This window comes from Desulfonatronum zhilinae (assembly GCF_900182865.1).
Classification (GTDB): Bacteria; Desulfobacterota; Desulfovibrionia; order Desulfovibrionales; family Desulfonatronaceae; genus Desulfonatronum; species Desulfonatronum lacustre.
The window spans coordinates 1-57,671 of record NZ_FXUJ01000008.1; the positions used below are offsets into that span (position 1 = coordinate 1).

Annotated in this window: 43 protein-coding genes (1 of these 43 running past the window's edge); 22 read left to right on the top strand and 21 right to left on the bottom strand. The window is 60.7% G+C overall.

The features are described 5' to 3' along the window. Positions 1 to 95: 95 nt before the first annotated feature. Positions 96 to 278, top strand: a complete 183-nt coding sequence (locus tag AC559A_RS08165; RefSeq protein WP_498817360.1) for a hypothetical protein — start codon at positions 96 to 98, stop codon at positions 276 to 278. A gap of 45 nt (positions 279 to 323) precedes the next feature. Here AC559A_RS08165 and AC559A_RS08170 read toward each other — a convergent pair whose 3' ends face one another. The 5 genes from AC559A_RS08170 to AC559A_RS08190 form a co-directional block, all read right to left on the bottom strand. Continuing rightward, positions 324 to 1,148 carry a molybdate ABC transporter substrate-binding protein gene (locus AC559A_RS08170; protein WP_498817362.1) on the bottom strand — a complete coding sequence of 275 codons (825 nt, stop codon included), beginning with the start codon at positions 1,146 to 1,148 and terminating at the stop codon, positions 324 to 326. 67 nt (positions 1,149 to 1,215) lie between these two features. Beyond that, positions 1,216 to 2,229 carry an ABC transporter ATP-binding protein gene (locus AC559A_RS08175; protein ID WP_498817364.1) on the bottom strand — a complete coding sequence of 338 codons (1,014 nt, stop codon included), beginning with the start codon at positions 2,227 to 2,229 and terminating at the stop codon, positions 1,216 to 1,218. After that, the gene (locus AC559A_RS08180; protein ID WP_498817366.1) at positions 2,226 to 2,888 is read right to left on the bottom strand and encodes an ABC transporter permease; all 663 of its coding nucleotides are present in this window, start codon (positions 2,886 to 2,888) and stop codon (positions 2,226 to 2,228) included. The genes AC559A_RS08175 and AC559A_RS08180 overlap by 4 nt, the downstream gene beginning before the upstream one ends. A 194-nt stretch (positions 2,889 to 3,082) precedes the next feature. Further along, positions 3,083 to 3,925 (bottom strand): ABC transporter substrate-binding protein, encoded by an 843-nt coding sequence (locus AC559A_RS08185; RefSeq protein ID WP_498817368.1) that lies wholly within the window; start codon positions 3,923 to 3,925, stop codon positions 3,083 to 3,085. A gap of 47 nt (positions 3,926 to 3,972) precedes the next feature. Then, positions 3,973 to 4,896: a substrate-binding domain-containing protein gene (locus tag AC559A_RS08190; protein ID WP_498817370.1), complete on the bottom strand. Its 924-nt coding sequence runs from the start codon at positions 4,894 to 4,896 to the stop codon at positions 3,973 to 3,975. Between the two features lie 301 nt (positions 4,897 to 5,197). Here AC559A_RS08190 and AC559A_RS08195 point away from each other — a divergent pair, with 301 nt between their 5' ends. The 3 genes from AC559A_RS08195 to AC559A_RS08205 are packed head-to-tail and all read left to right on the top strand — an operon-like array spanning position 5,198 to position 7,788. Beyond that, positions 5,198 to 7,135 carry a molybdopterin biosynthesis protein gene (locus AC559A_RS08195; RefSeq protein WP_498817371.1) on the top strand — a complete coding sequence of 646 codons (1,938 nt, stop codon included), beginning with the start codon at positions 5,198 to 5,200 and terminating at the stop codon, positions 7,133 to 7,135. Between the two features lie 56 nt (positions 7,136 to 7,191). Further along, entirely contained in the window at positions 7,192 to 7,473 is a 282-nt protein-coding gene (locus AC559A_RS08200) for a type II toxin-antitoxin system RelE/ParE family toxin (RefSeq protein WP_498817373.1), read from the top strand. Between the two features lie 18 nt (positions 7,474 to 7,491). Continuing rightward, positions 7,492 to 7,788, top strand: a complete 297-nt coding sequence (locus AC559A_RS08205; RefSeq protein WP_498817374.1) for a HigA family addiction module antitoxin — start codon at positions 7,492 to 7,494, stop codon at positions 7,786 to 7,788. Between the two features lie 16 nt (positions 7,789 to 7,804). Here the strand turns inward: AC559A_RS08205 and asnS are convergent, their stop codons facing one another. After that, the gene (asnS, locus tag AC559A_RS08210; RefSeq protein ID WP_498817376.1) at positions 7,805 to 9,184 is read right to left on the bottom strand and encodes an asparagine--tRNA ligase; all 1,380 of its coding nucleotides are present in this window, start codon (positions 9,182 to 9,184) and stop codon (positions 7,805 to 7,807) included. Between the two features lie 366 nt (positions 9,185 to 9,550). On the opposite strand from asnS, the gene AC559A_RS08215 reads away from it, so the two are divergent. The 6 genes from AC559A_RS08215 to AC559A_RS08240 all read left to right on the top strand — a co-directional run bounded on the left by AC559A_RS08215 (position 9,551) and on the right by AC559A_RS08240 (position 16,086). Further along, on the top strand, positions 9,551 to 10,663 hold the full coding sequence (locus tag AC559A_RS08215) for an AAA family ATPase (RefSeq protein WP_498817377.1): 1,113 nt from the start codon (positions 9,551 to 9,553) through the stop codon (positions 10,661 to 10,663). After that, positions 10,660 to 11,223 (top strand): hypothetical protein, encoded by a 564-nt coding sequence (locus tag AC559A_RS08220; protein WP_498817379.1) that lies wholly within the window; start codon positions 10,660 to 10,662, stop codon positions 11,221 to 11,223. Before AC559A_RS08215 ends, AC559A_RS08220 begins: the two co-directional genes overlap by 4 nt. 303 nt (positions 11,224 to 11,526) lie before the next feature. Then, on the top strand, positions 11,527 to 12,840 hold the full coding sequence (dsrA, locus tag AC559A_RS08225) for a dissimilatory-type sulfite reductase subunit alpha (RefSeq protein WP_028572115.1): 1,314 nt from the start codon (positions 11,527 to 11,529) through the stop codon (positions 12,838 to 12,840). Between the two features lie 21 nt (positions 12,841 to 12,861). Beyond that, positions 12,862 to 14,013: a dissimilatory-type sulfite reductase subunit beta gene (gene dsrB / locus AC559A_RS08230; RefSeq protein ID WP_028572114.1), complete on the top strand. Its 1,152-nt coding sequence runs from the start codon at positions 12,862 to 12,864 to the stop codon at positions 14,011 to 14,013. Between the two features lie 67 nt (positions 14,014 to 14,080). Continuing rightward, positions 14,081 to 14,320 carry a dissimilatory sulfite reductase D family protein gene (locus tag AC559A_RS08235; RefSeq protein ID WP_028572113.1) on the top strand — a complete coding sequence of 80 codons (240 nt, stop codon included), beginning with the start codon at positions 14,081 to 14,083 and terminating at the stop codon, positions 14,318 to 14,320. Between the two features lie 224 nt (positions 14,321 to 14,544). After that, positions 14,545 to 16,086 carry a cobyrinic acid a,c-diamide synthase CobB gene (locus AC559A_RS08240; protein WP_498817382.1) on the top strand — a complete coding sequence of 514 codons (1,542 nt, stop codon included), beginning with the start codon at positions 14,545 to 14,547 and terminating at the stop codon, positions 16,084 to 16,086. Positions 16,087 to 16,098: 12 nt separating this feature from the next. On the opposite strand, the gene AC559A_RS08245 is transcribed toward AC559A_RS08240, so the two are convergent. The 11 genes from AC559A_RS08245 to AC559A_RS08295 all read right to left on the bottom strand — a co-directional run bounded on the left by AC559A_RS08245 (position 16,099) and on the right by AC559A_RS08295 (position 24,973). After that, positions 16,099 to 16,794 carry a DVU0298 family protein gene (locus AC559A_RS08245; RefSeq protein WP_498817384.1) on the bottom strand — a complete coding sequence of 232 codons (696 nt, stop codon included), beginning with the start codon at positions 16,792 to 16,794 and terminating at the stop codon, positions 16,099 to 16,101. A 59-nt stretch (positions 16,795 to 16,853) separates the two neighbouring features. After that, a complete protein-coding gene (locus AC559A_RS08250) occupies positions 16,854 to 17,477 on the bottom strand; it encodes a tetratricopeptide repeat protein (RefSeq protein WP_028572110.1) in 624 nt (207 codons plus the stop codon). A gap of 76 nt (positions 17,478 to 17,553) precedes the next feature. Further along, entirely contained in the window at positions 17,554 to 17,922 is a 369-nt protein-coding gene (locus AC559A_RS08255; RefSeq protein ID WP_035261582.1) for a hypothetical protein, read from the bottom strand. Further along, positions 17,910 to 18,662, bottom strand: coding sequence for a YkgJ family cysteine cluster protein (locus AC559A_RS08260; protein WP_498817386.1), 753 nt, complete (start codon positions 18,660 to 18,662; stop codon positions 17,910 to 17,912). Before AC559A_RS08260 ends, AC559A_RS08255 begins: the two co-directional genes overlap by 13 nt. Before the next feature lie 80 nt (positions 18,663 to 18,742). Next, positions 18,743 to 18,931 carry a ferredoxin gene (locus AC559A_RS08265; protein ID WP_028572109.1) on the bottom strand — a complete coding sequence of 63 codons (189 nt, stop codon included), beginning with the start codon at positions 18,929 to 18,931 and terminating at the stop codon, positions 18,743 to 18,745. Positions 18,932 to 19,379: 448 nt separating this feature from the next. After that, positions 19,380 to 20,534 carry a sulfate reduction electron transfer complex DsrMKJOP subunit DsrP gene (dsrP, locus tag AC559A_RS08270; protein WP_028572108.1) on the bottom strand — a complete coding sequence of 385 codons (1,155 nt, stop codon included), beginning with the start codon at positions 20,532 to 20,534 and terminating at the stop codon, positions 19,380 to 19,382. Between the two features lie 11 nt (positions 20,535 to 20,545). Further along, complete coding sequence (gene dsrO / locus AC559A_RS08275; protein WP_028572107.1) at positions 20,546 to 21,331, bottom strand: sulfate reduction electron transfer complex DsrMKJOP subunit DsrO; 786 nt, start codon at positions 21,329 to 21,331, stop codon at positions 20,546 to 20,548. A gap of 3 nt (positions 21,332 to 21,334) precedes the next feature. Then, entirely contained in the window at positions 21,335 to 21,724 is a 390-nt protein-coding gene (gene dsrJ / locus AC559A_RS08280; protein ID WP_028572106.1) for a sulfate reduction electron transfer complex DsrMKJOP subunit DsrJ, read from the bottom strand. Beyond that, positions 21,724 to 23,334: a sulfate reduction electron transfer complex DsrMKJOP subunit DsrK gene (gene dsrK / locus AC559A_RS08285; protein WP_028572105.1), complete on the bottom strand. Its 1,611-nt coding sequence runs from the start codon at positions 23,332 to 23,334 to the stop codon at positions 21,724 to 21,726. Before dsrK ends, dsrJ begins: the two co-directional genes overlap by 1 nt. A gap of 55 nt (positions 23,335 to 23,389) precedes the next feature. Continuing rightward, the gene (dsrM, locus tag AC559A_RS08290) at positions 23,390 to 24,388 is read right to left on the bottom strand and encodes a sulfate reduction electron transfer complex DsrMKJOP subunit DsrM (RefSeq protein ID WP_028572104.1); all 999 of its coding nucleotides are present in this window, start codon (positions 24,386 to 24,388) and stop codon (positions 23,390 to 23,392) included. A gap of 60 nt (positions 24,389 to 24,448) precedes the next feature. Further along, positions 24,449 to 24,973 carry an RsbRD N-terminal domain-containing protein gene (locus AC559A_RS08295; protein WP_498817390.1) on the bottom strand — a complete coding sequence of 175 codons (525 nt, stop codon included), beginning with the start codon at positions 24,971 to 24,973 and terminating at the stop codon, positions 24,449 to 24,451. 477 nt (positions 24,974 to 25,450) lie between these two features. Between AC559A_RS08295 and AC559A_RS08300 the strand changes: the two genes are divergently transcribed. The 3 genes from AC559A_RS08300 to AC559A_RS08310 all read left to right on the top strand — a co-directional run bounded on the left by AC559A_RS08300 (position 25,451) and on the right by AC559A_RS08310 (position 30,811). Further along, positions 25,451 to 26,824, top strand: coding sequence for an ATP-dependent 6-phosphofructokinase (locus AC559A_RS08300; protein WP_498817391.1), 1,374 nt, complete (start codon positions 25,451 to 25,453; stop codon positions 26,822 to 26,824). Beyond that, on the top strand, positions 26,821 to 27,948 hold the full coding sequence (gene cobT, locus AC559A_RS08305; protein WP_498817393.1) for a nicotinate-nucleotide--dimethylbenzimidazole phosphoribosyltransferase: 1,128 nt from the start codon (positions 26,821 to 26,823) through the stop codon (positions 27,946 to 27,948). Before AC559A_RS08300 ends, cobT begins: the two co-directional genes overlap by 4 nt. 244 nt (positions 27,949 to 28,192) lie before the next feature. Beyond that, the gene (locus AC559A_RS08310; protein ID WP_498817395.1) at positions 28,193 to 30,811 is read left to right on the top strand and encodes a DNA internalization-related competence protein ComEC/Rec2; all 2,619 of its coding nucleotides are present in this window, start codon (positions 28,193 to 28,195) and stop codon (positions 30,809 to 30,811) included. A 200-nt stretch (positions 30,812 to 31,011) separates the two neighbouring features. Here the strand turns inward: AC559A_RS08310 and AC559A_RS08315 are convergent, their stop codons facing one another. The 4 genes from AC559A_RS08315 to AC559A_RS08330 all read right to left on the bottom strand — a co-directional run bounded on the left by AC559A_RS08315 (position 31,012) and on the right by AC559A_RS08330 (position 41,519). Continuing rightward, entirely contained in the window at positions 31,012 to 33,231 is a 2,220-nt protein-coding gene (locus AC559A_RS08315; protein ID WP_498817397.1) for a malate synthase G, read from the bottom strand. Between the two features lie 79 nt (positions 33,232 to 33,310). Further along, positions 33,311 to 37,867, bottom strand: a complete 4,557-nt coding sequence (locus AC559A_RS08320; protein WP_498817399.1) for a translocation/assembly module TamB domain-containing protein — start codon at positions 37,865 to 37,867, stop codon at positions 33,311 to 33,313. A 27-nt stretch (positions 37,868 to 37,894) separates the two neighbouring features. Beyond that, a complete protein-coding gene (locus AC559A_RS08325) occupies positions 37,895 to 39,745 on the bottom strand; it encodes an autotransporter assembly complex protein TamA (RefSeq protein ID WP_498817401.1) in 1,851 nt (616 codons plus the stop codon). Between the two features lie 7 nt (positions 39,746 to 39,752). Beyond that, positions 39,753 to 41,519, bottom strand: a complete 1,767-nt coding sequence (locus AC559A_RS08330; protein ID WP_498817402.1) for a hypothetical protein — start codon at positions 41,517 to 41,519, stop codon at positions 39,753 to 39,755. 256 nt (positions 41,520 to 41,775) lie between these two features. Here AC559A_RS08330 and AC559A_RS08335 point away from each other — a divergent pair, with 256 nt between their 5' ends. The 9 genes from AC559A_RS08335 to AC559A_RS08375 all read left to right on the top strand — a co-directional run. Beyond that, positions 41,776 to 42,858 (top strand): efflux RND transporter periplasmic adaptor subunit, encoded by a 1,083-nt coding sequence (locus AC559A_RS08335; RefSeq protein ID WP_498817404.1) that lies wholly within the window; start codon positions 41,776 to 41,778, stop codon positions 42,856 to 42,858. Then, positions 42,858 to 43,256, top strand: coding sequence for a HEPN domain-containing protein (locus AC559A_RS08340; protein WP_498817406.1), 399 nt, complete (start codon positions 42,858 to 42,860; stop codon positions 43,254 to 43,256). The genes AC559A_RS08335 and AC559A_RS08340 overlap by 1 nt, the downstream gene beginning before the upstream one ends. Beyond that, positions 43,253 to 43,558, top strand: a complete 306-nt coding sequence (locus AC559A_RS08345) for a nucleotidyltransferase domain-containing protein (RefSeq protein ID WP_498817408.1) — start codon at positions 43,253 to 43,255, stop codon at positions 43,556 to 43,558. The genes AC559A_RS08340 and AC559A_RS08345 overlap by 4 nt, the downstream gene beginning before the upstream one ends. A gap of 6 nt (positions 43,559 to 43,564) precedes the next feature. Next, positions 43,565 to 46,708 (top strand): efflux RND transporter permease subunit, encoded by a 3,144-nt coding sequence (locus tag AC559A_RS08350; RefSeq protein ID WP_498817410.1) that lies wholly within the window; start codon positions 43,565 to 43,567, stop codon positions 46,706 to 46,708. 450 nt (positions 46,709 to 47,158) lie between these two features. Continuing rightward, positions 47,159 to 48,022 (top strand): PhnD/SsuA/transferrin family substrate-binding protein, encoded by an 864-nt coding sequence (locus AC559A_RS08355; protein WP_498817412.1) that lies wholly within the window; start codon positions 47,159 to 47,161, stop codon positions 48,020 to 48,022. Positions 48,023 to 48,036: 14 nt separating this feature from the next. Then, entirely contained in the window at positions 48,037 to 52,125 is a 4,089-nt protein-coding gene (locus AC559A_RS08360; protein ID WP_498817413.1) for a response regulator, read from the top strand. Positions 52,126 to 52,177: 52 nt separating this feature from the next. Then, complete coding sequence (locus AC559A_RS08365; RefSeq protein WP_498817415.1) at positions 52,178 to 53,101, top strand: diguanylate cyclase domain-containing protein; 924 nt, start codon at positions 52,178 to 52,180, stop codon at positions 53,099 to 53,101. 561 nt (positions 53,102 to 53,662) lie between these two features. Continuing rightward, entirely contained in the window at positions 53,663 to 55,231 is a 1,569-nt protein-coding gene (locus tag AC559A_RS08370; protein WP_498817417.1) for a helix-turn-helix domain-containing protein, read from the top strand. A 105-nt stretch (positions 55,232 to 55,336) separates the two neighbouring features. Then, a protein-coding gene (locus AC559A_RS08375; protein WP_498817419.1) for a PAS domain S-box protein crosses the window boundary here: on the top strand, positions 55,337 to 57,671 show its 5' portion. 1,475 nt of this gene lie beyond the right edge of the window; only the first 2,335 of its 3,810 coding nucleotides appear in the window; its start codon is at positions 55,337 to 55,339; its stop codon lies beyond the right edge, outside the window.

Sequence of the window (57,671 nt, forward strand, 5' to 3'; positions counted from 1 at the left end):
GTTTTCGGAGCATCGAAGTGCAAAAAATTGCCTTATATCATACACTTGGAGATCTGCCCGAACCAGTGTTCACCCACAAATTTTGCTGACGAGCCTTGTTTTTTTCGGACCTGGATCTGGTGGAGCGCCATGTCCTGGACAAGGGCCGCTACCTGACCCCGGAGCGTTTCAACTGGGACGCCACCCTCGCGCTGCACGCCTTTCCAATCCAGCTTCACTTGTGGGAAATTTTTGAACGCGAATTTCCTCCGGCCAAGCCTTCTCCCGTTCAGAACTGAACGATTGAAACCAGCCTGCAAGGGAAATACCATTACAACTTCTTGCTAACCTTGAGGATGTTTGGCCGGCAGACCACCAACCACGAAGCCGTAGTCTCCAAGTATTTTCTGACCTTCGGGAGACAAGATGAACAGGGCCAGCCGCCAGGCTTCCTGCGAAGCGCCATCCAGGACGAGCAGGCCGTAGTCCGCCCCGACGGAGAGTTCCGGTCCGATGGAGACGATCTGCAAGTGCGGCAGCTCCTTCTTGGCCAACACGGCGTTGGTGCAGTAGGTCAGGAAAACGTCCGCCTTTTGTTCATCCATGACCCAGGCATAGAGATTGCGGCCTTCCGGGGCCTTGGGGCTGTCCGGACCGCCGGTGAGTTGCAGGGCCTTGGCCGAGAGGGTTGCCGTACTGCCGGACTTGAGCTGGTCGGCCTTGCCGAAGAGTTCGAAGGCGTAGTCCCCGGAAGGATCGGCCTTGGGCGTGGACGTGCCCACCCGCACGACGGGATCGAGCATTACGTCCAAAAGGGTGGCCGTGGTGACGGACAGTCCCGGTTGGGCCAGGGCGCACAGGTTGTTCCGGGTGAACAGGGCCACCGGCCCCTTTTGGCCCTGGCCGACGAGGTTTTGCGGGTGCGCCATGTTCGCGGAAGCAAAGACGTGGGCCACCTCGCCCTGTTCGATGCGCTGTCGCAACAGCCCGGAAGGACCGAATTCCGTCGCGACCGAATTTCCTGTCCTGGCTTCAAACGCCTTGGCCACGTCGGTCAGGGCCGCCCGCAGACTGCCGGCGGCGTACAGGCTGACCTGTTCAGCCTTGACCTGCATGGGGAGGACCAGAAAGGCCGCCATGAGAAGGAACGCAAACTGCTTGTTTTTCATTGTGATAACCTCGTTGTGTAGTGGATTGTCGACGTACGGGATGGAAAGCCTGTCATCACTCTGATCATCAGGCCAGCTCTATCGCTTCCGGATCAATTCGCACGCGCACTTTATCCCCGACCATGACGCCGAGATGTCTGGCTTCACCCTTGCTCAGCAAGGTCCGGAGGGGTACGCCGATATCCAGAAGCACCTTGATGTTTGGACCTTCCGCGGTCATCTGCAATACTTCACCGACATGCCCTTGTTCGGACGACTCTTCTTGTGCAGCATCCAAGGGGATAAGCCTGATCAGTTGGGGTTTGATGAAGACCCGCCCCGGGCCGGAGCGCGACGTTTGCACGGGGAGGGCGACGTTGTCTCCGACAACGCAGAGCGCTCCCCGGTCTCCGTGAACAAGGTCGCAGGAAAGCAGATTTTCTCCGCCCGGTCCCGTGAGTCGTCCCTCGAACAAAAATATCTTCTCATCAGCCAGCCTCGAGGCCTCCAAACGCTTGTGCGTTGAAAAGATGATGGAAACACCCTGGTCCTTGCGCAACTCCCGAATCACCCCGTCGATGACGGCCTGATTTTCCACGTCCACGCTGGCCGTGGGCTCGTCGAAGAGCATCACCTCGGGGCGGCAGGCCATGGCCCGGGCAATGGCCACGCGCTGGGTTTCGCCGCCGGACAGCAGGTGGGCCGGACGCTGGGCAAAGGCGGACATGCCGACGCGCTCCAAACATTGTTCGGCGGTCTTGCGCCGCTCCCGTACGGACACGCCGCGCATCCTGGGGCCGTATTCCACGTTCTTGAGCACCGTGGTGGAGAACATGATCGGATGCTGATCCACCAGCACCACCTTGCGCCGCAAGGCGGTCAGGGCGCTGTCCCGCCATTCCACGCGGCGGCCTTGAAAATAAACCTCCCCGTGCACCGGCGGCCGCAAAAAGGCCAGAACGTGCAGCAAGGTGGTCTTGCCCGAACCGTTGGGCCCGAGAAGGGCGTAACTGCCCCCCGGGGCAAGCTCCAGGGCGTCGATGTCCAGTACTGTCCGGCCTTCAAAAACCTGCCGCAGATTGCGCAACGCGTACAAACTCACCTGCTGCTCCCGTACTTGCCCTGAACCAGTTGCAGGGCCACGTTCATGATCAGACTCACGGCCAGCAGCACAATCCCCAGGGCCACGGCCAGGACGAATTCGCCTTTGTTATGCTCCAGGGCCATGGCCGTGGTCATGGTCCGGGTGAAGCCCTTGATGTTCCCGCCCAGCATCATGGCGATGCCGATTTCCGCGATGACCCGGCCGAATGCGGCGATGATCGCGGCCAGGATGCCGAACCGGGCCTCACGGGCCACGGCCAGGGCCGCTTGCAGGGTGTTGGCGCCCAGGGTCAGGGCTGTGCGGCGATAGCGCTCATCGATCCGGCTGACCGCGGCCATGGTGAAGGTGGCCACCCAGGGCAGGATCAGAATCACCTGGCCGACGATGATGGCCTTGGGCGTGTAGAGCAGACCCAGGTGGCCGAGCATCCCCCGCCGGGACAGGAAGGCATAGACGAGCAGCCCGATAACAACCGTGGGCAGGGCCAGCATGGTGTTCAGGATCGTGATCACGGCCCGCTTGCCCCGAAACTCCTTGACCGCGATCAGAAAGCCGAAGGGCACGCCCAGAATCGAGGCGATGATCGTGGAAAAAAAGCTGACGTACAGGGAAACGTAGACGATGAAGTACATCTCCGGGTCCAGGGACCAGATCATCCGGAGGGCTTCGATGATGCTTTGGGCGAGGAAATCCATAAGGAGGGAGGGGGATAGAAGTCAGAGTTCAGAAGTCAGAATTCAGGAGTCAGATGCCAGAGGAAATCACAGGAGCGGGAAACACTCCCGCCCCTGCGTGCAGGCATAACCCGTCAAGGGTGGGTTATCATGTTGGGTCGTGTTTTTCCGTCACCCTATTTGGCATCCGGAAAGAACAGCGGTTGACCGTGGAGCTGATAGCTGCCGATGACCTGCTGGCCGCGCTCGGAGACCAACCATTGGGCGAAGGTATCGGCCAGGTCGAACTTCACATGGGGATGTTTTTCCGAATTGACCGGAATAACGCCGTAGGGATTCTTGAGCATGTCGTCGCCATCGTAGACCACCACCAGTTCAAAGGGCTCGGAGCGGCCGAGCTTGTAGTTAAGATAGGTACCCCGGTCAGACAAGACGTACCCGTCTTTTTCCTCGGCAAAAACCAGGGCCGCGCCCATGCCTTGACCGATGGAAAAATACCAGTTGCCGCCATCCAGGGGGGACTTTGCATCCGTCAGGGCCAGCCCGGTGGCTTCCCAAAGCTGCTTTTCCCGACCATGCGTGCCGCTGTCGTCACCCCGGGACACGAAAGGAGCCTTGGCCGCGGCAATACGCTTGAAGGCTTGGGCGACGCTGGGAGCACCCTTGATGCCGACCGGATCGCTCTCCGGGCCGACGATGACGAAGTCGTTGTACATCACATAATACCGCTTCGTGCCGTAGCCGTCGGCGACAAACTTGTCTTCCCGGGCTTTGTCATGGACGAAAACAGCATCCGCGTTACCGTCCATGCCGTCCTTCAGGGCCGCGCCGGTGCCCTTGGACATCACCCGCACGGTGATGCCGGTGTCCTTGAGAAACTCCGGCAACAAATAATCCAATAACCCCGAAGCCTCGGTGCTGGTGGTGGTGCTCATGGTGATCACCTTGTCCTGGGCCAGGGCCGGGAGAGCCGCCAATACAAGAGCAGCGCTCATTACAATGAAAACGATTTTCCGCATGCAAATCTCCTTTTCATATTGCGGTTAAGGACAACAATTTCTTCACACTATTGCCCGTTCTCCGAATCCCTGGGATAGATCGTCCGCCCGGCCTGGGAGATGTCGTATCCGGTCAGAGACTCGGCCTGGCGCTGAAACGTCGCGTCGTGAAGCAGCCCAAGAAACTGCTGGACTCCCTTGTCAAAAAAACGTTCCCGGGAGATCAGCAGGTCGAACCGCTCCCGGCCCAGCGGCAAAAAATCCAGCTCAAGAATCCCTGCCACGGCCCGGATGCCCGGGCCGACATCCGCTCGCCCGGCCAGAACCTCCAGCCCGATGTCCAGATGCCGATGGACCTCGTTGCCGTATCCGACCATGGTCTCCGCGGCCACGCCTGCTTTTTCCAAATGCTGGTCAAAGAGCAGGCGCGTGCCCGTGGTCAGAGGCCGGTTGACCACCCGGACTTCCTTGCGGCCCAAGTCAGCCACGGAACGGATGTTCAGGGGGTTGCCCTTGGGCAGAATCAGGCCCTGCTCCCGGAAGCAAAAATTGATCACCGCCGGAGGCGCGGACAATTCCTCTTCGGCGAACTGGAAATTGAAGTCCCCGTCCTCGGCCTGGATCAAATGGCTGGAGGCCATGTGACACAAGTTGTTGCGCAACGCCTTCAACCCGCCGAAGCTGCCCACGTTGCCGTAGACCGCGAGGTGTTTGGGAAAGGTCTTGTTGAACAGATTCAAGGTCCGTTCCAGCAACGGATCATCGCTGCCGGCCACGATCAGCAGGCCGTGATACGGGGGCAGGGGAGAGGCCGGGGAGGGAAAATTCTGAGTGGTGTTCTCGATCCATTGCTCCACGAGATGCTTGGGAAAGAGCCACTTCCCGGTCACCTTGGTAGCCGGCAGCCCCTTCTCGGCAATCAGGCCGTAGACCATCTTCTCGTTCACATCGAGCAACTGAGCCACTTCCTTGGTGGACAACAAATTCTTCACAGAATCCTCCGGTGAGACAGTGATGCGCAAGGTGCGCTCTGGATACATTTTGCGTCATTCATCGTCAATATATTTTTGAATAGACAAACATAGTGACTAAAAATTACCATAATAAACCTAAACAAACATGATGCCCCTTTTCCTTGAGAAAACCTTATCCTTGCGGTACCCAAGGCTGAGAAGTAATGCCGGATGAAAAAACTGGGTGCCTGCTTTTGCGGATATGACACACTTTGAGACGACTACTTACATGCCTTTCACACCCCACTACCCTGAGCACCACTGACCTGCGAGGATGCATATGACCTTTCAACGATCCATCTACCTGACCACCATCCCCATTCCCGAAGCCGTGGCCGCGGCCAAGGAAGCCTTGGACCGCGAGCGCTTGATCCGGCGGGAAGTCATCCCGTCCCATGAGGCCTTGGGTCGGGTCACGGCGGGGCCGATTTTTTCGCGGTATTCCAGCCCGACGTTTCATAGCGCGGCCATGGACGGGGTGGCTGTGAACGCGGAAGCCACCTTTACGGCCCGGGAGGGACGGCCCCTGGAATTGAAACTGGGGAAGGGCTACCGGCCCGTGAACACCGGCCACGCCATGCCCGAGGGGACCAACGCGGTGATCATGATCGAACAGGTGGTCCAGGTGGATGAGCAAACCATCGCCATCGAGGCGCCGACCTTTCCCTGGCAGCACGTCCGGCGCATCGGGGAGGATATCGTGGCCACGGAGCTACTCTTGCCGCAGAACCACCGGATCACGTCCTTTGACGTGGGCGCGCTGCTCAGCGCCGGAATTTGGGAGGTGGAGGTCTGGGAGCGGGTGCGCATCGCCTTCATCCCCACCGGGGACGAGGTGCTGGACTTCACCACCAGGCCGGAGCCCAGGCCCGGCCAGGTGGTGGAGAGCAATTCCCAGGTCTTCAAGGCCCTGGGTGAATCCTGGGGCTGCGTGGTCAGCAGGACGCCGCCGGTGCGGGACGAGCTGGACGCTCTGACCAAGGCCGTGGGCAAGGCACTGGAAGACGCGCACATCGTGGTCATCGGCGCGGGTTCCTCCGCCGGGACCAAGGATTTCACCCGCACGGTCATGGAAACCCATGGCCGAATCCTGGTGCACGGCATCGCTGCCATGCCCGGCAAGCCGTCGCTCCTGGGCGAGGCTGGCGGGAAACTGCTGGTGGGCGCTCCGGGGTACCCGGTCAGCGCGGTGATCTGTTTCGAGGAACTGGTCCGGCCCCTGGCCGCCTGGATGGGCCGCCACGACCCGGGCACTCGGCTCAAGGTCCAGGTGGAATTGACCCGCAAGACGCCGTCCAAGCTGGGGGTGCAGGAATTCATGCGCCTGGCCATCGGCCGAGTGGGCGCAAAATGGGTGGCCACGCCCCTGGCCCGGGGCGCGGGGATGATCACCACCCTGACCAAGGCCCAGGGCATCGCCCGGATCCCCATGCACAGCGAGGGCGTGGAGGCCGGGGCTCTGCTGGAAGCCGAACTGCTGGTCCCTGAAGCCGAGATTGAACGGACCATCGTCTGTGTGGGCAGCCACGACAACACGCTGGACCTGCTGACCAACGAACTCATGGGCCTGACCGAGCCGTTCCGCCTGACCTCCACCCACGTGGGCAGCATGGGCGGCCTGACCGCCCTGCGCAACGGCGCGGCCCATCTGGCCGGGTGCCACCTCTTTGATCCCGAAACAGCGGACTACAACTTCCCGTTCCTGGCCAAATATCTCCCCGGCCTGGACCTGCTGGTGATCAACCTGGCCATCCGCCACCAGGGGCTGATCACGGCCAAAGGCAATCCCAAGGGCATCCGGGGCGTCGAGGATCTGGCCCGGCCCGACCTGACCTTCATCAACCGTCAACGCGGCGCGGGAACGCGCATCCTCCTGGACCACCACCTCAAACAGGCCGACATCGCCCCGGACTCGGTCAAAGGCTATGACAAGGAGGAGTACACGCACATGGCCGTGGCCGTGAACGTGCTCAGCGGCGCGGCGGACTGCGGCTTGGGCATCTTCGCCGCGGCCAAGGCCCTGAACCTGGACTTCGTGCCCCTGGCCCGGGAACGCTACGACCTGCTCATCCCCAGACAATTCGCGGACGATCCGAAAATCGCCACGATCCTGGAACTGATCCGCTCAGAGGCGTTACAGGCGAAAATCCGCGATCTAGGGGGATATGATACGGATTTGACGGGCAAGGAGATGACGCCGGAGATGGGATTGGGGTGAGTTTTTTCGTCAAGGCTGACAATATTTGCCAAGCATAAACAAGATGTTTACACTTTATGATTATCAGTTTTCGCTGTTCTGAAACCGAGAAAATATTTCGACGGGATCGATCTCGCAAACTGCCGCATATCATCCAACAGCGAGCCTTTGCCAAGCTGAACCAGATTGATGCCGCCATGCGTATCGAAGATATGCGCTTGCCCCCTTCGAACCGTCTTGAGTCTCTCGAGGGCGATCGGGTCGGCCAGTGGAGCATTCGCATCAACGATCAATGGCGAATATGCTTCAGGTGGACAGGGACGGATGCTGAAGATGTGGAAATCATGGATTATCATTAGATATTGGAGCGAAACGACATGAAAAAACTCGACCCCGTACACCCTGGAGAGTATCTCCGTGAAACACTGCAAGAATTGGACATCAGCGCCCGACAGTTTGCGTTCCATATCGGGACGACGCCTATGCGGCTTTCCTTGGTGCTTCGCGGGCTTCGCCCCGTTAGCGCAAATTTGGCTCTGCGACTTGAAAAAGCATTGGGGCAGAGCGCGGGCTATTGGATGAACTTGCAGACACGTTACGACCTGGACGTAGCGTTCGACCGGACGAGCAAGGAGTTGACCGCCATCCGTCCTTTAGAACGCATTCACGCTTAATCGGTCTTTATCTCAATTAAAATTCCAGATGCCCCGGCGTACGAGGGAAGGGGATCACGTCCCGGATGTTGGTGGCGCCGGTGATCATCATCAGAAAGCGCTCGAATCCCATACCGAAACCGGCGTGGGGCGCGGAGCCGAAGCGGCGGATGTCCAGATACCACCAGTAGGCGTCCTTGTTCAGGCCCTGCTCGTCCATCCGGTCCGAGAGGATGTTCAGCCGCTCCTCGCGCTGGCTCCCGCCCACCAGTTCCCCTACCCGGGGGACGAGCAGGTCCATGGCCGCCACGGTGTCGCCGTCGTCGTTCAGACGCATGTAGAACGGCTTGATGGTCCGCGGGTAGTCGTAAACGATCACCGGCTGCCTGAAGTGCTCCTCGGCCAGGAAACGCTCGTGCTCGGTCTGCAAGTCCGACCCGAACAGCACCTGGAATTCAAAATCGCGCTTGCTGTCCTCCAGGATTTCAATGGCCTGGGCGTAGGATATCCGGGCAAAGGGCTTGGCCAGCAATATTTCCAGGTCGCCGAGCAGGGTCTTGTCCACGAACTTGCCGAACAGTTCCAGGTCGTCCGCGCGATGCTCCACGACGTGCCTGACCATGGCCTTGGTCAGGTCTTCGGCCAGTTGCATGTCTTCGGCTAGGTCCCCGAAGGCGAACTCCGGCTCGATCATCCAGAATTCCGCGGCATGGCGCGGAGTGTTGGAATTTTCGGCCCGAAAGGTCGGTCCGAAGGTGTAGACCTTGCCCAGGGCGCAGGCGTACAGTTCTGCCTCCAATTGACCGGAAACGGTCAGATTGGCCTGTCGTCCGAAAAAATCCTCGGCGTGGGCATCGGCTCCGGGCTTGGGCCGGTACTCCGGGGGAAGACTGGTCACCCGGAACATCTCCCCGGCTCCTTCGCAGTCCGAGCCGGTCAAAATCGGCGCATGCAGATGCCAGAAGCCCCGCCCGCGAAAAAAATCATGCACGGCAAAGGCCGCCTCGGACCGGATCCGGGCCAAGGCTCCGTACTTGTTGGTTCTGGGTCGCAGATGGGCGATGGTCCGCAGGAACTCGTCCGAATGGCGCTTTTTCTGGAGCGGATACGTTTCCTGATCCGCCATGCCGATGAGCACGACCCGCTCGGCCCGCACCTCCCAGTTCTGTCCGGAAGCCGGTGATGCAACATGCTCGCCATGAATCTCCACCGAAGCCCCGGTGTTCACGTCCTTGAACCGCTTGTCCGCCACGGCGTGGTCCACGACGACCTGCACGTTTTTCAGACAGGAGCCGTCGTTGATCTCCAAAAACGTGACTTCCTTGGTATCCCGCCTGGTGCGCGCCCAGCCTCGAACCAGAATGGAGCCCAGCGGCCCGGGGGCGCTCACGGCCTGAAAAACGGATGTTCTGTTCATGCGGCGTTCTCCATCGACATGAATTTGGTGTGAGACGTCAACTCCAAGGACAAATCTGTTCTCATCAAAAATCCAAATCGCAATCGCAATCGAAATCGAAATCGGAAAACACTGAGCACTACTCCGTGATCACGCCATCTTCTTGGATATGACGTTCGATTTCGATCACGATTTCGATTTCGATACCGATATCAGAAAGTGGGTGGATCGAGAACAAATCTGCCCTGCATCAACTCCGAAACAACATTGACCATCTTCCCTTTCCATGCAAGTGTTTCCAGCGGAAAGACACAAAAACGAAATCCCTGATCAGCTCCAAACGGACTGACCCGCCCCCCCTTTCACCCAAAGCCGGAGCGCCCCGCCATGCTGACATCGCTCGCCGTCTCCCGGTTTTCCCTGTTCGCCGAGGCCAAGCTGCGCTTCACTCCCGGTTTGAACGTCATTATCGGAGAAAACAGCACGGGCAAGAGCCATCTGCTGAAACTGGCCTATGTTGTCAGCGCCCTGCAAAGCGAGAGTTCCGAGGAAACGGCTCCGGAAATCCATTTCCACCTAGACGAACGGATCGCGGAAAAATTGGTGGCCGTGTTTCGACCGGATTTTCTGGGCGGACTGGCCAAGAGAAATTCCGGACGGGCTTCCGGGCGGTCGCGCTGCGTGGTGCACGCCGACTTCCAAGGGCATGCCCTGCGCTTCAGCTTCGCGCCAAACAGCCGCAAAAAGGTGGTCATCGAAGCGCACACTCCCCCTAAAATCGCCACCTCCCCGGTGATGCTTCCCCCCAAGGAAGCCCTGTCCCTCTTCCCGAGCCTGGTCGGCTCCTATGAACGCCGCGAGCTGCCCATGGACGAGACCTATTACGACCTGTGCCGAAAATTCCAGGCCGGACCGTTGAAACCGTCTCAATTGCACCCGGTGGCCTCCCTGATTCAAGAACTGGAGACCATTCTGCGAGGCAAGGTCCTCTTGGAGCACGGGCGTTTTCACGTCATCACCAGCGACAAAGGCAAGCTGGAAATCGGCTTGCTGGCCGAAGGGTTGCGCAAGATCGCCCAACTGGCGTACTTGTTGCTGAACGGGACCCTGTGTCGAGGATGCACGCTATTTTGGGATGAACCGGACAGCAATCTGAACCCCAGGTTGATCCGCAAAGTTGCCCAGGCGCTGCTGGTCACGGCCCAGGCCGGAATTCAGGTGGTCATCGCCACCCACAGTCTTTTTCTGCTCAGAGAGTTGGCCCTGCTGAACCGGTCCCATGCCGTGGAGACCCTGTACACCGGACTGGAATACAACAGTTCCGGAGTCGCCGCCCACCAGGACGAAGACATCGAGGGACTGCCCAACATCGCGGCCCTGGAAGAGGAACTGGATCAGAGCGATCGCTACCTTGAGCAGTATTTGGAAACGGACCAGGCGAAAAACCCGGAAAATGACCAGGAACCTCCGAGCGCGCATCCAAAGAAGGCGCTCCGATGACCGAATACGTCGAGGGGGAACTGCTCTTCCGCTTTGCCCGTGACCTCACGGTCTGCAAGTACGACGACACCAAGTTCTACCGAAGCACCATGCTCCGGGTGGAAGGGACCAAGGCCGTGGACTTCCTGGCTGTTCGCCCGGGCACCGGCTCGCCCGGCGACCTGTTGCTCATTGAGGTCAAGGACCTCAGCGGGCATGAGTCCCGCAACCGCCAGCGCCTGCTCTCCGGCCGGCTGGTTTCGGAAGTGGTTCAGAAAGTCCGGGACAGCCTCTCCGGCCTCATCGCGGCCCGGCGCTGGGACGTCCCGGAAATGCGACCCTTTGCACGCGCCCTCTTTCACAAGGACCCCTCGCCGCGCATCCAGGTGATCCTCTTTTTGGAGGAACGCAAGAGCGCGTCGCAGCTTTTCCCCTATAAACGCAGACTCGCGGACCAAATTCAACTTCTGAACAACAAGCTGCGGCCGTTTCGGGCCGAGGGAAAAATATTCAACAGCAAGACCCTGCCCAGCAGTTACGGAATGAAGGCCATACGCCGCGCGCAAGACATAATAGCCTAAAATTCAAAAGAAATTGCCAAAAAAACTCTACTTTTTTCCGCCGACCTCATCCCCCTTTGGGTGCCCAAACTCGCGCAATGAGCCTTTGCCTTGACAATAAGAGCTTTGCGGTTGTAATAATTTTCACGAAGCATATTTCCAAGAGCTTCAATCCGTTCATTGGATTCATTTTGCGGATTCATTTTGCGCATAAGGGGGCTGACGTGGTCGCATTCTCCCGGAGAATGTTCGGTTGAATGCGGAGCCGTTTCCCCTTCTGTTTTGTTTGATGAACCCCCCTAAACCCTTCGAGGAGGCAGAACAATGGCGAAACACAAGACCCCGTTGTTGGACGAGCTGGAAAAAGGACCATGGCCCAGCTTTGTTTCCGACATCAAGCGGGAAGCGGAGTCCAGGGCGAAGAACGAAAAAGGTGTTGAGTACCAGATCCCGGTGGACGTCTGTGACGACCTGTTGGGCGTGCTGGAACTCTCCTACAACGACGGCGAGACCCACTGGAAGCACGGCGGCATCGTCGGCGTTTTCGGTTACGGCGGCGGCGTCATCGGCCGCTACTGCGACGCCCCCGAACAGTTCCCCGGCGTCGCGCACTTTCACACCGTCCGCGTCAACCAGCCTTCGGGTCTGTACTACACCACGGACTTCCTGAATAAGCTCTGCGACCTTTGGGAATTCCGCGGCAGCGGTCTGACCAACATGCACGGCTCCACCGGCGACATCGTCTGGCTGGGCACCACCACCCCGCAGTTGGAAGAAATCTTCTACGAACTGACCCACAAGCTGGACACCGACCTGGGCGGCTCCGGCTCCAACCTGCGCACCCCGGCCTGCTGTCTGGGCAAATCCCGTTGCGAGTACGCCTGCATCGACGCGCAGGATCTCTGCCACGACCTGACCAACGAGTACCAGGACTTCCTGCACCGTCCGGCCTTCCCCTACAAATTCAAGTTCAAGATGGACGGCTGTCCCAACGGCTGCGTGGCCTCCATCGCCCGCTCCGACCTGTCCTTCATCGGCCTGTGGAAGGACAACATCCGCATTGATCAGAAAGCGGTCAAGGCCTACATCGGCGGCGAGATTCCCCCGAACGGCGGCGCCCACTCCGGCCGCGACTGGGGCAAGTTCGACATCCAGAAGGAGATCATCGACCTCTGCCCGACCAAGTGTATGTGGATGGAAGGCGACACCCTGAAAATCAACGACAAAGAGTGCAACCACTGCATGCACTGCATCAACGCCATGCCGCGCGCCCTGCGCATCGGCGAGGACACCGGCTGCGCCATGCTCCTGGGCGCCAAGGCCCCGATCCTGGACGGTGCCCAGATGGGCACCCTGGTCGTTCCCTTCATCAAGTGCGAAGCCCCCTACACCGAGATCAAGGACCTGATCGAGAAGCTGTTCGAGTTCTGGATGGAAGAAGGCAAGAACCGTGAGCGCATCGGTGAAACCATGAAGCGCGTCGGCCTGTACAAGATCCTGCAGGTTCTGGAAGTCGAGGTCGATGCTCGCGTGGTTCAGGAGCCGCGGACCAACCCGTACATCTTCTGGAAGGAAGAAGAAGTGCCCGGCGGTTGGGACCGGCAGATCGCAGACTACAGAAGCCGACACAAAATGTAACGAGCCCAGGAGGTAACAAAAATGGCATTCATTTCCTCAGGATATGATCCGAAACAGCCGATGAAGGACCGGATCACGGATATCGGCCCCAAGCACTACCAAGAGTTCCTGCCGCCGGTTCTGAAAAAGAACTACGGCAAATGGCTGTACCATGAGATTCTGGAGCCCGGCATTCTGATGCACAAAGCCGAGAGCGGCGACGAAGTGTACACCATTCGCGTCGGCTCCCCGCGCCTGATGGGCGTACAAACCATCAGGGAAATGTGTGAAATCGCCGACAAGCATTGCGGTGGACACCTGCGCTGGACAACGCGAAACAATGTCGAGTTCATGGTGGACAGCAAGGACAAGGTCGCCCCGCTGAAGGAAGACCTGCTCAGCCGCAAGCATGACGGCGGCAGCTTCAAGTTCCCCATCGGCGGCACCGGCGCGGGCATGACCAACATCATCCACACCCAGGGTTGGGTGCATTGCCACACCGCGGCCACGGACGCTTCCGGAACGGTCAAGGCCGTGATGGACGACCTGTTCGAGGAGTTCACCCATATGCGCCTGCCCGCGCAGCTGCGCGTCTCCATGGCCTGTTGCGTGAACATGTGCGGCGCGGTGCACTGCTCGGACATCGGCTTCGTCGGCTACCACCGCAAGCCTCCGATCATCGACCACAACGTCCTGGACCAGATCTGCGAAGTGCCTTTGGCCGTGGCCGCCTGCCCCACCGCCGCCATCCGCCCGACCAAGGTCGACATGCCTGACGGCACCAAGGTCAACTCCGTGGCCATCAAAAACGAACGCTGCATGTTCTGCGGCAACTGCTACACCATGTGTCCGGCCCTGCCCTTGTCCGACGGCAAAGGCGGCGACGGCCTGATCATCATGGTCGGCGGCAAGGTGTCCAACCGGATCAGCAACCCGAAGTTCTCCAAGGTCGTCGTGGACTTCGTGCCCAACGAGCCGCCCCGCTGGCCCACGCTGGTCAAGAAAGTCCGCCAGATCGTGGATGCCTACTCCAAGGGCGCCCACAAGTACGAGCGTCTGGGCGAATGGGCCGAGCGAATCGGCTGGGAGCGCTTCTTCGAAGTTTGCGACCTGGAGTTCACCTGGCACTTGATCGACGACTTCCGCGATCCCGCCTACGAGACCTGGCGTCAGACCACGAACTTCAAGTTCTAAACCAACCCGCAATCACCGCCTGGGGGCATCCCGCCCCCAGGCCGGTTTATAAACCGAGGAGAATCTCATGGATGACGCAGCGGCAAAACAAGCCATAATCGACGGCATGAAGGCCAAAAGCAAAAGCAAGTCCAAATTCTATTTCAAGGACTTGACCGCCATGGTTCCGGAAATCAAAACCCTGCACGCCAAAAAAATTCTGGGCCAGATGGTCAACGAAGAAATTCTGGAATACTGGTCCAGCGGCAGCACCACCTTTTACGGCCTCAAGGGTGCCGGCAAGCAGCAGGCCGGCGAAGGCGAATAAGATCGACATTTCCGCGGGGGTTCCCAAAATATTTCGTCATGCCCGCTACTTCGTGATGAAAGGTTTCGGTGGCCAACTCACTGAGCTGATCGCGACAGTCGGCGACAAAGCATGCGTTCTCGCATCGTGAAATACAGAACAGAACTATTTTGGGACGCCCCCAGTACTGATTGCACTTCCCCCTTTTTGCTCCAAACCTTTCCTTTTTGCCTCGCATCCATCCCGTGGACACCCCTCCTCGCCTTATTCTGGCCGGTCTCAGTGGTGGAGCGGGTAAAACCATCCTTTCATTAGGCCTGTGTCGCGCCCTGACCGATCTCGGCTTGCGGGTCCAACCCTTTAAAAAAGGGCCGGACTACATTGATGCCGCCTGGCTCGGCTTGGCGGCTCGACGGGAGACCTCCAATCTCGACCCGTTCATGATGCCCGGCGATTCGCTGGTACGGCTTTTCCTGCGGGAGTCCGCAACGGCCGACATGGCTTTAATCGAGGGCAACAGGGGGCTGTTCGACGGCAAGGACACCAGCGGTTCCTGTTCCACCGCGGAATTGGCCAGGCTGCTCCAAACGCCGGTGGTGCTGATCATCAACTGCACCAAGATGACCCGCACGGTGGCGGCCCTGGTCCTGGGCTGCCGGACCTTTGAGCCGAACCTGCGTCTGGCCGGGGTCATTCTCAATCGCACCGCCGGACCGCGCCACAAGACCATTCTCCGTCAATGCATCGAGCAGTACACGGATGTCCCGGTGGTCGGGATTCTTCCGAAGATCAAACCGGATCCCATCCCGGAACGTCACATGGGCCTTGTTTCGGACCAGGAATGCGCCGAGGCGGAAACCACCCTGCGCAACCTCGCCGCCATCGCCCGTGACTGCCTGGACATCGAGGCCATTCGCGCAATCGCCGCCAGCGCATCCGCCGTGCCTTTGCCTGATGCCCCAACAGGCAGTTCTCGTGGATGTTGCTTTACAACCGGTAACGAGGCAGAAGGTGGTACTGAACCCCAAACCGGGGAGCACGAATCGCATCCGCCAAAAGAGACTGCGGAATCAGCTCTGCAGCCTCCTCGGCAAGGGAAAGCGAAGCTTGCCCCGCTCCAGGGACATACCGTGCGCATCGGAGTAGTCCGGGACGCGGCGCTCTGGTTTTATTACCGGGAGAATTTAGAGGAATTGCGACGCAATGGCGCGGAACTGGTGGAACTCAGTCTGCTCACGCCAGCGCCGTGGCCGGTAATTCACGGACTCTATCTAGGGGGCGGTTTTCCGGAAACCCAGGCCGAACAGCTGGCCCAAAACGAGGCCACGAGGGCCTTGGTCTTCCGGCTCGCTGGGCAAGGGCTGCCCATCTACGCGGAATGCGGCGGGTTCATGTACTTGGGGCAAAGCCTGATCTGCCGGGAAATCGTCTATCCCATGGCCGGGGTTTTTCCGGTCCAGACCATGCTTTGCGCCAAGCCCCAGGGGCATGGCTACACCGTGGCCAAGGTGATCCATCCCAACCCCTTTCATGCAGTAGGGCTGGAATTCACCGGCCATGAATTTCATTACTCCAAGTGCGTCACCCCGTTGCCGCCGGACGTGTCTTTTAGCTTGGAAATGCAGCGGGGAAGCGGCATCGACCAAAACCGGGACGGGCTGGTTTTCCGCAACACCTTTGCCTGCTACACCCACCTTCACGCCCTGGGAGTGCCGACCTGGGCCGTGAACTTCGTCGCGGCGGCGCGACGGTACCGGGAAAACGGACCCGAGAGCGATCAAACGTAGCCCGGCTGGAAATCAAGCTTCGACCTTGTTCAAGGCTTCCCGGGCAAGGTCGTTGACGCCGTATTCCCGCAACTGCTCATTGCGGTACAACACGACGACATGGTGGTCGTCGACAAGAAGACGCACGGCGGACGCGACTTCTGGCCCGTTTCCCACCGAACCCAGCCCCCATAGCCCCATAGCCCGTTTTCCCGCGTCTTCATCCCTCAATAGCTCAAGAAACGTCGCGCGGCCCCGCTGAACCAAATCCGGCTGCTTTTCGGCCAATCTGGCCATGCCCCAGTAGACTCCGCGCCGCAGCGGCTCGTGGTCGAGATAGTTGCCGTCGCCGGACGTCGGTTCCTGGGCGAAGGAAATCAGGATCCGGTTGAACTCCACGGCCAGCCGGGGACACCGGGCCATGCTCTCGCCCATGGACTCCGGCGCTCCCCAGCCAATGGCTCCGGACTCTTCATTCAAATTCCACATCAATCGGCGCATGACTACCCGCGCCGACTCCAAGTCCTGCTCCGCCAGCCTGGCCACCGTCACCCCGAAAGCCGATACGGCCCGCCACTTCAAGAGCGGTTCCGGGGCCAGGAGCAGAGAAAAAAGCGGTCCCAAAACCTTGCGGGGCGGTTGCTCGAGATAAGGCTCCAGCCGTTCCCGCCAGTCGTTCAGCGGCAGGAATATTGAAAAATCCCGTTTCATGGACTTGAAATGCGCCATCAGGATCTCCCTGTCCCCCATCGGAAATGAACGCTCTTTTCGAACCCCGCCTCCAAAGTTCAGGAACGGTGCTCTTCGAGCCGGGCCCGGAACTCAGGAACCACCTCAAAGCCATATTCCAGGGCCTTGTCCATGTTTTCCAGCGCCAGATCGAATTTTCCCTGGTCAAAATAGCAAAGGGAAAGATTATTGTAGGCAGGGGCGAACCGAGGCTCGACCTTCAACGCCCGCTCACAATGGTCAATGCACTTTTCCAGATCGCCCAGGGCATAATAGGCACTGGCCAGGGTCGTATGCGCCTGGATGAATCGTGGTTGCAGCAAAAGGGCCTGCTTCAGCGGTTCCAGCGCCTTTTCCGGCTCGCCGTTCTGGAGATGCACAAAGCCGATATTACCGTACGGTACAGGAAACTTGGGACGCACTTCCAGGGCTTTTTGGTTGAAATACAGGCAGCCCTCCAGATCGTTCTGGTACATCCGGATACCGCCCAGTTGCACGTATGCTTCGGCCAAAGTGGGCGAGGACTCCACCGCGGCGAAGAATTCCTCTTCAGCTTCCTTCCATTTGCGTTGAGATAGGTAGGCAACGCCCAGATTGTAGTGCGAGTTGCCGCAATCGTCGTTCTGGGCAAGCTGGTCTTTTTTTTCCTTGATAAAATCGTCGATGTTCGAGGACGCGGTCATGATCGCTCCAATTGGTTGCGGGACATCAGTCCGTTAAAAAACTCACAATTGCCGTGACGTCTGAACCGGGGATGGTTCAGTCGCGGCGAAACGTCCGTTGTTCCAAAACGTCTTCATGGGGCTGCGGCTGCCCCTGATACCAACGGCAAAACTCGTACATGGCCAGATAGCGCTCATCATTGTCCATCAGTCCCATGCACATGTCCAACACGGCTTTGGCATACGTGTTGGAATAATGCTCTTCCTTACGTTGCTGCAAAAAGCCCATGGCCATGGCCCGAGCGGTCTTGTCCGTGGTGAATTTGCGCAGATCCAGCGGATCGTTGGGCTTCTGAAACGGGTCCCACTTGTCGTACCCGAGCTTGGCGACATAGGTTTTGGCCCGAGGAGAAAGGCTCTCGTAAATGGCCCGTTTCTGCTCTTGCTGTTCGTCTATTTCCGACATGGCTCGCAGCTCCCGGGATCACACTCGTTCGGACCACACGAGCAACCGTCCTTTTTGGCCGGACCGCAACCGCCTGAAGAACAGCCAGATGACGTTTGCAGCCCCAAGTACTCGTCGTCGTATACCGTGAGCAGAGCCATGGACGGAGGGACGAGCATATCGGCCATCTGATTGTACTTCGTATTTAAGGAGGCCACCAACTCCATGCTCAGCGCGGCCAGTGCATGGTGGATCTTGTCCACATGGACCGTGGGATACGGAGCGCCGGGTGAAAACTTGGAAAGCGCGCACGTCCTGGCCTTGCCGCCGACTTCCTGCGGAATGCCGTACAGTCTGCAGGTAATGGGCCGGAATGCGTAAAGGTCGCAACGATCCTGGGAATTGAGCAGCGGACAACGAACTCGTTCGCGGGCCATGTCTTCCAAAATGGCATCCGTATCTTCACCGGAGCGCTGCCGCTTGTGGGCCTGAAATTTCAATTTATAGGCCGTGCGATCCGCCTGGTCGGCCTTGGTCAGAATCTGGTCCTTGGTTTCCTTGGGCAAAACACCATGAAAATGGTGATTCAAGTACAAGGCTTCAATCAAGGGCAAGTCGAAAACGGCGTGGCAACAGTCACTGCATCCCGTCGTGCAGGTCACGCAGTCCGGATGCTGGTCCTTGACCGTGCTGAAAACCTTGTCCACATCCTTCAAAAGTTGTTCGTATTTCGTGAAAAATGGTGAAAAATCAGATGGCATGCCGTACTCCTAAAACGCCAAAAGGAGGGCGACCCTCCTTTTGGCAAAAACGAATGACAGTTATGAAAAAAAGTCGGCGTCTAGACTTCCTCGACCGTGAGGGCGTTGGATTCACAGACCTCGATGCATGATTCACAGCCCAGGCATTCTTCTTCATTCACGGCAACGGCCTTGCCGTCCTGAAGTTCATAGACTTCAACAGGGCAAACATCGACACACTCGCCGTCGCCGGTACACTTGTCGACATCAACAGTAATCTTCCAACCCATTTTCTACCTCCAGTTTGAATGAAATCTGCTCGGGATCAATTCCGCGAGCAGGTTGTTGTGCTTCGGCGTCGCACTCCCGACGCCACGGGCGAGGTCGTCCCGTATCCGGACGAAAAGCGCCCCATCCTCAAAAGACAACCAAAATAACGCGCTGGTCGTGGTCCTGGCGCTGGAAATCCGAGCTCTCGGCACGCCCATTGCCCTTCAGGAAAGCCGAACGACCAGATATTCTTGAGACGTTTGGGCTGTTATGTCAAGAGCGTGAAGGGCGAATTTGAATAGGAATATTTTACAGTTTCGCGTATGGGACCAACGGTGTTTCTCACCAATCTCGGCCGTGGTTTCAAGCATTGAATTTCCCGGGCCGTCGGCCCAAAGAAAAGCCCGCCGCGGTTCAGGTATCGCGGCGGGCTTGCAGGTTTGGATTCGAGAATGCGTCCGATAGCGCCTACGACGCGGATTCCCTCTGCACCGCAAGAGCCACCTTGTACAGGACGGTCAGGATCAACAGACCCACGGCATACACGCCCACGGAGATGAACACCTCGGGAATCGTCGGCCAGTACTCCGTATGCACCTTGAAGGGGTTGGGAATGAACCCGCCGATGACCAGGGTCAGGCCCTTGTCGATCCAGCCGGCGACGAACACCATGATCAGGGCGATGGTCATGGTCACCGGATTGTTCCGGGTACTGGGGATGACCAGCAAGGCGAGGGACACGACGCCCAAGAACACGAAGTTCCACATCCAGGGCATCAGCTGTTCTCCACCGTATCCTCCGAACATGTAGTCAAAGGCGGCCATCTTTGCGGGGTACTGGCTGTAGTAGGCGGAAAAGATCTTCAACAGCACCATGAACAGATTGATGGCCCAGGCATAGGTGATGATCTTGGTCATGGTCTGAATCGCTTCCTTGGGGATCTTCAGATCCGAAACCTTTTGCACGATCATCAGAATCAACAGCAGCAGGGCGGGACCGGCCGCGAAGGCGCCGGACAGGAAGCTGGCCGCCAGCAGCGAGTCATGCCAGAAGTACCGTCCGGGAAGACCGGCGTACAGGAACGCCGTGACCGTATGGATGCTCACGGCCCAGGGAATGGACACGTAAATCAGGACCTTGACCCAGGAAGCCGGGCGAACGCCTTTCTTGACGGCGTGCAGCACCGACCAGCCGATGATGATGTTCAGGAAGAGATATCCGTTCAAGACCACCATGTCCCAGAACAGAACCGAATTGGGAGTAGGGTAGAGGATGACGTTCATCAGGCGTTGCGGTTGACCCAGGTCGACCACGACGAACAGCAGACAGACGACCACCGCGGAGACGGCCAGAAATTCGCCGAAAATGACCAGCTTTCCGAAGGCTTTATGGTCGTGCAGGTAATAGGGCAGGACCAGCATGACCGCCGAGGCGGCGATGCCGACCATGTAGGTCAGCTGTCCGATGTACAGCCCCCAGGAGACATCCCGGTTCAGACCGGTGACGCCCAGGCCCTGCTGCAACTGATAAACGTAAAAGACGAAACCGATGCCGATGACGACGAGGAGCGAGGCGATCCACCCCCAGTACGCCTTGTTTCCCTGTAGCGCTTTTTCCAACATATTTGCTCACCTCATATCAGATAGAAGACGTGGGGGTCGGTCCCCAGGGAAGGCTTGCGACGCAGGCTGTACCGTTCTCGCAACACCCGGCGCACTTCGGAGTCCTCGTTGGCCAGGTCGCCGAAAATCAGCGCCCCTTCCGAGGCCTCGACGCAAGCCGGAAGCTGCCCTTTGGCCAACCGGTCCTCACAGAACGTGCATTTCTCCACGACGCCTTTCATCCGGGTGGGGTAATAGGGATCGATGTTTTCGATAAACGGCCGCGGATCCCAGAAATTGAAGCTGCGCGCGCCGTAGGGACAGCCGGCCATGCAGTACCGGCAACCGATGCAGCGGTGCATGTCCATCATCACGATGCCGTCGTCGCGTTTGAACGTGGCCTTGGTCGGGCAGACCCGCACGCAGGGCGGATTGTCGCAATGGTTGCACAGCGCCATAAAAGGCTGATTTTTAATCCTTTCCGGAACCAAAGCGTGCTGTTGGTCCGGGAAGACGTGCTTGAAACTGTCTGTCCACAGCCACTTGATTTCCTGATCGCCGGGAATATGCGGCACGTTATGCAAAACGTGACAGGCATCTATGCACTTCTGGTACACCTGGGCCGTGGTGAATTTTTCCGTGTCGATGAGCATGGCCCAGCGTTTGGCGGTCAGGGCCTCGGGATACTCACCGACCTTGGGAGCCCCGGAGGCCTCTAACGCCCCCGGCGCCAGCAGTTCCATCGCCGCGTGTCCGGCCACGCCGGCCAAAGTCGTCAGCCCGGCGGCCTTCAGAAAGGTTCTTCGATTTATGGCCATGGCTTATTCCTCCCCTATTGACGGTACGACGTGGCAATCCCAGCAGTGCGGGGCAATGGCCAAGGCATCGTGACATCGATCGCAGAACGTATCCTTGTTGGCATGGCACTGGCTCGACAGGCAGGTCTTGGTCAGGCTCATGTCGAAGCGTTTTCCGGTTTCACTGCTATACAGGCGCAGATTGTCCCGAACCGCCAGGTCCCGCCAATCGTCCAGCAGGATCATGTGGTTGGCGCGCATCCAGTCTCCGGACTCGACGCACTCTTCCTCAGTCTCGGGAAAGACCAGTTCCGGGGCTTCGAAAGCCGCCCGGCCGATGTTCGACCAGAACGGAAACGTCACCAGCCCGAGAAAAATAACCAGTCCAGGTATGATTTTACCGGCGTTGTACATTATTCATCCCCCTCCAAGCCTGGAATGTCCTCGCCGCGCAGATCGGTGGGCCGATCGTGCTCTCCTTCCATGACCAGCGCATTGGCCACCAGTTCCGTCAATCCGGAGACCGAAACCTCGGGCGCCCAGTAGTCCATCAACGGAGGCAGGATGGCCCGGTCCAACGCGCAGACGTTCACCAAAAGATTCACGCCATGCTTTTCCTGTACATGCTTGACCGCGAACGCCCGGGGCATGCCGCCCATCATCCGCAGGTATTCGAACTCCCCGGCGTTCAAGCCGGTACCGCCGCCGCAGCAGAAGGTCTGCTCGCGAATGGTGTTTTCCGGCATTTCGAAGAAGTTGTTGCACACGCTCTTGAGCACGTAGCGCGGTTCCTCGAACATGCCCATGCCGCGGGACACGTTACAGGAGTCGTGCCAGGTGGTCCGCCGGTAGTCGTTGCGCTTCGGGTTCAGCTTGAGCTTGCCGTGCCGGATCAGGTCGGCCATGAACTCCACGATGTGGATCATCTTCGTGGACTTGGCGTTGTCGAACACGGTCCCGGTGATGGGCGACTTGGGAACTTCGAGAAAGTCCGCCGGTCCGTTCATGGTGTCCATGTACTGGTGCAGAACGCGCCACATATGACCGCACTCGCCGCCCAGGATCCATTTTACGCCAAGACGCTTGGCTTCGGCGTACATTTTGGAGTTGAGCCGCTTCATGGTTTCCTGGCTGGTGAACAACCCGAAGTTGCCGCCCTCCGAGGCGTAGGTGCTGATGGTGTAGTCCAGGCCGATGTGCTCGAAGAGCATCAGATAGCCCATGTAGGTGAAAATGCCGGGATCGGCGAAAACGTCCCCGGAAGGAGCGATGAACAGCACCTCCGCGCCCTTGCGGTTGAACGTGGGATTCAGGCGAACGCCGACGTATTCCTCGATGTCGTCCACCAGGAAGTCGATGTTGCCCTTGAAGGTGTGCGGCTCCAGGCCCAGATGGTTCCCGGTACGATAGCAGTTGGCCGCCGCGCCGAGGATCCAGTCAATGTTCACGCCGATCAGGTTGAGCAGTTCCCGGACGACGATGGTGATTTCCGCGGTGTCGATGCCGTAGGGACAGTACAGGGAGCAGCGCCGACATTCCGTACACTGGTGAAAGTAGTAGAACCACTCCTTGATCACGTCCTCGGTCAACTCGCGCCCGCCGGCGAAGGTACCCAGCATGCGCCCCACCGCGGTGAAGTCCTTGCGGTAGATGGATCGGAGCAGTTCGGCCCGCAACACGGGCATGTTCTTGGGGTCGCCGCTGCCGATGAAGAAGTGGCATTTGTCGGCGCAGGCTCCGCAACGGACGCAGATGTCCAGAAACACTTTCAGGGAGCGATACTTTTCCAGACGCTCCTTAAGACCTTCGTGAATGATCTCTTTCCAGTTGGGAGGCAGCTTCCAATCCTCGTCCGTGGGGTTCCATTCTCGGGGGTTGGGCAATCCGAGCGTCTCCAGACTGCTCGCCTTCCCCGGGTACCCCCACGTCCCGGGAACGAGGTCCACCCGGGGATCCATCCAATCTTTCTTGGGGGGAATATGCGATACCCGGAGCAATTCTTCTGGCTTTGGCGCTTGTGACATAACGACTCCTTATCTTGATTACCTATTGCTTGCCGTCAGCTGCTGGGAAGCGGCTTTAGGCCTGCTTTTCCACGGGGAGGTCCGCCTCGATCATCTTTTCCCGGAAATCATCCTCGTAATGCTCGTAGGTATGAACCTTCACCGGGGCGTTCCAGGGGTTGACGTGGCGAACCATCCGGCTGTCGTTGGGCAGGTTGCGGGTCGGGCTGAGAAACACGCCGCCCAGGTGCATCAGCTTGCTGAAGGGAAAATAGGCCAGCAACACGCTGAACAAAAAGAGGTGAATGAAGAACATCACGCCGATCCCTTCCGGTATCGTGGGGGTAAAGGTGGCCAAGCCCATGGCCAGGACCTTCACGCTCATCAAGTCGACCTTGAAGATGGCGAAGTAGCGCATCATGATGCCGGAAAGGGCGATCCCCAGGATCAGGAACAGCGGAAAGTAGTCGGCGGGCAGGGAAATGTAGCGAAGCTGCGGGCTCGCCAATCGCCGAACCAGAAGAAACAGCAGCGCGGCGACCAGGATGACGTCCGTCTGGTAAATCACCGGGGAGCCGATCTGCAACATGCCGTCAATGCTCTCCAGGGCCTGCACGAAATACGGCACGGGCTCGGTGAAGAAGCGCAGGTGTCGGATCACGATGGTCAGAAAGGTGTAGTGAAAAAGAATGCCGCCCAGCCAGAGCCACTTGTTGGACCCGTAGGCCAGTTTGCCCTCGGTGATTTCAGCCTTGGTGTTGCGGAACAAGGACCGAAACAGCAGGACTTCCATGGCCATCCGGCCCACGACGCCCCAAGTGGTGTAGGGGCTGTCGATTTTGGACGGCTTGATCCAGTCCAGGCTTTTTTGTTGTCCGGCGGTTGTGGGGATGCGGAACGGCACCGGCGACTTGGCCCATCCCAACACCCGCATGGTGAAGCCGATCAGAAAGACCAGAATCGCCGCATACGGGACCACGATGCCGAAAATGGCCTGTAAACCGAGCAACCCGGCTCCCAGGTAGACAAAAAGGGACATTCCCAAGACGAGTAACAAAGAGTACCACACTGCCATTTCCCTACCTCGCTTTGCTGTTGATGCTCCAGTGGTTGCGTTGAATGGTCGTCCACCCCGTCAGGCAAGACGGGTTTCCTCACTCATCAGGTTGGCCCGCTTCAAAAGCTGGGTATGCCGGTTGATGAACTCGCTGTTTTTGATGTCGGACAACGTCTGGCGGCATTGAGCGTAGACGTCGAAGGCCACCAACAAAACGCCGTCGACCCGCTCCTCAAAGGCCGCGAGCTGCTTTTCCAGGCCCTTGGACTGAATCTCCGCGCCCAGCTCGTCGCGGATGATTTTTTTGACGAAGAGCAAAAAGGCCAGGGAGTTGGAAGGAGCGAACCCCTGAACGGCCCGGATGCGGACCATGCTGTCCAACATTGGACGGATCTGTTGGACATCCAGTCCGGTCAGCATGGCGTCCAAAATCTCGGACAGCCCCTTGCTCATGGCGTGGCCCACGGGATTGAGAAACTGATCATTTTCCTTGGAATAGAAGCGGGCGCTTTCGGAAGGATAGGTATGCAGGGTCGCAGCCGTCCAACGCTCGACCAGCATGCTTCGATTTTCCTTGAGAAGTTCAATTATGTCGTTGGTCATGGATTCGGCCGGAGTGTCGGTATCAGGTTAATGAAAAAAAGCGCATGCTCACGCGAAAACTTCTTGATATTCGACCGAGGCGAGCTTTGTTCAAGGATTGAGAACGTTCTAAGACGCCCTGCCCGAAGTAAGCCCGCCCAGGCCATTGAAAAACCAAAAAGAACGGGAGACGATCCCCCGTGCCATGGTTGAGTAATACTTTTTTTGAACAAAAACGCTGTTGTCCGTGTATTCTCGATTCAGAAAGCGAGTATCTGATTGAGAAATTTGTGTCAAGGTGCCCTGCGTGACAATATCGTCTCACATGGAGCCCAAGCCGCCGACCTCAAAGGGAGTGGTAAAACGAATTCAGGTTGGTTTGCCATTCGAGGCGCTTTGTTTCATAGTGCGGCTCATTTCTTGCCATTACACCAATCTATGTCCGGCGTGTTCGGCGAAAAACCTTTCCCCGAACACGTTGCGACTCCGGAGGACACCATGAGCGACACGCAAATAAGTATGCATATGGAAGACGATATTTCCACCGCCATTCCCAACCTGGGCCCGGCCAAGGTCCGCTCCCGCATGGAGTGCGCCCTGTTCATCAATGAAGACCAGCGGGTTCAGCTTTTCGTAACCAACGAAGAGGGCGAGACCGGCACCAACGGCACGAAGACTTACGATTTCGAGCCCGCCGGCCCCCGGGGCAACCTCTACTTCGACCCCCCGAAGACCAAATGCGCCATCGTCACCTGCGGCGGCCTTTGCCCGGGCATCAACGACGTCATCCGCGCCCTGGTCATGACCGCCCACCACAGCTACGGCGTGGCCTCCACTCTGGGCATTCGCTACGGTTTGCAGGGCTTCATCCCGACTTACGGCCACCAGTTGATGGAACTCACTCCGGACAAGGTCGCCAGTATTCATGAGTTCGGGGGAACCATCCTTTCTTCCTCCCGCGGCCCCCAGTCGCCGGAGGAAATCGTCGACGCCCTGGAGCGGATGAACGTCAGCGTCCTTTTTCTGATCGGCGGCGACGGGACCATGCAGGCCACCCTGGTAATCCAGGAGGAAGTCGCCAAACGCGGGCTTAAGCTCTCCGTGATCGGCATCCCCAAGACAATAGACAACGACATCAACTTCGTCCCCCGCTCCTTCGGCTTCGACACCGCTGTGGAAAAGGCCACTGAATCCATTCGTTGCGCCCACACCGAGGCCCTGGGAGCTCCCAACGGCATCGGCATGGTTAAGCTGATGGGCCGGGAGTCCGGGTTCATCGCGGCCCAGGCCACGCTGGCCCTGAAAGACGTCAACTTCGTGCTGGTCCCGGAGGACTCCTTCGAAATCCACGGCCCCAACGGCTTTTTACAGGCCCTGGACGACCGCATCCGTCGCCGCGGGCACGCCGTGGTGGTGGTGGCCGAAGGGGCGGGACAGGACCTCCTGGCCGCTTCCAGCCAGACCGACGCCTCGGGCAACCCTGTACTGCGGGACATCTGCGGTCTGTTACGACGAGAAATCGACTCCTACTTCAAATCCAAGGACATGGATTACACCCTGAAGTTCATCGATCCCAGCTACATCATCCGCTCGGTCCCGGCCAATGCCAACGACCGGGTTTATTGCGGATTCCTGGGCCAGAACGCCGTGCATGCGGCCATGGCCGGCAAAACCGGGATGGTGGTCAGCAAACTGCACGGGCATTACATCCATCTGCCGCTCAGCCTGGTGGCTGGAAAGCGCAAGAAGATCAACACGGTCAGCAACTACTGGCAGGCCGTGCTCCAATCCACCGGTCAACCTGTACACATGAAAACACCCCCGACGGACTATCCTCAGGGCGCGACTTGCAAACTGGACTTCCAGTCATGAACCAGCCCACTTCACTCCCCAACGCATCGTCCGCGACCAGCCTGCTCCAAGACTGCGTCCAGGCCGTCACTCCCCTGGACCGCTCCGCGACATCCGCCATCCAGGCCCGGCTGGACGACCTGACCAAACCCCGGGGCAGTTTGGGCCGTTTGGAGGAATTGGCCTTGCACCTGGCCCTGATCAGCCGCGACGCCGGTCGCGGCCCAAGCCCCAAGGTCGACCCGTCCCGCATCTACACCTGCGCCGCGGATCACGGCGTCGCGGCCCAGGGCGTCAGCAAGTTCCCTTCGGAGGTCACGGCCCAGATGGTCCGCAACTTCCTTGGGGGCGGCGCGGCCGTGAACGTCCTGACCCGCGCCGCCGGAGTGGAACTACGAGTCGTGGACGTGGGCGTGGCCCACGACGACTTCACCGCCGATGTTCCGGACTCCGCCATGCTGCTGCGCCGCAAGATCAAACCCGGAACCGCGGATTTCAGCATGGGACCGGCCATGTCCGAAGCGGAATGCGCCGAGGCAGTTGCCGCGGGCATCTCCTTGGCCGAGCAAGCCGCCGAAGAAGGGGTGCTCGCCGTGGGTACCGGCGAAATGGGCATCGCCAACACCACCGCGGCCACGGCCCTTTACTGCGCCTACCTGGGGTGCGCGCCGGAACGAATCACCGGGCCGGGCACCGGTTTGTCGGCCCGCGAAGTCCGCTACAAGGCCGAAGTTATAGCCCGGGCCCTGTCCGTCAACAGCAACGCCCTGCCCCCCGCGCCCCCCTTGCGCACCCTGGCGGCCCTGGGTGGTCTGGAAATCGCCTGTCTCACCGGATTGATCCTGGGTTGCGCCAAGCGCAAGCTGGCCGTGGTGGTGGACGGCTTCATCTCCACGGCGGCCTACGTCGCGGCCTGGAAGATCCAGCCTCATGTGGCGGACTACGCCTTTTTCGCCCACGGCTCGGCCGAACCCGGCCACCGCATCATCCTGGACCAACTCCAGGCCCGCCCGATCCTGGATTTGGGCATGCGCCTGGGCGAGGGCACAGGTGCCGCCCTGGCCATTCCCGTGCTCCGCGCCGCCGCGGCCATGCTCAACGAGATGGCCAGCTTCTCGGACGCCGGGGTCAGCTCGGCCTCGTAGCCGGATTTCCCGGACGATAAGGAAGACATGTGGGTAACTATTCAGCACAAAGTAATGCTGTTGTCGGGGTCGGAATCGGAATCGGGATCGGGATCGAAAACAATGGGAAGCGTTCAATATTTTTCCTGTTTCGATACCGATACAGATACCGACCCCGACCCCGATTGCCGGAGCAAGGGCGGACACAACGTGTGCTGAGCAGATACGACATGTGATGAAATGAGGAGCAATCGGAGGCCTGAGCATGCATCGGGATCCACCTCCTTCTCGGGACAAAACGGAAGCCAACGTATCGGAGATCACGCCTCCGAAGTTCCCGGCCCACCCTCTCTGGCCCGGCCTGCTTCCCTGGCAGCACCTGCTTTGCGCCTGGATTCTGGGCATGCTGGCCTGGGAATGGCCCGTGCCGGGGACCACGGCACTGCTCCTCTACCTGACGGCGCTGCTCTGTTCATGGAGCCGTCCGCCTGGAACGACTCGACCACATCTCCCTCCGCCTGACCCATCCGCCTTTTCCCCGGGACGACAACCACCCTGGTGGAAGAACATTCGCACCGCGGCTCCCCCGCTCCTGGCCTTTGCTCTCGGCGTGGCCACCGTCCACCTGCTCCACCCCGTTCCTCCGCCAGGCGATCTCCCTGAAATCAACCACCGGAAGCCGACCACCATCACTGCGCACGTGGACGAGGTTCGCCCCCGTCCAGGCGACCATTTCCAGATCATCCTGCGGGACGTGCGGATTCACCCCACGGAGAATTCCAGCGAAACAACCCCGCGTGCCCTGGGCGGCAAACTGCTCTGGAACTGGCAGAGTCCGCCGGATGTTCCCAGCCCCGGCCGGGAGGTCCGGGTGGCGCTGCGCATTCGCCCCATCCAGGGCATGGCCAATCCGGGGATGAACCGCAGCGAAGACTATTGGGCGCGCCAAGGCATCTTTCACCGTGCCTATTCCCGGGAGGCCAACACGGCCCCCGTCTATTCCGGCGCGGCCGGCCCGGCCTGGGAATACCGCCGTCAACTCAGGGAAAAGCTGATCTCCAGCACGCCTGCCGGTCAGGGCCAGGCCATGCTCCTGGCCCTGCTCATGGGCGACCGTTCCCTGCTCGCCCCCGAGACCATGGACCTGGTCCAACGGGCGTCGTTGGCCCACAGTCTGGCCTTGTCCGGGATGCACCTGGGGTTCGTGGTCGGGTTGGGATGGCTGGGGGCCACGGTACTGGGCTGGGCCCGGCCCCAAATCTATCTGCGCCTGCCCCGCCCCAAGCTGGCCGTGCTCCTGAGCGTACCCTTGGTCCTGGGATATCTCTGGCTGGGGCAGGCCGTACCCTCCCTGCTCCGGGCGGCCCTGATGTTCGGCTCCTGGGGTTTACTGCTGCTTCTGAACCGTCAGCGGGTGCTGCTGGACGGACTGTTCCTGGCCCTGTTGATCATCCTGGCCCTGTCCCCCCTGGCGGTCTTTGACCTGCGCCTGCAGCTCTCCGCCCTGGCCGTGGCCGGACTGGCCCTGGTCTGGCCCCTGGGCCGCGAGGCCCTGCGGTTCACCCAGCGGCCCTGGTGGCAAAAGCCCCTGGCCGCGGGCCTGGGCATCCTCGCCGCAAGCATTGTGGCCACCCTGGCCCTGCTGCCCTTGCAAGCCTGGTACTTCGGTCGGATCAGTCCGCACCTCTACCTGAACATGCTTTGGCTGCCCCTGCTCGGCCTGGCGGTCTTTCCCCTGGGACTGACCGGCCTGCTGGCCCTGCTCACCCCATGGACCGCCCCCATGGCTCCGCCGCTGCTCAGCCTGGCCAGCGGCATCCTGGAAACGATGGTCGGCGGGTTGGCCGCCCTGGACCAAGCCGGCGGGCTGGAGGCGAGCATTGCGCTGCGGCCTCTCTGGCCCCAGATTCTGGGCTACTGGATGCTGCTCCTGGCCGCGGCCGCCTGGTGGCGCTCCCCGCAAAGCCTCAGGCCCGCGACCGTGTTCCTGGCCGTGGCCCTACTCGTCCTGCCCGGACTGACCACCATTCTGTCCAACCAGCGCTCCCAGATCACCCTGCGCCTGCTGGACGTCAGCCAAGGGCAGGCCGTGCTCCTGGAACTGCCCGGCGGGTCGCGCTGGCTGGTGGACGGAGGAGGGTTCTGGTCCTGGGACTACGACCTGGGCCGCAACATCATCACCCCGACCCTGACCCACGGCCGCCCGCCCCGGCTGACCGGCATCGCCCTCAGCCACGCCCATTTCGATCACTACCGGGGCCTGTTCTATCCCCTGGATCACTTTCGGATCCGGAAATTCGCCTCCCAGGGCCGCGGCCCCGAAGGCCGAGACGGAAGCATCCTGCATGAAACCCTGAACCGCCGCGCCATCCCGGAGACCGTCTGGAGCAAGGGCGACATGATCGACCTGGGCAAAGGCGTCGTCCTGGAGGTCCTCCATCCAGACACCGACTGGCTGACCGCTGCCAACCAGAACGACACGTCACTGGTCCTGCGTCTGGTCTGGCACGGCCGCCCTCTGGCCCTGATTCCCGGAGACATCGAACAGCCGTCCATCGCCGCTCTGCTTCAATCTCTGACCGACGCGCCCGACGCCCTGCGCGCCGAAGCGCTGATCATCCCGCACCACGGCAGCCGCACCAGCCACTCCCCCCAACTCTACGCCCAGATCCGGCCGGACATCGCCGTGGTCAGCACCGGCTTCCTGAACCGCTTCAACCATCCCCACCCTGAAATCAAACAAACCCTGAAAGACATGAGCGTCCCACTCCTGAACACCGCGAAGCACGGAGCCGTCACCATCCGCTGGACCGGACCAAACGCTCCGCCCAGGGTAACATCGGAACGAGGAGGGCGGATCAATCTTGGAAAGGAGAAGAAGTAAAAAGAGTGACGAATACTGAAAGATCATCTCACACGTAATCGACGTCCCCTCACTTGGGAACCACGATCATCGGCCCGCCCAGCGAAGATTTTTTTCGGAATTCGAAGCCTTTCAGGGGTATAGGTACGTCGACTGTTCCCCGTCTTGGCGAACATCCTCACTGGAAACGTTCCTATGAACCGGGCAATCTTGCTTCGAAATCAATGAGTTTCGGCCTTCACCTCTTTACGTCGGGCGTGGAGGATCGGTTCCGTGTAGCCGCTCGGTTGTTCGCGGCCCAGGAGGATCAGGTCGCGGGCGGCCTGGAAGGCGATGCTTTGATCGTGGTTCGGCCCCATGGGCTGGTACTGGGGATCGGTGGCGTTTTGACGGTCCACGACGTCGGCCATGCGGCGTAGTACGGCCAGGATCTGATCCCGGGTGCAGATGCCGTGGCGCAGCCAGTTGGCCATGTGTTGGCTGGAGATGCGCAGGGTGGCCCGGTCTTCCATCAGGCCCACGTCCGAGATGTCCGGCACCTTGGAGCAGCCCACGCCCTGGTTCACCCAGCGGACCACGTAGCCCAGGATGGATTGGGCGTTGTTGGCCAGTTCCTCCTCGATTTCTTCGGGAGTGGGACGTTTGTCGCCCAGCAGGGGCAGTCGGAGCAGGTCGTCCAGGGTGGCCCGCGGCTTGCCCATGAGTTCGCGCTGCCGGGCGAAGACGTCCACCTGGTGATAGTGCGAGGCGTGCAGGGTGGCGGCGGTGGGGGAGGGGACCCAGGCGCAGTTGGCCCCGGACAGGGGGTGGCCGATCTTGGCCTCGACCATTTCCTTCATTTTGTCCGGCTTGGCCCACATGCCCTTGCCGATCTGGGCCTTGCCGCTCAGGCCCGCGGCCAGGCCCACGTCCACGTTCCAGTCTTCATAGGCGGTCATCCACGCCTCGGAGCGCATGTCGTTCTTGCGGACCATGGGTCCGGCCTCCATGCTGGTGTGGATTTCATCCCCGGTGCGGTCCAGGAATCCGGTGTTGATGAAGATGACCCGCTCCCGGGCGACCCGGATGCACTCCTTGAGGTTCAGGGTGGTCCGGCGTTCCTCGTCCATGATCCCGATCTTCAGGGCGTTGTGGGTCAGGTCCAGGGCGCCCTCGATGGCGGCGAACAGATCCCGGGTGAATTGGACTTCCTCTGGGCCGTGCTGTTTGGGTTTGACGATGTACACGCTTCCGTGGCGGCTGTTTCGCCATGGATTGTCGGCGGAAGCCCGGAGATCGTGCAGGGAGATCAGGGCCGTGGTCAGGCCGTCCAGGATGCCTTCGAATATTTCCCGGCCCTGGTCGTCCAGGACGATGTCCGTGGTCATCAGCAGGCCCACGTTGCGGACCAGCATCAGGCTGCGTCCGGGCAGGCGGAGTTCGGTTCCGTCGGGGGCCGTGAAGCTCCGGTCTTCATGCATCCGGCGTTCCACGAAACGGCCGCCCTTGGAAAATTTGGCGGTCAGGTCGCCCTTGAGCAGGCCCAGCAGGTTGCGAAAGGCTCCGGTTTTGTCCTCGGCGTCCACCACGGCCACGGAGTCCTCGAAGTCAAGAATGGTGGTCAGGGCCGCTTCCAGAACCACGTCGCAGACCCCGGCCTTGTTTTCCCGTCCGATGTGGTGGGTGCGGTCGATGCGCAGTTCCAGATGCAGACCGTGGTTGCGCAGGATGACGGACTTTGGTTCGTCGTCCCGGTTCAGGGGGCCGAAAAAGCCGACGAACTGTTCCGGGCGAGTCAGCTCCTGCCTGGAGCCGTCCTCCAGAAGGGCGACCAGGGTCCGCCCCTCCGGCGTGGATGGGCTTGGGGCGACCATGTAGCGGACCACGTCGGCGTGGCGGCCGGCGGCCAATGGGACGGCCCGGTCCAGAAACGCGGCGGCCCCGGCCATGACCCTGGCCCCGCGTACCGGATTATAGGCCTCCCCTTTTTCCGCGCCCTGATCCTCGTCGACAACGTCAGTGCCATACAGGGCGTCGTACAGGCTGCCCCAGCGAGCGTTGACCGCGTTGACCGCGTACCGGGCGTTGGTCACCGGAACCACGAGCTGCGGCCCGGCAATAGCGGCGATTTCCGGGTCCACGTTTTCGGTGGTGATCTGGAAATCCGGGCCATCAGATTCACTCTCGGGCAAGAGATAGCCGATATTCAGAAGAAACTGCTTGTAGGCCGCGGCGTCGTGGGGTTGTCCGGCCCGGTCGCGGTGCCATTGGTCGATGGCCGCCTGCAGGGTGTCGCGTTTTCGCAGCAGCGCGGCGTTGCGCGGTCCGAACTCCCGGACGATTCGCTCCAGGGCGCTCCAGAAGTGCTTCGGCTCCACCCCGGTCCCAGGCGCGGCCTCCTGAACGATGAAGTCGTAAAACGGCTTGGCAATCCGCAATGCTCCAGCCTGAACATGGTCCATGGTCGTCCTCCCTTGAGTTTATCTCGTTCTTTTTCGCGGACTCCACGTCGTCTTTCCTTGGTCCGTGCAACGAACGCGGTCAATAATCCCGCTTCCAAAACAATCCCAGCCCGCCTCCCTTGGGGCCGAGGGTGCTTTCCAGGTTGATCCGGGGGGTGAGTTCCACGTCCACGGATGCTGTTTCCTCGCCGGTTTTCAGGTCGCTGTCCAGGCGGAGGTAGACGCGGTTGTAGATGTATTTTCCGGCGCGCAGGCTCATGTCTCCGGCTTGGCCGGAAATCAGGTCCAGGTCGTCGAGCTGGAGCAGATCGCGGGCCGTGCCTATCAGGTTGAGTCCGGAACCGTGACCGGCCAGTTCCCGGGCCGCCAGGGCAAGCTGGGCGGCCTGGGTGGCGGAGATGCGGGACAAGGACCGGCCGAAGAGCATCTGGGACAGGATTTCATCCTGGGGCAGAGGCGGGTCGGAGGTCAATGTCGGGGGCGGAATGTCCGGAGGGACGCCGCTGATATGCACGGTGAAGGTTTTCTCGCCGTCCGGGTCGCGACGGGTTTGGTAGGCCGTCAGGTTGACGAAGGGCAGGGGCGGCTGTCCGCCGGTGAATTGGATCACGCTTTCCGGGGACACGGTGAACCGTTTGCCCAGCAGGTCCAGGCGGCCGCGTTGGGGCCTGATCTCTCCGCGAATGACCGGTTGGGCGGCGGTGCCGGTGATCCGCAGGTTGCCGCCCCATTCCGAATCCAGACCTCGGCCGCGGACGAAGACCCGGGCCGGGAACCGCACGTCCAGGTCCAGGGCCAGAGGCGGGGCGGGGATGGGTAGAGCAAAAGGTTCCGCGGACGGCACTCGTTCTTTGCTGGTCTCCACCACCGGCAGATCCACCACCTGGGGGCCGCCCAGATCCTTGAGGAAAATTTCCACACGGTCCAGGACCACTTCGCCCTTGACCTCCTGGGTCGCGGTGGAGCCGGAGACGGCCAGGTCGACATTGGCCACCCTGGCTTGGGCCAAAGGGCTGTCCAGGATGTTCATGTTGGTCATCTGGACTGAAAACTGAAAGGGAAAGTTTTGCCCTGGGTCGAGATCGGCTCCACCCGTGACATGCAGACGACCCTGCCCGCCGTCCGTGGCGGTGAGGGAGGTCAGTTCGAACCGTTTGTCCGTGACCTGGGCGTCGGCCTCGATGTCCTGGAGCAGAACGCCCTGGAGGAGATGCTGATAGCTTCCTTGGCGGATCAGGATGCTCCCTGTGGGTTGCGGGGTGTCCAGGGTGCCGCTGAGCTGGAAATCCAACTTGAGCGTCCCGGCCAGGAGCTGGCTGTCCGTGAGGAAGATTTCCCCCAGCCAGCCCAGGTCCAAATCACCTTGGATAGTGGCCCTCATTGGAGCATCGGAGGGCAGGTCCAGGCCTGCGGGGGTGAGACCGAGGGTTAGAGGCACATGCCCCTGGGCCTGGAGCAAGGGGGTGGTCGTGTCATTTTCGCGAAGCACGGCCGTCAGCGTGATGGCTGTTCCGTCCAGGGCTGCGTCGGCCTGGATAGCCAGGGACGGAACGTTCTCCAGATTGGTGCCCGTTGGTTGGAGGTTCTCGCCCAGCACTGTCAGGTCGCCGCGCAAGGCCGAGGTGGGACCCTGGAGCACCGCCCCGGCGGTGACCGTGCCCAGAATATCCGGAGTGAAGAGCGACAGAGGCAGGCTTTCGATTCCCAGGCGCAGGTTTGCGTCTGCCGGTCCGATCCGGGCATCGCCGCGGACGATGGCCGGCCCGAACTCCAGGTGCAATGGGGAGACGGTCTGCTCCTGCTCTCCCAGGGTGATGTGGACGGGAGCGGTGAGCAGCAGGGGCTGTTCGGCCCAGTCACCGGTGAGGTCGCGCAGTTCCACGGAATGGCTTCCATCCCGGTCGGCGTAGGCGGCTTCGAGTTGGAGCGTGTAGGGGTGCAGGGCGCTTCCCCGTGTCGTGACGTTCAGGACCAGGTCCGTGAGTGATCCGGTGATGGTCGCGTTCAGGGAATTGACGCTGATTTCTCCGGCTTGAAAATCCCTGGCCGCCACGTCCAGGTGCAGCTTCGGTCCGTCCTGGGCGCTCAAGGCGTCCTGGATCCGACCATTCAGGTTCAGTTCGGCCAGAGTGCCGAAGTCCGCCTGGAAATTGCTCAGGCCTGCGCTCAAGCGGACGTTCTGGGTGCCCGGGGCTGGGCCGTTTGACTGTTCATCCGATTGGTCGTCCGATTGGTCGTCCGATTGGTCATCGGGCGTGACATCCGGCTGGAGTTCGACGTCCAGTTCCAGAACGCCGTGCAGGGACTGACCGGCCAAGGCGCTTAAGGGCGTGATGTCCTGGATGCGGCCCTGGAGTCGGGCCGTGACCAGCTGACTGTCCAGGTCCACGACGCCCTGGCCGTGCAGTGCGCCCTCGGGAACGATCAGCTCCAGCTCCGAGATGCGGAGAAGGGAATCGTCCAGGGCAAAGGCCGTTTCCAGGAGCAGGGGGGCTTGCAGGGGCGAGGCGGACAGAGTCAGCTCGCCGCGGGGAGCCGCGGGCAGGGAGTGGATGGTTGCGAGCAGTTGGAGCGGAAAGGCTTCCAGGTCGGCAATGCGCAGGTCGTCGCTGTGCAGATCGAGATGCAGGACCAAATTCTGGCTGACGTCGCCCCGGGCCTGGATGTTCAGCACGGCCGCTCCGGCCAGGCCCAGACCTGGGTCCGGGTCCGGGTTCGGCGAGGCCAGGCTCAGGTCCGGAAGGGCCAGGGCGGCTTGGGCGGACAAATCGCCGGTGGCCGGGGTGAAGTCGGCCTCCGCGGTCAGATCCAAGCCGGGGGCTTGCAGGCGCACGGCCCGGGCCTGGATGATCCCCGGACCCTGACCTGTCGCGGAATCGTCTTCTGGCGGCACAAGCCGGACCTGACCGCGAAGCCGGGGAGCCGCGCCCAGCAGATGGGGCAGCGGGTCGGGCAGGCCCGCGAGGTGGGTCAGTCCCGCGTCCAGATCAACATCCAGGCGCAGAGGCTGGACCGTGCCCTGGGCCGTGACCCGCAGGTCGGCCTCGCCAGCGACGTCTTCCAGTCCGTACGGGGCCAGCCAGGGCTGAATCGGGCTGGGCCGCAGCTCCAGATGGGCGTCCAGCCGGTGGGTGTCCAGGCCGTATCCGGCGGCGGCGTGGATGTCCACGCCCTGGCCGAGCAGGTTCAGGGACGTCACGTCCAGGAAATTGTCCGCCAGGCGATAGGCCGCGTCGAAGTTCGCGGTCAGTTCCGGGGGCAGGGCCGTGTCCGGAACGTAAAGCCCCTGGGTTGTCACGGCGCCCGCGACGGAGATGACCCGGTCGTCCGGCGTCTCGCCGGGGTCGCTGAACCGGATCGCGGCGTCCAGGTCCAGCCCGCCGACTCGGACCGGGTCGGCGAAAACATCGGTCAGGTGCAGGGCGAGCTGGATGTCAGGGCCGGTCAAGGGGCCGGAAACATCGCCCCGCAGACCGATGCGCGGCCCCAATTCCACTCCGGCCAGCTCGGCCAGGGGGGCCGTATCCAGCACGTCCAGGCGCAGCCCGCCGCGCAGGGTGGAGTGGTCCAGATTCACCTCCGCATCCACATGCAGGTCCAACAGGGCGTTGCGCAACGTGAATTCGGCCAGGTGAACCGAATCCGGCCTGGGCATGGACGCCTGGACCTGGAACGTCGTGGGAGGCAGCAAGGCCTGGGCGGGTTCGGGAAGCAGGGAGGGGGCGAGAGTGAATTCCCCGTGCCAGGTCAGGCTGGGATGATCCGGCCAGGCCAGGCCCAGGTTGCTTTGCAGGGAAAACAGCTCTCCGGCCTGGACCGAAAATACGCCGTCCCAGGCCAGGGGCGGCCCGTCGCCCTCCAGGATCACTTCCAGAGGCGTGGCCGGGGGCAGGCCGAGCAGAGGGGCCAGGGAGCCGCCTGGATCGGTGAAGGCCAGCCGCAGATCCAGGAGGTCGGTCTCCGGGACAAACCCGGCCCGCAGGCTGAGCAGGCCGGCCTCGTCGGCTGGTCCGGCCAGGGAGTCCACGCTGAGGTTCATCCGGGCACCGTGCTCCCCGGCATCCAGGTCGCCGTGAAGGCGAAGGACGATCCGGTCCCCGGCCACGGCTTGGGCCAGGATGATCCGGCGGATGTCCAGATTGTCCAGGGCCACCCTTGGAAAGGCCGTGGGCGGTTCAAAATCCAGGAGCGCCTCCCATGACTCCGGTATGACGGGTTCAGGTTTCGGCTGAGGCTCATCACCAACAGGAACACGGAACAGCTCCACCCGGTCCGCGCTGAGTTCGTGAATCCGCACACGAGCCGAAAGCAGATCCCGGCCGGACCAACGCAGGATCACGTCGTCAATCTTCAGCCATACCCCTTCTTCGTCAGCCAAACGTATTTCCACGAGCCGGAGGTCGAAGGGAAACCGGCCATGCAGCCCGGATAGCGCGACCTGCTGGCCGCCCACGTCGGCCAAGGTGTTGTTGAGGAGGGTTTCCAGGCGGTTGAGGCCGTAGTCGGTGCGGAGCAGGATGATGATCAGAACAAACGTGATCAACAGTCCCACCGGGGCGAGGAGCAGATAGGGCCACCATCGACGTGGATTCTTTATCCCGGGATGCCGCGCTGAAGATGCATTCGATTCGGTCATGCGTCGTTGTCGTCCTTGTGTTGGTGCTCAATACGCCTGCCCGATACTCACATAGACCTGGAACGCGCTGTCCTTGTCCCTCCGGTTTAGCGGGAAGGCCAGGTCCAGGCGGATGGGGCCGAAATCCAGGTAGTAGCGCAGCCCCAGACCCGCTCCCCAGAGGAAATCGTCCTGGAATTGGAGTTCCGTTTCGCTGAACACCTGTCCGCCGTCCAGAAAGGCCACCAGACCGATGTTGTTCTCCAGGCGCAGCCGCAGTTCCGTGCCCACCTCCACCATGCTCTTGCCCCCCACGATCTTGCCGTCCACCTCCGGTCCGATGGACTGGTAAGCGTAGCCGCGGACCGAGCCGCCTCCGCCGGCGTAGAAACGTTGATCAGGGGGCAGGTTCATGTTGGCTTCGCCGGTAATCGACCCCAGGGCCCCCCGTCCGGCCAGGACCAGGCGGTCTTTGGCCAGGATGGGCAGATAGGCGCTGAGGGAGCCGGACAGCTTGAAGAAGGTCGTGTTCCATTCCAGCGTGTCCAGAAACGGTTCGGCCCGGAGCTGGACCCGCCAGCCCCTGGCCGGGTTGAGTACGTTGTCGCGCCTGTCCCAGGTCAGCTCGCCCGGGGTGGAGATCAGGCCGTAGGTCTCGGTTTTTCCGAGCTGGGTAACTTCCGAGTACCGGAAGGTGGCCCCGAGGCCCACGGACCAGAAGCGGTCCAGTTGGCGGTTGATCATGGCTCCGGCCGCGGCTTCCCTTTTTTCCAGGGCGTCGGTTGTTTCCTGGCCGATATTGCCCTGGATGGTCAGGGACTGGGACGGGTCGGGAAACTCAGGTACCTGGAATTCGCCTTCGAGCATTTGCCGTTTTTCGGCCAAGTGGAGTCGGGTGCGAAGTTGTTCGCCGCTTCCGAGGATGTTGCGATGCTCCCATTCCAGGGCCGTGCCGAATCCCGTGTCGGTTTCGTAAGCCACCCCGGCCTTGACGGTTCGGGGGACGCGCTCCACCACGGATATGGTGACGGGCAGCTCGTTGTTCCCGAGGTCGTTGTACACGGATGTCTCGGGGATCGATCCCGGATGGGAGACGTCCACCATGGTGAACAGGCCGGTCTGCATCAGCGTGGCGCGCAGCCTTTGCAGTTGGGAAGACCGGAACGGCTGGTTCTCGGACCAGGGAACCTGGTCCAAAATGTAGCGCGGCGAGACCCGCTCTTCGCCTTCCACGATCACCGGGCCGAACCGGGCCGAAGGACCGGGGTTGAAGGTGTAGAATACGGAAAGGGTTTGGGATTCATGGTCCACTTGAACTTCCCGGAGCGCGACCCAGGGAAAGGGGTGGCCGTTTTCGCGCAGGAACTCGCGGAACATGTCCTTGCCCCCGCTGATTTCCGGCGCTCTGGCCCGGCTGCCCAGGGCGAGGCCCGCAGTGGCCGGACCGGGAGGAGGAAAGCCGAACCCCTCTTCGGAATCCGGGCCGTCGAAATGCACGGCCTTCAGCAGATAGGCAGGCCCTGGCTGGACCTGAAAAACAATCCGGGGCGGCGAAGCGTGCGGATCGACATGGGCCTCGACCCGTCCGTCGTAGTAGCCTTCGGAGCGCAGGGCGCGAAGCAGGTTGGGGATGTCGGCCCGGGCGCGGCGCTGGAACATCTGGTCCGTGGCCGGTATGCGCTCGCGCAGGGCGTGGGATTCGGACACCGAGCGCAGGACGTCCCGAAGACCGGAGTCCAGGTCGCCTTCGAACACCACCTGATACGCGTCCGTGCCGAACAAGGTCTGGTGCAGGGTCTCCGGGACGAGGGCCCGCAGGTTGTCGAACTGGGCCTGGGCCGGCCTGGTCGATGCGACCAAGCCGGCCAGCAGCAGGGCGAAAACGAGAAGTCGCGGCAATCGGCGGCTACGATCGAACGGTGCGCAGGGCCTCAAAGCCGTCTCCCTGATGCACGGTGAGTTGGGTGAAGGGGATGATCCAGCCACGTTCGTTGCAGACCCGGACGCAGGATTGCTGGATGATCCGGCCCACGGCCCAGTAGGAGCCGGCTGTTTTGCCGTTCATCATCACGTAGATCAGATAGTCCAGGGATGAGGCCCCGGCTTCCTTGAAATCCACCAACACGGATTCGAGGCCGTCGTTGAACGAGGCCTTCAGGGCATCCGTCACCGCGGTCTCGAAGATGCCCGGCACCTCTTCCAGGCAGATGGCCTGATGCTGGTAGTCGATGCCGAAGGTCACGGCGTAGCCGAAGCCGTCGCGGGTCAGGTTGCGCGGCGAGGATCCGAGGAAGGAGCCCGTGGAAAAGGTGCGCACGGATCCGACGTGCTTGATCTGAACCACCTCCGGCGTCTGGAGCAGCACCTGCCCGTAGGTGCCGTCGGAAAGCATCACGTAGTCGTCCTTGCGTGTCGGAAACCAGGGTTCCTCCGGGTCGTCCGGGCGGGATATCCGGCTGGCCAGATCGCCCAGGGGCACGCGCAGCACGCCGCCTTGCAGCTCCGGATTGTACAAGGTCGAGTACATGTTCAGGTTTTTGACCTCCCAAGGAATTCCGTTCAGGAAAATCCGCTCCCCTTCCCGGACCGGCCCCATATCCAGCAACATCCGGACCTCGGTCATGAACTTGGGCAGGTAGGTCCTGGACCCCACGGCAACCAGGACGAGAATGATCATGGCCAAGCCCAGAAGCAGCCAGTCTCCGGAAACGTAGAGCACCAGGAGCAGGGCGCACAGGGCGAGGATGACGGAAATCGCCTGATAGCCCACGGAGAACAGTTTGGCGTGGGGCTTGCGTTTCAGGACGACCGCATCGTCCTCCTTCCGGCGGGCGACCTTGGGCAGGGTCTGAAGCAGGAACCAGACCCCGGCGGTGACCAGGACCGCCAGGATCAGGATCAGGCCGCGGCCCTGGACAAAGGAAAGCATGCCCTGGTGGAGCATGTCCCAGAAGGTTTTCTGCTCGTCCCGCAGTTCCTGGAGTTGGAGCTGTTGCAGGTTGATTTCCAGTTCCAGGTCCGACTTGCGTTGCAGCCAGGATTTTTCCAGGGCCAGCAAACGGTCGAGCAAGTGCTCGTCCTGAACTCCGGCGCTGACGTTGACGATGTTGGCCAGGGCCCGGTTGACCACGTTCAGCCTGGCCTGATCCTGGGATATTTCACGGTTGATCCGCTCGATGTTGCGCGGGGTTTCCGTGAATTGATTGAGCTGATCCAGAAAAGGCTTGATGATTTCGAAAAGTTCTTGCTGCCAATTAAAATCTCTTTCCGGTTCGTGGCGAAAGATGGAGCTGTCCACTCCGCCGGTGGCCACGGATTCGAAGGTGGCCCTGGAAGCCTGGATCAAGCGCTCCAGTTCGACGATTCCCGCTTCCATCTCCGCGCGTTCCGAGGCGGTTTGCGCGTCGGCCATTTGTTGGCGCATGACGTCCAGGTGTTGGCGGCGGTCCTGAATGGACTGGGCGATATTAGCCAGTTGCGACCGGACGGAGTCAAGACGGACGTCCAGGTCCTGGGCCGGACCGTCGGGGGCCGTGGCGACCGTAAGGTCGGGTGCCGGGGCGGGGTTTTGTTGGGCGAACAGCGCGGCCTGCGGAACGCAGACAAGGGCCAGTGCGAAAAACAGGGCCAGGAACGGACGGTGAAATGAATAAAGAGAAGGGAAGGAGCGCATGCATCTCTCCAGAGACGTTTGAGCCGAGGCGGCGCAAAGCCGTCGGCATCAGTGATATGGCTTTCTTATTTTGATGCGACAGTGATCGCGGAATCCGGCCGCTGTGAAGGAAAGCTTGAACATGGTCATGGAAGGGAGTAGATAGGCCGGGTCAATCAGGACGGTTGACGCGACATTCAATATCCTTTTTTCTATCCCATCACGACTTTCCTTGCAACCACCTCCATCTTTCTCCCCCCGAGGCGGGGATTCGCACATGCAAAAGACGACGCATTTCTTGTTTTCATTCGTCCGGCTGATTCTGCTGGCTTTGCTGATTCTGGCTGGTATGGCGCCGCTCTCCGGCTGTTCCTCCCCGTCCGGAGAAGAATCCCGAGCGGACTCCGGGGAACCGGCCCCTCCGCGTCGGGTCAACGTGGTGATTCAGGAGATCGTGCCGCAAGAGATTCGAGACGCGGTCGTGCTGCCCGGTTCGGCGGACCCCTGGCTGAGCGTGGCCTTGGCCGCGGAGACCGCCGGCAGGGTTGAAAAGCTCTCCGTGCGCGAGGGCGATCACGTCCGGCCCGGTCAGGTCATCGCCCAGGTCGACGTCACGGCCCTGGGCGCGGGCATGGCCAGGGCACGGGCGGCCTTCGAGCTGTTCGAGGACCAGCTGCGACGGCGGGAACGATTGTTCCAGGATCAGATTATTTCCGAGGAGGAACTGGACCAGATCCGCAGCGAGAAGGTTCAGGCCAGGGAGGCGTTGCGTCAGGCTGAAATCGAGTACGACCGTGGTTTGGTCCGGACTCCAAGCTCCGGTCGGGTGAACGATCTGTTGATCGAGGTCGGCGAGTTCGTGGACCGCGGCCAGGTGGTCGTCGAACTGGTGGACATTGATAAGATCAAGGTCCAGGTCCAGGTTCCGGAAATGGATGTCCGCTTTCTGGAGGTGGGCCAGCCCGTGCTGGTGATGGTGGATGCTTTTCAGGGCCAGGAGTTTCCGGGCGTCATCGACTTCATCGCCTTTCGGGGCGACCAAGCCACCAAGACCTTCCGCACCCAGGTGGTCATGGACAATCCCGAGGGCCGGATTCGTCCGGGGATGATCGCCCGGGTGCTCTTCCTGCGCCGGATCATCCCCGACGCCCTGGCCATCCCCCTGTCCGCCCTGATCGACCGGGGCGGGGAGCGCCTGGTCTACGTGGAAGAAGACGGCCTGGCCCGGGCCCGCCAGGTGGAGATCGGGGTCATCGAACGCGACCGCATCCAGATCACCAGCGGCCTGCACCCCGGCGACCGCCTGATCGTGGCCGGGCACCGTGAAGTGGATGAAGGGACAGCGGTGGTGGTGCGGTAATGGATACTCATGAGCAAATTGCCTACTGGCATCGTTCCGCTCTTCGTGACTGGGAAGCAGCAGGTGATCTTTTTGGCTCAGGGCGTAATATGCATGCTCTTTTTTTTGCCCACCTGGCCGTCGAGAAGTTGCTCAAGGCCCATTGGGTCAAAGAGAATCCCGGGGCGCTCCCCCCTCGCACGCATAACCTCGGAATTATCGCTGAGCGATTGCGGTTGCAATTGCCTTCTCAGTTCAAGGATGAGCTTCAAGTGATCACGACCTGGAACATGGAGGCTAGATATCAGGATTACAAGGATCGGTTCTACAAGTTGTGCACCGTCGAATACACATCTCGAAAAATGAGCCTCGTGGAGGAATTGATGCAATGGTTGACCGAAGCGCTGCGATCCACATGATCGAAGATTTTATCCAGGACTTGATCCAGGCCGGATACTCGCCAAAGGACGTCTACCTTTTCGGCTCCTATGCCCATGGCCAACCCCACGATTTTTCGGATATCGACGTAGCTGTCTGGGATGCGAATTTTTCGGGGTGTCTTGCAAGGGATGTGGAGCAGGTAAAATCAGTATTGGCGAGATATGCGCCTATTGAGCTGCATCCGTTCAATCTTGATGATGACGAAGATCCTTGGGCGCAAACTATCAGATCCCAAGGGATCAGAATACCATCCATCAATACAGCAGTAGGACGCGAGTAATCGAACATGATCGTCAACACATGGGCCTTGCGCCGCCAGGCCACGGTCCTGACCTTGCTGGTGTTCCTGGTGATCATCGGCGTGTATTCCTATCTGACTTTGCCGCGGGAGGCCTTCCCGGACATCACCATTCCGTACGTGTTCGTGACCACGACCTATGAGGGCGTGGCGCCGGAGGACATGGAGACGTTGATCACCATGCCCATTGAGCGCAAGCTCAAGGGGTTGTCCGGGGTGGAGGAGATCCGGGCCAGTTCGTCCGAGGGGTTGTCCACGGTGGCGGTGAAGTTCATTCCCTCGGTGGACATCGACGACGCCTTGCAAAAGGTCCGGGTCAAGGTGGACGAGGCCAAGGCGGACCTGCCTTCGGACCTGGAGGACGACCCGGTGGTGGAGGAGGTCAATTTTTCGGACATCCCGGTGATCCGGGTGGTTCTCTCAGGCCCGTACTCCCTGGCCCGGCTGAAGACCTGGGCCGAGGATCTCAAGGACGAGATCGAGACCATCCCCGGGGTGCTCAACGTCCTGGAAAGCGGCGGATTGGAGCGGGAAATCCGGGTGGAGTTCGACCTGGACCGCATCCGGGCCTACAACGTGCCTTTTTCCAGCATGATCCAGGCCGTGACCCAGGGCAACGTGAACATGCCCGGCGGGAGCATGGACATCGGCGAGACCCGTTATCTGGTGCGCGTGCCCGAAGATTTCAAACACCCGGCGGATATTTTTTCCATCGTGGCCTTTGTCCGCGACGGACGACCCGTTTACCTGCGCGACGTGGCCCGGATCGAGGACGCCCACAAGGACCCTCTGACCCGTAGCCGGATCAACGGGCGGCCCAGCGTGACCCTTTCGGTGCAAAAGCGCAGCGGAGAGAATATCGTCCGGATCTGCGACGAGGTCCGGGCCATGGTGGACCGGCTCAGGCCGGATCTGCCCCCGGACCTGATCCTGGATATCACCTCGGACATGTCCGAGGATGTCAGGTTCATGGTTTCCGAGCTGGAGAACAACATTCTTTCCGGCTTGATTCTGGTGCTCGCCGTGATCGTGGCCTTCATCGGCGGACGTTCGGCCGTGTTCGTGGCCCTGGCCATCCCGTATTCCATGTTCATCGGCTTCGCCCTGCTCTCCGGGTTCGGGATCACCCTGAACATGGTGGTGCTCTTTTCCCTGATCCTGGCCCTGGGCATGCTCGTGGACAACGGCATCGTCGTGGTGGAGAACATCTATCGCCACATGCAGCAGGGCCGGCCCCGGGCCGTCGCGGCCCGGATCGGCACGGATCAGGTGGCCTGGCCGGTGATCACGGCCACCCTGACCACCCTGTCCGCGTTCATCCCGCTGCTGTTCTGGCCGGGCATCGTGGGTGAGTTCATGATGTTCCTGCCCAAGACCCTGATCATGGTTCTCTCTGCTTCCCTGTTCGTGGCCCTGGTGGTCAACCCGGTGCTTTCCGCCCGGTACCAGGTCGTCAGGCCGGCCAAGCCCCGACAAAGCGAGGATATGGAAAACCCCGACCAGGAAGAGGTCCATGAGCCCTGGATCAAGCGACTCTACCTCCGTCTTCTGTCTTGGTCCCTGCGCCATCGGCTGGTGGTTCTGGGAACGACCGTGCTGATGCTGGTCGCGGCCATGGTCGGTTTCGGGACCTGGGGCAAGGGGGTGGAGTTCTTCCCGGAGACCGACCCGAACCGGGCCTACGTGCATATCCGCGCTCCGGAAGGCACCAGCCTGGACGCCTCGGACCGGCTGGTGGCCCAGGTGGAAGACATTGTCATGGAATACCCGGACATCAAGTTTGTGATCGGGAACATCGGTTCCGCCGGGGGCGATCCCTTCGCTGCTGGCGGGCCGGGAACGCACCTGAGCCGGGTGGCCCTGGACTTCGTGGATTTCCACGATCGCGCCCAGTCTTCCACCAAGACCCTGGACGATATTCGCGAACGCCTTCTGGCGACCATTGCCGGGGCCGAGGTCCAGGTGGAAAAGGAAGAAGGGGGGCCGCCCACGGGGCCGCCGGTAAACATGGAGATTTCCGGGCGGGACATCCGGGTCCTGGGCGAACTGTCGGCCCAGGTTCGCCGGACTATTCGGGATATCCCCGGACTGGTGGACCTGAAGGACAATTTCGTTCAGGGCAAGCCGGAGATCCGAATCAACATCGACAAGGAAAAAGCAGCGTTGATGGAGCTGGACGCCTACACCATCGCCTATACGGTCAAGGCGGCCATCGGCGGGGTGCGGGTGGGAGTATTGCGCGACGACCGGGACGAGTACGACATCACGGCCCGGCTTCCGGAGGAGGCCCGAAATTCCCTGGAGTCCCTGAAGCGACTGACCATTTCCGGGCCTCACGGCGAGCCCATACCGCTGACCAGCGTGGCCGAAGTGGAACTGGGCAGCGGCGTGGGGGACATCATGCGCCTGAACCAGCGCCGGGTGGTCACGATTTCGGCCTCGGTCTCCGGGCGCCTGGCCAACGACGTGCTGGAGGACATCGAGCGGCTTCTGGCCGGTTTTGAATGGCCTCGGGGGTATTCCTACCAGTTCACCGGAGAGCAGGAGGAGCAGGCCAAAGCCCAGGAGTTCCTGAGCAAGGCCTTTGTGGCGGTGATCTTCCTGATCTTCCTGATCCTGATCACCCAGTTCAATTCCATCATCCCCGGGCTGATCATCCTGGCCGCGGTGCTCTTCTCCCTGATCGGCGTGTTCTTCGGGCTGTTGGTCACGGGTACGGCCTTCGGGATCATCATGACCGGGATCGGGGTGATCAGCCTAGCCGGGGTGGTGGTGAACAACGCCATCGTGCTCATCGACTACTACATGCAGCTTCTGGCCCGGGGGATGGAGCGCTCCGAAGCCCTGCTGCGGGCCGGACTGGTCCGGTTCCGACCGGTGATGCTCACGGCCGTCACCACCATCCTCGGCCTGATGCCCATGGCCACCGGCGTCAGTTTCGACTTTAAGAGCCTGACCTGGAGCATCGGCGGCGAGTCGGCCCAATGGTGGGGCCCAATGGCCGTGGCCGTGGTCTTCGGCCTGGCCGTGGCCACGCTGTTGACGTTGATCGTGGTGCCCGTGCTCTGCTCCCTGTCCAAAAGCCTCCCGGGAACGGCCAAGGGGTTGTATGGGGGGAAGGATGAAGGTTGAAGGGGGCATGCGTTGCCGCTGCTGTAACTACTCAGCATAGCAGTCCGTTGAAAAACTCCCAATTGCTGCGTCGCCGCAAAAAGCTCAAACTCTCACGTATCAATAAATACGCTTCGACCTTGAGCTTTTCTTGCTCCTTGCACTTGGGGTTTTTGAACGAACTGCCGACAAAGGACTTTTTCAACACTCAGATAGAGGAATGCCGTTGCCGGGGTCGGAGTCGGTATCGGAATCGGAATCGGGATCGAAAACGCTGGGATGCGTTCAAAATTTTTCCTGTTCCGATTCCGATTCCGATAACGACCCCGACTCCGATTGCCGGAGCAAGGGCGGACACAAAATGTGCTGAGTAGATACCCGCTGTTCTCCTTGCACCATGAAAACCGAGAGGGTATGGCTGGCCGAGTCTGTATCGTTGAAATAACGACACATGAAACAAAGGTCGCCACCATGCCCGCCCCTCACATGCCCCCCTTCCATTCTCTCCGCCCGCTTCTGCTCGGCATCTCCATCCTGCTTGCTCTGCTACTTCTTTCGCCAATCGCGACGGCCACACAACCCATCCGTTTTGCCCCCTTGCCCATGGAAAACCGGGAGGTGATCGTCAGGGCGTTCAACCCTTTGGTGACCTACCTGGAGCGGGAGTTGGGCCAATCGGTGGAAATGGTTTATTTTGACGCCCATCATAAGATTCTGACGGCCTTTGAGCAGGACGAGCTGGACCTGATCTTTCTGGGGCCGTTGCCCTACGTAACCTTGCGCCAGAGGATGCCCGAGGTGGAGCCGCTGGTTTTTTTCAGGGAACCTGACGGCAATGCCCGGTATCGCTGCGCCGTGATCACCCTGCTTGACGACGATATCGCCCAGGCGGAGTTGCCCGACCTGCCCTTCGGCCTGACCCAGCGCCTGTCCACATGTGGGTACCTGGGTGCTGACGCCATGCTCCGCGCCCTTGCCGACATCTCTTTGGAAGAAATGGCCTACCAGTACCTGGGCACCCACGAAGCCGTTGTTTTCGCCGTGGTCCGGGGTGACGTCCGCGCAGGCAGCGTCAAGGACGAATTCGCGCACAAATACCTGCCGCTGGGCATCACGGTCCGGGCCTACTCGGACTGGGTGCCGGCCACCGGCCTGTTCGCCAACGCCCGAACACTGAATCCCGACCAGATCCAGCGCCTCCGCTCCATCCTCCTGGCCGCGCCCGAAATCGAATATAGCCAGTGGGGCGAAACCATCCGCCACGGCATGGCCCCGGCCAGCGACGACGCCTATGCCGGTTTCCGCGATTTCGGCGATCCGACGGCAATACCGTAACCCTCCAAGACCCCATGCCTCAGCAATCCCTCTTCCGTCCCACCTGGTTTGTTATTCCAGCCCTCACCGTGGCCGCCATGCTCCTTGTAGGGCATTTTTTTTACCGTCAGTACGGCCAGGAGGTGAAGCTGGTGGCGGAGCAGCATGTCATGGCTTTGGACGTGTCCTACCGGGCGGCCATTGAAACCTATCGCCGGGAGGCGGAAATCCGTTTTCGCTTGCAGGTGGACCGGCCCGAAACGCTGGATTTGGTGGAGCTGGCCATGAACGCTCCGGAAGAAGAGCTACCGGTGATCCGGGGGCGGCTTTTTCGTCTGCTCGGGCCGCTCTATGATGAGTTGAAGGCGACGGGCATGCGTCAATTTCAGTTTCATCTGGCGGATGATCGCTCATTGCTGCGCTTCCACATGCCCCATATGGTCGGCGATCCCCTTTTTGACTTGCGGCCTTCGGTCCGCATCGCCAATCAGGAGTTCCGCCCGGCGACCGGGCTGGAAGTGGGCCGCACCTACCCGGGATTCCGGTTCGTCTTCCCCCTGTCGCGGGATGGCCGACATCTGGGCAGCGTGGAACTGACCCTGCCCTTTGATCGCATCCACACCCATCTTGTGGAGATGATCGGCGGCGGTGACTATGCCTTGCTGCTGCGCCGGGATGCCGTCCTGGAGACAGTGGATCCGGAACATCGGGAAAAGTACGTCCCATCAGACATCAACCCGGACTATCTTGTTGAAAATCCCACCGTTTCCCGGATCATTCGCGATTTTGTCGAGTCCGAGCGTGTTCAGGCCATGAATCCGCTTTTGCGCCAAGACTCCCAGGTTCAGGAAAACATGCGCCAGGGTGTTTCCTTTATGGTACCGGTCACCCATGGAACGGAATGCTGCGCCGTGACGTTTCTGGCCCTTTCCGACTTGAACGGTCGGACCATGGCCTATCTCGTCCGGTTCACGTCCTCGGAGACGCTCAAAAGTTTGCGCCTGGTCAGCCAGGTCCAGGCCGCCCTGGCCCTGGTCCTGACTCTGCTGTTGGGTCTGGCCATGCAGTATCTTGCCTCCCAGCGACGCAGATTGCGGCGGGACATAGCGTTGCGCTTGCAGGCTGAAAAGGAGCTGGCCGCGGCGGAACTGAAGTACCGGACCCTTTTTGCCCAGGCCCGGGATGGACTGGGGATCATTGATATGGAGACCCGCGGCTTCGTTGACCTCAACGATACCCTGGCCGAGCAGTTGGGCTACGCCCGGGATGAAATGGCCCGGCTGAAAATCGAGGAGTACGAGGCCCAGGAGACTCCCGATGATGTCCAGCGCCATGTGGCCAGAGTCCGGGAGCAGGGGTGGGATGCTTTTGAAACCAAGCATCGTGCAAAGAATGGAGACATTCGGGACGTCCACGTCACGGTGCAGACCATCGCGTTAGACGAACGCCCGCTGCTGTTCGTCACCTTCCGGGACATCACCGAGAGCAAGCTGGCTGAGCAGAAGCTGCGCGAGTTCGCCTTCCAGATGGAGAGCCAGAATATCGAGCTGGACGCGGCCCTGACCCAGGCCGAAAAAGCCAGCCGGGCCAAGGGCGAATTCCTGGCCAATATGAGCCATGAGATCCGTACGCCCATGAACGCGGTGATCGGCCTGAGCGATCTGCTGCTCCAGACTCACCTGACGGACAAGCAGCGCGACTATCTGAACAAAATCAGCGGCTCCTCGCGGATGCTCCTGGGCATCATCAACGACATCCTGGATTTCTCCAAAATCGAGGCCGGAAAACTGGAACTTGATCCGCAACCCTTCAAACTTGACGACTTGCTGGACCAGATGAAAACCCTGTTCGCGTCCACGGCGGACGCCAAGGGCCTGGAACTGGCCTTCCGCATCCCCCCCGACACCACCCACGCCCTGATCGGCGACTCCCTGCGCCTGGGCCAGGTGCTCACGAATCTGGTGGGCAATGCCTTGAAGTTCACGGAGCGGGGGGAAGTGGTTGTGGAGGTCGCAGAGGTTGATGAGGAGGTTCACGGTTCACGGTTCAACGGTTCAGCGGTTGATGGTGCGGTTGTTGGAGGTTTGGATGTAGGGGCGCACCGCGGTGCGCCCGACAATGTCACGCCAAATCCCCCCTCTCCCGACGAAACCACGGCCCCAACCGTGAACCGTGAACCGCTGAACCGTGAACCCTTCGATCGTGAACCCCGGACCGTCCGGCTCCGCTTCAGAATTCGGGACACCGGCATCGGCATGGACGACCGGCAGATTGCCGGGTTGTTTCAGGCTTTCAGTCAGGCGGACACGTCCACCACCCGTAAATATGGCGGCACGGGGCTGGGGTTGGCGATCAGCCGGAAGCTGGTGGAACGCATGGGCGGCGAATTGGGGGTGGAGTCCGTGCCGGGGCTGGGCAGCACCTTCTTTTTTGAGCTGGATCTGCCTGTAGCCTCGGAAAGTGCGCAACGAACGGGCTGTCCGGATCTGGGCGGTTTCGGGACCAGGGTTCTGGTGGTGGACGATCACGCCACTGCCAGGGAAGTGCTGCGTGAGCTGCTGGAAAGCTGCCGCTTTGCGGTGTCCGAGGCGGACAGCGGCCAGGCCGCCATCGACGCGGTGGTCCGCGCGGAGCAGGTCGGCGAGCCCTTTGGGGTGATCCTCATGGACTGGAAAATGCCCGGTGAGCTGGATGGGTTACAGGCCATCGAACGGCTGCATCAGCTCCGGGAACAAGGCGTTCTGACCGGTCCGGACATTCCCGTCTGCATCATCAGCGCCTACAGCCGCGACGATCTGCCGCCCCGGCGGCCCGGGTTCAGCGCCTTTTTGGGCAAACCCGTGACCGCCTCGACCCTGGTGGATGCCATGTTGGAGGCCACCGGAGGCGACATTCCGGGCCCAGGCGGGGCACCTGGCAGTACTTGGGAACATTTGGTTCCCTCTTTTGCCGGATACTCCATCCTTCTGGTGGAAGACACCCCCATCAGTCAGGAAGTGGCCGTGGAAGTACTCTTGAAAACCGGGGCCGAAGTCACCATCGCCAACAATGGCCTCGAAGCCGTAAACCTGTTCCGCACCCGGCCTTTCGACCTGATCCTGATGGATTTGCAGATGCCGGTGATGGATGGGTTTGAGGCTACGCGGGAAATTAGAAGATTGGAAAAAAATGCGGGGATACTGGAATCCTGGAATGCTGGAATTGAAAAGACAGGAAAAGATGGCAGCATTTCAGAATCTGTTCAAGAAACACAGCACTCCCATACTCCAGCATCCCAAAATCCCAGCATCCCAGCATCCCAGCATCCCAGAATTCCGGTTATCGCCCTCACCGCCGCGGTCATGGAGGCGGATCGGAGGATGGCCCGGGAGGCGGGGATGGATGGGCATTTGGCCAAGCCCATCGACAGGGCGGAACTGTATCACACGTTGGCCCAATGGTTGCGGGTTCGGGGAGAAGCGCGGTCCGGGACGGACTCCGGTTCGGAACGCGAAAAGCGGAGGGCCGAAGAGATGCTTCCGGAGACCTTGGCGGGTTTTGACCTGGAGCAAGGGCTGCGTTTTTTTGACGGTAACGTGTTGTTTTATCGAAAGATGATCTGGGGCTTCAAGGAACAAGTGGAGCGGGAGTTCTCGGCCTTGCCCGAAATGCTGGCGCGGATTGAACAGGAGGGCGGTGACGATCAGGAGGCCCGTCGCATGGCCCATACACTCAAGGGGGTGGCCGGATTGATCCGGGCCGATCGTCTGACCGCCGCGGCCGTGGCCATTGACCTGGCCTTCAAGCAGGGCCGGGGGGTCAGCGCGGAGCTTCGCGAGGAGCTTGCCGCGGCTCTGGATCAGGTCCGCGCCGGGCTGGAGAAGGTGACCGCGTCAGGGGCGGCTGCCAGGAGCATTGCCCTGCCGGAAGACATCGCCCCGGCCATGCGTCGGCTTCTGGCCGCCTTACGGGCCGGAGAGCTGGTGGAGGACGATCTGCTGGAGCCCGTGGCCGATTTCCTTGAAGTCAAACTGGGCCGGGCTTTGGCTGAAACATTGCGGACCCTCGTGGACGACTTTGCCCAGGACGAGGCCGCGGATTTGCTGCTGGAGACGGCCGGGAAGCTGGGCGTGGATCTCGGCTGAGGCAGAGGACAAAAGGGCATAGCCCGTTTATTCATACTGAGCAGGATAACGCATGGACAAAGATCTTCAGGAATTACGAGAGAAGCCCGCCGTCCTCATCGTGGACGATCAGAAGACGGTTATTCACGCCCTGGCTCAATTGCTCAAGGAGGACTACCATGTCCTGGTCGCCGCCAGTGGGGCCAAGGCCTTGGAACTGGCTTCCAGGGAGACGAGCCCGGATCTGATTCTCCTGGACGTCATGATGCCGGACATGGACGGATACGAGGTGTGCCGACGGCTGAAGAACGACCCGAAGACCAAAGGCATCCCGGTGATTTTCGTCACGGCCATGGGCAGCGGTGAAAACGAGGCCAAGGGCCTCAACCTGGGGGCCGTGGATTATATTCCCAAGCCTTTCAACAACGCGGTGGTCAAGGCTCGGGTGCGCACCCATGTTCAGTTGAAGGTCCGTACGGATATGCTGGAAAAACTGGCCCTTATGGACGGGCTGACCGGCATCGCCAACCGGCGCAGCTTTGACTTGGCTCTGGAACAGGAATGGAAACGCGCGGCCCGGTCCGGCCGGGACGTCAGCGTGATCATGCTGGATATCGACCATTTCAAGCCCTACAACGATAACTACGGTCACGGCGCTGGAGATGATTGCCTGCAACGGGTGGCCAAGACGCTGCGCTCCGCGGCGCGTCGTCCCTCGGACATGATCGCCCGCTACGGCGGCGAGGAATTCGTGGCCCTGCTCCCGGAAACCGACTTCCAGGGCGCGGCGGGGATGGCCGAGACATTACGGCTGGCTGTGGCCAACCTGACCCTGCCCCACGCCTATTCCCCCATCGCCGACCACGTGACCGTCTCCGTGGGTCACGCCACCCGCCAGGCCGTCCCGGACCAATCGCCCCAGGATGTTCTCAAGGCAGCGGACCAGGCCCTGTACAAGGCCAAGGAGGCCGGACGGAATCGGATTTGGGAGGGGTGAAGGACCGCGTTTCAGACTTTCAACAATGTTACGGATGCATATTTTGTCAAGTTTCAGCCTGTGTTGCTACAAATGACAAACATCGGCCAGGCCCAAGTTCTTGCCTCCGCCTTTCTGTCCCCTCCTCCGATCGTTCCCACGCTCCAGCGTGGGAACGTAGCCCGGGCTCTTCAGCGCCCCGTTTTGGCTCGGAGTGAGCAGTCAATCCCCATCAGCCAAGACTCGAGAATTTCCAAAAAGCAGCGTTTTCACAGGAGTTCAATTCGCGACGCTGGAGCGTCGGGAGCTGCATTCCCACGCTGGACCGTGGGAACGATCGATTCCCGGGAAACCATTTTAGCAGAGTGAACACAGCCTTCAATCGCAATAAGCCCGGCTCATTTCGATTGACGTTCCAGATTGGCCAGGCTCATCCATGATTGAGAAGATGGCCCGGCATCATTCCTCTTTGCTTCTTGACCACCCAATGACCAATTGAAAAAGTCTTTGCATCTTTTGGTTGGGCATGGCATGGTCAATTTCGGTATTCTCAGATTGACCCCCAGCGAGGAGCGGCCTGTCATGCCATCTTCTCCCTTTTCTTTCCATTATCCCGATGCGGACCATGTCGGCGCCTTTGGTCGGCGGTTGAAGGCCTTGCGCAGGCAGGCCGGGTTGACTCGCAAGGAGCTGGCCGCCAGGGCCGGGATGTCTCCCCATCATTTGAACAAGGTGGAACGCGGGGCCTCCGGCCCGTCTTTCGGGGCCATTCATGCCCTTGCCGCCGGCCTGGGTGTTGATCCGGTCGCTTTCTTCGCCGACACCGATAACCCCGGCCTCTCCGTTGCCGGCTCCGAGCCGCCTGCTTCCATCTCCCCCACCCCCTGGCCCGAATTGGTTCCCAGGATAGCCCTGTTGGGCCTGGGCCAACAGGGCCGGGTGATCCTCTCCCCCTCCCTCTCCGCTTTGCTGGGGCTCGACGGCTTACGGCAAGTCCTTTCCCTGGATGGTTTTCTGGAGCGCCACGTGGACCCGGCGGATCGTATCGCCTTGAAGCTGGATTTGGAAAACCTGGCCGCCGGGGTTCCGGTCCAGGTCAGGGAAGTGCGGCTGCTCCCGGCCTCCGGTGCACGGATTGTGGTCGTGTTGCAGAATGCCGACTGGTTTTTGGAACAAACAGTTTCCGGCGATGAAGGGCAGACCGAAGGTCCGCCCAAGGATCAAGCCGTCTGGATGACCGTCGTGGACGTGACCCATTTGGATGCGGTGCTGCGCGACCATTCCGCCAATCAGGTCGGACAGATATTTCAGCTTGAAGAACTGATCCGGGAGCGGGAGCGGTGCAGCCAGGCCATGGAGCAGGAAAACCATGCTCGGAGACAGGCCGAGCGGATGATGCTGGATGCGCAACGGCTGTTGCAGGGCGTGATGCATTCCTCCCAGGATGCCTTGATTATTTTGCACCCGGATCTCTCCGTTCTGGACGGCAACAGCGAGATGCACCGGCTGTGCAATGGCAAATGCGATCCCGCGTACGACTGCCGCATGCAGCATCTTATGGACGGAAAAGCACTGCGTCGGATCAAGGAACTGGCCGCACAGGCTCTGAGCTCTGGATTCCTGGTCCATGGCGACGTGCGTATTCGCGACAAGGATCTGGAACTCAGGCTGTTTCCCGTACTGGACGCCACGGACAAACCCCAGCGTCTCGTGCTCTGGATGCGGGATGCTTCGCAGACGAGTCAGCAGCGGGTTGAGTTGCGCAAGCAGCGCCTGCTTCTGGAAAAGGCCGAGCAGATGGCCCGGATGGGCAGTTGGGAGTGGGACATGGAGGCGGACGTGTTCCGCATGTCCCCCAACTGGTTCGCGATCCACGGCTGCCGGCCCAGGGTGTTGACCGCCCCGGAACTCTTCCCTTTGGCTCATCCCGAGGATTTGCCGGCGATCCAGGACAGTCTTCAGAAAGTTCTGGACGGGGAGCCGGAATACCGGATCGAACACCGGATCATCCGCCAGGATACCGGGGATGTGCGGTGGGTTTCCTCGTTGGGCGAGGTGGTCCGCGACGAGACTGGTCGGTCCGTAAAACTGTTTGGCGTTTGCCAGGATGTGACCGAGATCCGGCAGGGCATGCAAGTCGTCTTATCCTGAAGGGATTGAGTCGCCAAGACGAGAATCAAGATTGCGCATGGGCTGAATTTGTTGAAATACTTTATTCCGCGACAATTCGCGTTTCGTAAACCAAGAGCCAAGGCCATGAGCAAACACACAAAAACGTCCCCATTGAACACGAACAGGCTGGTCCTGACGGTAGCCTTCATCTGGGGCGCCGTGCTGGCGGCGTCCCTGGCCTGGAACTGGCTTCACGGCGGCCATGCCGCGCTGGTTCTGACGCATCTGCTGCTTGGCGTCCTGGGCTTGGCGGGCCTGAGGATCGGTGGGCGGCTGTTGCGCCGGAGCGATATGCGGCTTCGGGAGAGTGAGGCGTTGCTGAGCAGGTCGCAGCGCCTCGCCCAACTCGGCAGTTGGACGCTTGATTTGAACACCACCCAATTGACTTGGTCGGACGAAGTCTACCGCATATTCGGCTGCGAGCCCCAGGAGTTTGCAGCCACCTATGAAGCCTTTCTTGATTTCGTCCACCCTGACGATCGGGCGGCCGTGGACGAAGCTTATTCAGGATCGTTGCGGGAAGGAAGGGATAGTTACGAGATCGAACACCGGGTTGTTCGCAAAGATACAGGTGAGGTTCGCCATGTCCAAGAGCGTTGTGTTCACGAACGCGGTGTTACCGGAAGCATCATTCGATCCATCGGCATGGTTCATGACATCACCGACCGCAAGCGGGCCGAGGAACGGTTCCGTATGTTGTCCAGGGCCGTGGAGCAAAGTCCCGCCAGCATCGTCCTGACCGACCTGGAAGGCACGATCGAGTACGTCAATCCGGCGTTCTCCAAAGTTACGGGCTACGCTTTGGAGGAGGTGATCGGCCAGAACCCGAGGGTGTTGAAGTCTTCGGACAAGAGTCCGGAGGAGTATCGGGGAATGTGGGAGGCTCTGACTTCGGGCAAGGAGTGGCGCGGCGAGTTCAAGAACATCCGGAAAAACGGCGAAGTCTATTGGGAATCCGCTTCCATCTCGCCGATCTTCGACGAGCGGGGTCGGACCACCCACTACATCGCGGTGAAGGAAGACATCACCAGTCGCAAACGGATCGAACAGCAAACGGAAATCCGGCTGAGGCTGGTATCCTCTTCCTCCGATCACTCATTGGGTCAATTGATGGTCAGGGCACTAGACGATGTTGAGCGGTTTCTGAGTAGTTCCATCAGCTTTCTACATTTCGTGGAATCGGACCAGAAGGCCCTGTCCCTGCAGCAGTGGTCCACGGCGACGAAGGAGCGTTTCTGCAAAGCGCCTGGCCAAGGTCTGCACTACGATATCGAACGGGCCGGGGTCTGGGTGGAGTGCGTCCGGGAGCGCAAGGGGGTGATCCACAACGACTACGCCTCCCTGCCGCACAAGAAAGGGTTGCCGGACGGCCATGCCGAGGTGGTTCGGGAAATGGTCGTTCCCGTGATGCGCCATGATGCGGTGGTGGCCATCATGGGCGTGGGCAACAAGCCCGTGGACTACACCCGGGAGGATTTGGACGCCTTGATATTTTTGGCCGACGTGACCTGGGAAGTCATTGTCCGCAAGCAGGCCGAGGATAAATTGCACCAGATGGTCGATGAGATGGAACTGAAGAATCAGGAACTGGACGCGGCCCTGATCAAGGCGGAGGCGGCTACTCGGGCCAAAAGCGAATTTCTGGCCAATATGAGCCACGAGATTCGCACCCCGATGAACGGCGTGATCGGCATGACCGAACTGCTTTTGGATACAGGTCTGACCGAAGAGCAGCGCCGCTATACCGAAACCATCCAGACCAGCGGCGCGGCCCTTCTGAGCCTGATCAACGACATTTTGGATTATTCCAAGATTGAGGCCGGGCGGGTCAGCATGGAACTGCTGGACTTCGAGTTGCAAAACCTGATGGACGACATCGCTTCCGTCATGGCTCTGCGAGCCCACGAGAAAGGCCTGGAATTCATCTCCTCCATCCATCCCGACGCCCCCACCCTCCTTCGCGGCGACCCCGGAAGACTGCGCCAGATTTTGACGAACCTGATCGGGAATGCGGTAAAGTTTACGGAGAAGGGGGAAGTTGTGGTGATGGTGGAGAGGCAGGAAGGAAATGCTGGAATGCTGGAATGCTGGGATGCTGGAATTGATGAAATGACTGATGGAATACCGGATGGTGGCGTAGGGGCGAAAAATCTTTCGCCCAACGATGTCACGCCAAACGCAACACACCCCGACCCTACCACGTATCCAACCGTGAACCGTGAACCCTTGGACCGTGAACCGATGAACCGTGAACCCTTGGACCGTGAACCGATGAACCCTGAACCCCGGACCGTGAAGCTGCGCTTCACGGTCCGGGACACCGGCATCGGCATCCCCAAGGACAAGATCGATCTGCTTTTCGACAAGTTTAGCCAAGTGGATGCGTCCATTACCAGGAAGTTCGGGGGTACCGGGCTGG

Excerpts from the sequence above, each read along its gene's own strand:
- AC559A_RS08170 (WP_498817362.1), bottom strand. The coding sequence starts at position 1,148 with ATGAAAAACAAGCAGTTTGCGTTCCTTCTCATGGCGGCCTTTCTGGTC.
- AC559A_RS08180 (WP_498817366.1), bottom strand. The coding sequence starts at position 2,888 with ATGATCTGGTCCCTGGACCCGGAGATGTACTTCATCGTCTACGTTTCC.
- AC559A_RS08185 (WP_498817368.1), bottom strand. The coding sequence starts at position 3,925 with ATGCGGAAAATCGTTTTCATTGTAATGAGCGCTGCTCTTGTATTGGCG.
- AC559A_RS08195 (WP_498817371.1), top strand. The coding sequence starts at position 5,198 with ATGACCTTTCAACGATCCATCTACCTGACCACCATCCCCATTCCCGAA.
- AC559A_RS08200 (WP_498817373.1), top strand. The coding sequence starts at position 7,192 with ATGATTATCAGTTTTCGCTGTTCTGAAACCGAGAAAATATTTCGACGG.
- AC559A_RS08205 (WP_498817374.1), top strand. The coding sequence starts at position 7,492 with ATGAAAAAACTCGACCCCGTACACCCTGGAGAGTATCTCCGTGAAACA.
- asnS (WP_498817376.1), bottom strand. The coding sequence starts at position 9,184 with ATGAACAGAACATCCGTTTTTCAGGCCGTGAGCGCCCCCGGGCCGCTG.
- AC559A_RS08215 (WP_498817377.1), top strand. The coding sequence starts at position 9,551 with ATGCTGACATCGCTCGCCGTCTCCCGGTTTTCCCTGTTCGCCGAGGCC.
- AC559A_RS08220 (WP_498817379.1), top strand. The coding sequence starts at position 10,660 with ATGACCGAATACGTCGAGGGGGAACTGCTCTTCCGCTTTGCCCGTGAC.
- dsrA (WP_028572115.1), top strand. The coding sequence starts at position 11,527 with ATGGCGAAACACAAGACCCCGTTGTTGGACGAGCTGGAAAAAGGACCA.
- dsrB (WP_028572114.1), top strand. The coding sequence starts at position 12,862 with ATGGCATTCATTTCCTCAGGATATGATCCGAAACAGCCGATGAAGGAC.
- AC559A_RS08235 (WP_028572113.1), top strand. The coding sequence starts at position 14,081 with ATGGATGACGCAGCGGCAAAACAAGCCATAATCGACGGCATGAAGGCC.
- AC559A_RS08245 (WP_498817384.1), bottom strand. The coding sequence starts at position 16,794 with ATGGCGCATTTCAAGTCCATGAAACGGGATTTTTCAATATTCCTGCCG.
- AC559A_RS08250 (WP_028572110.1), bottom strand. The coding sequence starts at position 17,477 with ATGACCGCGTCCTCGAACATCGACGATTTTATCAAGGAAAAAAAAGAC.
- AC559A_RS08255 (WP_035261582.1), bottom strand. The coding sequence starts at position 17,922 with ATGTCGGAAATAGACGAACAGCAAGAGCAGAAACGGGCCATTTACGAG.
- AC559A_RS08260 (WP_498817386.1), bottom strand. The coding sequence starts at position 18,662 with ATGCCATCTGATTTTTCACCATTTTTCACGAAATACGAACAACTTTTG.
- AC559A_RS08265 (WP_028572109.1), bottom strand. The coding sequence starts at position 18,931 with ATGGGTTGGAAGATTACTGTTGATGTCGACAAGTGTACCGGCGACGGC.
- dsrP (WP_028572108.1), bottom strand. The coding sequence starts at position 20,534 with ATGTTGGAAAAAGCGCTACAGGGAAACAAGGCGTACTGGGGGTGGATC.
- dsrO (WP_028572107.1), bottom strand. The coding sequence starts at position 21,331 with ATGGCCATAAATCGAAGAACCTTTCTGAAGGCCGCCGGGCTGACGACT.
- dsrJ (WP_028572106.1), bottom strand. The coding sequence starts at position 21,724 with ATGTACAACGCCGGTAAAATCATACCTGGACTGGTTATTTTTCTCGGG.
- dsrK (WP_028572105.1), bottom strand. The coding sequence starts at position 23,334 with ATGTCACAAGCGCCAAAGCCAGAAGAATTGCTCCGGGTATCGCATATT.
- dsrM (WP_028572104.1), bottom strand. The coding sequence starts at position 24,388 with ATGGCAGTGTGGTACTCTTTGTTACTCGTCTTGGGAATGTCCCTTTTT.
- AC559A_RS08295 (WP_498817390.1), bottom strand. The coding sequence starts at position 24,973 with ATGACCAACGACATAATTGAACTTCTCAAGGAAAATCGAAGCATGCTG.
- AC559A_RS08300 (WP_498817391.1), top strand. The coding sequence starts at position 25,451 with ATGAGCGACACGCAAATAAGTATGCATATGGAAGACGATATTTCCACC.
- cobT (WP_498817393.1), top strand. The coding sequence starts at position 26,821 with ATGAACCAGCCCACTTCACTCCCCAACGCATCGTCCGCGACCAGCCTG.
- AC559A_RS08310 (WP_498817395.1), top strand. The coding sequence starts at position 28,193 with ATGCATCGGGATCCACCTCCTTCTCGGGACAAAACGGAAGCCAACGTA.
- AC559A_RS08315 (WP_498817397.1), bottom strand. The coding sequence starts at position 33,231 with ATGGACCATGTTCAGGCTGGAGCATTGCGGATTGCCAAGCCGTTTTAC.
- AC559A_RS08320 (WP_498817399.1), bottom strand. The coding sequence starts at position 37,867 with ATGACCGAATCGAATGCATCTTCAGCGCGGCATCCCGGGATAAAGAAT.
- AC559A_RS08330 (WP_498817402.1), bottom strand. The coding sequence starts at position 41,519 with ATGCGCTCCTTCCCTTCTCTTTATTCATTTCACCGTCCGTTCCTGGCC.
- AC559A_RS08335 (WP_498817404.1), top strand. The coding sequence starts at position 41,776 with ATGCAAAAGACGACGCATTTCTTGTTTTCATTCGTCCGGCTGATTCTG.
- AC559A_RS08340 (WP_498817406.1), top strand. The coding sequence starts at position 42,858 with ATGGATACTCATGAGCAAATTGCCTACTGGCATCGTTCCGCTCTTCGT.
- AC559A_RS08345 (WP_498817408.1), top strand. The coding sequence starts at position 43,253 with ATGATCGAAGATTTTATCCAGGACTTGATCCAGGCCGGATACTCGCCA.
- AC559A_RS08350 (WP_498817410.1), top strand. The coding sequence starts at position 43,565 with ATGATCGTCAACACATGGGCCTTGCGCCGCCAGGCCACGGTCCTGACC.
- AC559A_RS08355 (WP_498817412.1), top strand. The coding sequence starts at position 47,159 with ATGCCCGCCCCTCACATGCCCCCCTTCCATTCTCTCCGCCCGCTTCTG.
- AC559A_RS08360 (WP_498817413.1), top strand. The coding sequence starts at position 48,037 with ATGCCTCAGCAATCCCTCTTCCGTCCCACCTGGTTTGTTATTCCAGCC.
- AC559A_RS08365 (WP_498817415.1), top strand. The coding sequence starts at position 52,178 with ATGGACAAAGATCTTCAGGAATTACGAGAGAAGCCCGCCGTCCTCATC.
- AC559A_RS08370 (WP_498817417.1), top strand. The coding sequence starts at position 53,663 with ATGCCATCTTCTCCCTTTTCTTTCCATTATCCCGATGCGGACCATGTC.